Below are 57,671 nucleotides of genomic sequence, written 5' to 3' on the forward strand. Positions count from 1 at the left end.
GAGCGCGCGGGCCAGGAGCGGATGGTCGCCCGAGGCGTCGGTGACACGCCACCACGGCGCCCCGGAGCCCCAGGTGCGCAGGACGCGGCCGACGAGCCGCGGTCCCACGCCGACGATCGCGCCCACCTCCCCGTAGGCGGCGACCCGGCCCGGAGGGATGGCCTCGACCACGCGCAGCACTCGCTCGACCGTGAGGTCGTCCATGCGCGGTCGCGGGGTGCCGGGGGTCATGCGGGCAAGTCTGGCACGGTGCGCGCAGACGCACGGCGGCCCGGGAACCGGTCCTGAGGTTCCCGGGCCGCCGTGGGGGAGAGCCGCTCAGCCGCGGGGCTCGGTGCCCTCCGGCGGGAGGCCGTCCTGCCCGGTGCGGTCCTGGCCGGTGGCGTCCTGCCCGGTGCCGTCCTGCTCGCGCAGCTGCTGCTCCTGGCGGTCGAGCCACTCGTCCGGGGCCCCGCCGTCCTGCCCGTAGCCCGGGTCCTGACGGTTCAGCCGATCAGGATCCCCTGCCGGGTCGTGACGGGCCGGGTCCTGACGGGCCGGGTCCTGCCCGACGGGGTCCCGTCCGGCGCCGTCCTCGGGGCGAGTGGACGGCTGCCCGTCGGCCCGGTCCTGCCCGAACTGCTGCTCGGCCGGGGGAGTCTGCCGACCGTCCCCGGTGCCCTGCGGCCCGAACTGCTGCTCCGCGGGCGGGGTCAGGGGAGCATCGCCCTGGGGTGCCTCGGCACCCTGGTCGACGCGGTCGGGGGCACCGGGCCGGCCGAAGCCGCCGTCGGCGGCGGGCTCGCGACCCTCGTGCGCCCCGGCGTCGTGGCGACCGGCACCGGCACCCGCGCCTGCACCGGCACCGGTGGCGGCACCTGCACCCGCACCCGCGGCGCCGTCCGCGGGATCGCGCGAGAGGCCCTCGGAGCCGGCGTCACGCACGTCCCCGGCCGGAGGCTGCTCCTCGGCCGGGCGGGCGGCGCGACGACCATGGCCGCTCGCGGAGTCGTCCAGGACGTCGTCGCGGCGACCGTCGGCGGCCGGGACGGAGCTCTCGTCGGCCCGGTCACGCCCGGCGGGGGACGCATCGCCGCGCCCGGGCTGCTCGTGCCCGGCCCCGGCGCCTGCATGCCCGGTCTCTGCATGCCCGGTGCCTGCGTGCCCGGTGCCTGCGTGCCCGGTCCCTGCGTGCTCGGTCGCAGGATGCGCCTGGTCGGTCGCGGCCGGATCGGCGTGGACGCCGTCCCGCCGGTCCTCGTGAGGGTCGGAGGCGGCGGCGCCACCTGCTGCGGCGCCTGCGGCACCACCGGTGGCGGCACCGGCCGTGCCGGTCCCTCGGGTCCGGTCGTCGGCGGGGTCGGGGGAGTCCGGGTCGAGACGATCCGCCTCGGCGCGACGCTCCTCGACGGCGCCGCGATCCTCATCGACCGCCGCACGCTCCTTGTCGGCCTCGGCACGGCGACGCTCGGCGGCGATCTGCTCCTGCTCCGCCTCCTTGGACTTGCGCTCCGCCTCGAGCCGAGCGCGGTCGGCGTCGAGCTCGGTCTCGCGCGCCTGGAGGTCGCGCTCCTGCACGACCTGATCCTGCTGCTCCGCCTCGCTGCGCAGCTGTGCGGCGCGCCGACGATCCTCCTCCTGCTGACGCGCCTTCTTCTTCCTGGAGGACGAGACTCCCACCACGATCAGGATGATGAGGAGGACGAGCACCAGCAGGACGATCCCGATGGTGACGGGTGTGGACATATCCATGGTCGGGCTCCTTGCGGTCGATTCCTCCGCACAGGCCGCACGGAGGTCTTCCAGCGTGTTCCAGCGATTCCACCACTTCTGGGCCTTCCATGGTGGCATTTCCGTCCGACCGGTCCGGACGCAGGGGGTCCCCGGCCCTCCTGCGCCGGTAGGCTTGGTGCCCGTGATCAGCTCCGCGCCCCGCCCCGACGCCGCCGACCCCGCGCAGTCCGAGGACGAGACCCCGCCGCTGCCCGGCGCCGCCCTCGTCGACGAGTCCCGCCGGGTGCTGGTGCATCTGCTGCAGGGTCCCTTCCTGGACGGCCGCCGGGACGGCGCCCGCTACGCCCAGCTGCTGCGCGACCGCGCCGCGATCGAGGCCCGGCTGGCCGATCTGTTCCTCGAGCTGGTCGTCGACGACGACGCGCAGGTCGCCTTCGTGCGCCAGAGCGAGGACGATCCCGACGCACCCAAGCTGCTGCGCCGGCTGACCGGCATGAACCGCCTGGACTCGGTGCTGATGCTGGTCCTGCGCCAGATGCTGCTGACCCAGTCCTCACGCGGGCAGCGCACCGTCGTCTCCGAGGCCGAACTGCAGCAGGCTCTGGCCGCCTACCGTCGCACCACCTCGACCGACGAGGCCGGCTTCGCGAAGGAGGTGCGCGCCTCGATCGCGAAGGTGCAGCGCGCCGGCCTGCTCGACGAGCAGGGCGACGACTACGAGGTCTCCCCGGTGCTGCGCCTGATGATCGGCCCCGACACCGCGCGGGAGTTCATCGCGCTCTACCGCGAGGCCGGAGTGAGCGGGCTCGAGGACCCGCGCGACGACGAGGACGCGGAGCCCGCCGACGTCGACGGCGAGGACAGGACGGACGGGTCCTCCTCGGCGGAGCGGGAGCAGAGCTGACCCCGCGGTCGGCGGCGTGTCGAGGGACACGCTCCCAGCAATTGTGCGCCGTCGTCGTTGCGCAATAAGGTGAGGCTCTCCTAAACCTCCCCGCCGGGGTGCTGCCGACCGAGAAGGACCGACCCTCCATGACGCTCTCCCGTCGATCGCTCGTCCTGAGCGCGCTCGCCGTCCCCGCGCTCGCCTCCTGCTCCGGCGCCGTCGGCGGGGACACCGACTCCACCGACGGCGGCGGAGCGGGCGACGGCACGTTCCCCGTCACCGTCTCCCACATCTACGGCGAGACCGAGATCGAGGCGGAGCCCACCCGCATCGTGACGGTCTCCTGGGTCAACGCCGACACGCTGCTCGCCCTCGACATCGTCCCGGCCGGCATGCCCACCGTCACCTGGGGCGGCAACGACAACGGCTCGACCGACTGGATCGACGCGAAGCTCGAGGAGCTCGGCGCCGGCTGGGACGCCGACGGCGCGCCCACCCAGTACGACGAGTCCGACGGCGTCAACTACGACGAGATGGCCGCGCTGACCCCCGACCTCATCGTCGCCGCCTACTCCGGGCTCACCGAGGAGGAGTACGGCCAGTTGAGCAAGATCGCCCCCACGATCGGCCCGCTCGCCCCGAACTACACCGCCTCCTGGGACGAGGTGCTCTCCGCCGTGGGACAGGCCACCGGCCGCGCCGACGAGGCCTCCGAGCTCGCCTCGTCGATCACGGCGGACCTCGCCGCCGTGGGCGAGGAGAACCCCGCCGTCGCCGGCGCCACGTTCATCGCCGGCACCCTGGGCCTGGCCGACAGCTCGATCTCCCTCTACGTCGGCGAGGACACCCGCCCCCGCTTCTTCACCGCGCTCGGCATGACCCAGGCGGACGTGATCACCGAGAACACCGAGGACGCCGACAACTTCTTCCTCGAGTGGTCCGCCGAGCGGGCCGACGAGCTCGACTCCGACATCTTCTACACCTGGGCCGAGGCGGGCAGCACCGTCGAGGACTTCCAGGCCAACGACCTGTTCGCCCAGATCCCCGCCGTCTCCGGCGGCGGCGTCGTGCTCACCGACGACGACCACCTCACCCTGTCGATCTCGGCCGCCAACGCGCTCAGCCTGCCCTGGGCGCTGGAGAACTTCGTCCCCACCGTGGTCGAGGTCGCCCAGAGCGTCCGCGGCTGATCGGGCACGGTGCCGCGCTCCACCCCGCTCGCGCTCACCGGGGGCCTGCTGGCCCTGGTGATCGCGTGCGTCCTCTCGCTCGCGGTCGGTGCCCGCACCGTCTCGCCGGTCACGGTGTGGGCGGCGCTGACCGCCTATGACGGCGGTCTCGCCGACCACGTCGTGGTCCATTCCCGGCTGCTGCGCACCGCGGCCGGGATCGCGGTCGGGGCGGCGCTCGCCGTGGCCGGGGCGGCGATGCAGGGGATGACGCGCAACCCGCTCGCCGACCCCGGGATCCTGGGGATCAATGCGGGGGCGACCACCGCGGTGGTGCTCGGGGTGTACTTCGCCGACGTCTCCCGGGTGCCCCAGCTCATGGTGCTCGCGCTGCTCGGCGCCGCGGTCGGCACCGTGGCCGTCTACTCGGTCGCGTCCCTCGGGCGGGACGGCGCCACCCCGGTCAAGCTCGCCCTCGCCGGGGCCGCGATCACCGCCGGCCTCCTCTCGGTGACCAATGCGCTGGTGATGCTCGACGACTCCTCGCTGGACCGGCTGCGGTTCTGGCAGGTGGGCACCCTCGGGGCCCGCAGCCTCACCGACATCGCGGGCGTGGGCGTGCTGATGGCGATCGGGGTGGTCGTGATCGGCGTGGCCACCGGTGTGCTCAACGCCCTCGCCCTCGGCGACGACGCCGCCGTGGGCCTCGGGGTGCGCGTGACCCGGGCCCGGGTGCTGCTGGGCATCGCGATCATCCTGCTGTGCGGCGCGGCGGTCGCGCTGGCCGGGCCCGTCGGCTTCCTCGGCCTGGTGGTCCCGCACGCCGCACGGCTCCTGGTGGGCGGGGACTACCGCCGCATCGTGCCGCTGTGCCTGCTGGGCGGCCCGGTGCTGATCCTGCTCGCCGACACCGTGGGCCGGGTGATCTCCCCGCCCGCCGAGGTGCAGGTCGGCGTGATGACCGCCCTGATCGGGGTGCCCGTCTTCGTGATCCTCATCCGCACCCGACGGCAGGTGGGCCTGTGAGCACCTCCGCACCGCACCGCGGCCCACGGCCGGGAGCCCGCCGTCCGGGCACTTCTCGTCCGGGCACTTCTCGTCCGAGCACGCGCCGCGCCGCGCTCACCGCGCTCGTGGCCGGGCTCGTCGTGCTGGGCCTGGTCCTCGCCCGCGTGCTCGTGGGGACCCCGATGGTCCCCCTGGACCAGGCGCTGCGCGTGATCGGCGGGGAGAGCGTCCCCGGCATCTCCTTCATCGTCATGGAGAACCGCCTGCCCACCGCGGTGGTGGCCCTGCTCGCGGGCACCGCCTTCGGCCTGTCCGGCACCGTCTTCCAGACCCTCCTGCGCAACCCCCTGGCGAGCCCCGACGTGATCGGCGTGACCCTCGGCGCCTCCGCCGGGGCGGTGATCGCCATGGCGTACTTCCAGGCCGACGGCAGGACCCTGTTCTGGTTCGCGCTCGCGGGCGGCCTGCTGACCTCCCTGCTGATCCTCGCCGTGGCCGGTGCCGGTCGGCCGGGGGCCGCCGGCGCCGTGGACAACCGCTTCGTGCTGGTCGGGATCGGTGTGGCCGCCGCCCTCAGCGCGCTCATCTCCTACCTGCTGAGCCGTCTCTCGCTGCAGAACGCAGCGGATGCCATGCACTGGATGATCGGCTCGCTGTCCACCTCCACCTGGGACCGGGTCGCGGTGCTGGGGAGCGCGGTGGCGGTGCTGGTGCCGGCGCTCGCGCTGCTGGTGACCCGGCTGCGGATCCTGCAGCTGGGCGACGACACCGCCACCAGCCTCGGCCTGTCGGTGCCCCGCACCCGGGTGGCCCTGATCCTGGTCGCCGTCACCCTCAGCGCGCTCACCGTGGCGGTCACCGGCCCGCTCTCCTTCGTGGCCTTCCTGTCCGGGCCGATCGCGCGGATGCTCGCGGGCCGTCCCAGCTTCCCGCTGGCCGCCGCGGTCGGTGCCGTGATCGTGCTGCTCGCCGACCTCGCCGGCCAGAACCTCTTCGGGAGCACCCATCTGCCCGCCGGTGTGGTCACCGGCGCGCTCGGCGCCCCGTTCCTGCTGTGGATGCTCACCCGCACCCCGACCGCCCGCACCGGAAGGTGACCTCGAGACATGGCACTGATCGAAGCCCAGCACCTGCACCTGGCGTACGACCGCCGGGAGATCGTGCACGACCTCTCCCTCCGCCTGCCCGAGGGGCGGATCACGATCATCGTGGGTGCCAACGGCAGCGGGAAGTCGACCCTGCTGCGCGGCATGTCCCGCCTGCTGACCCCGCGCAGCGGCGGCGTCCTGCTGGACGGCCGTGACCTCCACTCGCTGCGCGGCAAGGAGCTCGCACGCCGCCTGGGGCTGCTCCCGCAGACCCCGATCGCGCCCGACGGGGTCACCGTGCGCGAGCTGGTCACCCGCGGGCGCTACCCCCATCAGGGGCTGTTCCCGCAATGGTCCGCGCAGGACGAGCAGGCGGTGGCCGAGGCGCTCGCCGCGACCCGCACCGACGAGCTGCAGGACCGGCTGCTCGAGGAGCTCTCCGGCGGGCAGCGCCAGCGGGTGTGGATCGCGATGGCGCTCGCCCAGCAGACCGAGGTGCTGCTGCTGGACGAGCCCACCACCTATCTCGACGTCACCCATCAGCTCGAGGTTCTCGACGTGGTCCGCGACCTCAACCGGGAGCGGGGCACCACCGTGGGCATCGTGCTGCACGACCTCAACCTCGCCTCCCGCTACGCCGACCACCTGGTCGCCGTGCGCCGGGGGGAGATCCACTCCGAGGGCTCCCCGGCAGAGGTCATCACCGAGCAGATGGTCCACGAGGTCTTCGCCCTGGACGCCCTGATCGCCCCCGACCCCGTCACCGGCACCCCGATGGTGCTGCCGCTGGGCCGTGACCGCACCGCCCCGACCACACACCGACAGGAGGAGGACACCGTGTCCACCACCACGTCCACCACCACGCCCGCCACCAGTTCCGCCGGCACCGTGACCGCCTCAGCCACGGCGGAGACCGCCGATGCCGGGGCCGCGGGCTCCGGGCTGGTGCCCGCCCTCGAGCACAGCGCGATGCTCGCCTTCGAGCTGACCGTCGCCGCGCGCACCCCGCTGAGCCCCTCCCTCGTGCGCCTGACCTTCACCGGCCCCGACCTGGAGCATTTCGGCACCAACTGCCACCCGCTGGACACCCGGATCAAGATCATCGTCCCCGGCCCCGAGGCGAGCGCCGACCACTTCGCCGCGGTGCGCCCCGGCGCCCTGCTCGATCCCGCCACCCATGCCGAGTGGTACCGCGCCTGGCTGCGGATCGACCCTGCCGACCGCGGCTGGATGCGCACCTACACCGTGCGCGACCTGCGTGCCGCCGGCCACCCCGGCAATCGGGGCGACCACCCCGAGCTCGACGTCGACTTCGTGCTCCATCCGGAGCCGGAGGAGGTGCCCGGCCAGGGTGTGGCCGCCCGCTGGGCTCGCGACGTCCGCGAGGGCGACACCGTCTCCATGCTGGGCCCCAACCGGGCCCTGGTCGGGCCGGACTACGGCGGGATCGAGTTCCGCCCCGGCACCGCCCGCACCGTGCTGCTGGTGGGGGACGAGACCGCCGTGCCCGCCATCGGCTCGATCCTCGAGGCCCTGCCCGCCACGATCACCGGCCATGCCCTGCTCGAGGTGCCCGAGGCGGCCGACGAGCAGCGGATCCTCACCCGCTCCGGGGTGCAGGTCACGTGGCTGCCGCGGGAGGGACGCCCGCACGGCGAGCTGCTGGACGCCGCCGTGCGCCGCGTGATGAGCGAGAACGCCCAGGCCTTCCGCGAGAACGAGGCCGACGGCGCGGGGGCCGTCGCGCAGGAGGAGCTCGAGGACGTCGATGTCGACGCGACCATCCTGTGGGAGACCACCACCGGGCACGGCGCCTTCTACGCCTGGCTCGCGGGCGAGGCCGGCGTCATCAAGGCCCTGCGCCGCCATCTGGTCAGCGAGCTGGGCCTGGACCGCAAGCAGGTCTCCTTCATGGGGTACTGGCGACAGGGCCGGCCGGAGAACTGAGCACGCGGCCCCCGGGGCGCGAGGCGCTGGACACATCGAGGGTGCGGCGGCGTCCGCGTCCCGGGGTCGGTGGCCGAGACTTGGGCGAGTCGCCCCCGGCCATGGCAAGATCATGCGATGACTCGTCCGGAGCGTGGGCGGTCGACGACTCCTGCGCCCCGAACGAGAGGTGAGTCAGCGTGACCACGATCAGCATCAGCAAGGCCGCGGACATGCTGTCCCTGTGGCCCTTGCTGGTCAACACCCTCGCCGTCCTCTCGACGGTGGTCGCCGTGGGGCTGAGCGGCGAGCCGATCGTCCTCATCGCGCCGCTGGTGCCGATGGCCATCATCCTGTGGCGGCAGCGCAGGACCCTGTTCCGGGTCCCGCGGGGGATCGGCGGCACCGGCCGCTACCAGACGGCCCGGTTCCTGCTCATCGCGGCGGCCACGGTGCAGCTGTACACCTTCGGCGAGCTCGGGGCGCTCGGCATCACCGCCTGTGTGCTCACGATCCTCGCGTTCGCGTTCGAGCCGATGCTCAGCTCGCTGAACGGAGTCGCCGTCCCGTACGCCGCCGGCTTCCCGAACCGGCCCGCCCGCAATCGAGCGGCCTTCCCCTACGGCTGGGTCTTCCCGCTGAACCTCGTGGGTCTGATCATCCTGACCCTGGCCACCACGGCCCATCTGGTCCTGCTGCCCGCGGCGATCCTCCTCGCCGTGCTCTCGATCGGGCTCTCGGCCTTCGCGCTCGCCGACATCGCGGGACGGGTCAGCGCCCGGCGGCGCTTCCAGGCCGAGCTGCCCCAGATCCTCGAGGACCTCGCGCCGGTCTTCTACGTGTACTGGTACGCCCCGCCGCGCTCGGCCTTCCAGATCACGATGTGGCTCCCGTACCTCGAACGCATCGGAGTCCCGTTCGTCCTGGTCACACGCAACGTCCCCAACTTCCGCCAGCTCGAGGCGGTGACCGACCACCCGGTGCTGCTGCGGCGCTCCCTCACCGACCTCGACGACCTCATGGTGCCGTCCGCGCGCGGCGTGTTCTACGTCAACAACGCCATGCGCAACAACCACATGGTCCGCTACTCGCAGCTGACCCACATCCAGCTCCTGCACGGCGAGTCGGACAAGGCCGCGAGCGCGACGCCGATCATCCGCATGTACGACCTCGACTTCGTCGCCGGCCAGGCCGCGATCGACCGCTTCGAGACGTTCGGAGTGCCGATCTCCCCGGAGATCTTCCGCATCGTCGGCCGCCCGCAGGTCGAGCACGTCGCCGAGGAGCGCGGCCCGATCGGCGAGCTCGCCGACCGCTCCGTGCTGTACGCCCCGACGTGGCTGGGATACCAGGCGGAGACGAACTACTCCTCCCTCCCCGTCGGCACGACCATCGTCCGCGCCCTGCTCGAGCGCGGCTGCCGCGTGGTCTTCCGCCCCCATCCCTACAGCGAGCGCTCCCCGGAGCTGCGGGCGGCCTGTCGCGAGATCCGGGAGATGCTGGCCGCCGACGCCGCCGCGACCGGGCGCGAGCACCTCTACGGCGCCCTCGCCGAGGAGGAGATGACGATCGTCGACTGCTTCAACGCCGCCGACGCGATGATCTCCGACGTCTCCGCGGTGGTCGGCGACTTCCTCCACTCGGGCAAGCCGCTGGCGATGGTCTCCCCGCGCACCGGGGCCGAGGAGTTCGTCGAGCTGTTCCCGATGGCGCGCGCCGCCTACGTGCTGGTCGTCCAGGACGGGGACGTCCTCGAGCTCGACGAGATGCTGGACCATCTGACCGCCACGGACCCGCATCGCGAGGAGCGGCACCGGTGGGCGACCTACTATCTCGGCGACATCCCGCGCGAGTCGTACGCCGAGCGCTTCATCGAGGTCTCCCGGCGGGAGCTCGGTCTCGTCGCCGACCAGGACCGGGGCCGTGATCCGGAGGATCGCGATGCTACGCTCCCGGCAGCGAGAAGCGCCGAGGGCCGCGCGCACGAAGCGGGCAGCGACCACTCTCCTCGGCCGCCGCGAGACCGCGACCGCTCCTGACAGACGAGGACCGTGCCCATGACCCTCCAGGTCTCCGTGATCGTCCCGGTGTACAACTCCGTGGACTACGTGCGCGACGCGATCGAGTCCGTGCGGGACCAGACGATCGACCCCGAGGTCGTGGAGATCCTCGCGGTCGACGACGGCTCCACCGACGGCAGCGACGTGGTGCTCGCCGAGCTGGCCGAGGAGATCCCGCGGATGACGGTGATCACCCAGGAGAACTCCGGCACCCCGGGCGGGGGACGCAATCCCGCCATCGGGCGCGCCCGCGGCGAGTTCGTCTTCTTCCTCGACTCCGACGACCGGCTCACCCCGGACGCCCTGCGCCGCATGGTCGAGACCGCGCGCAGCGAGGGCGCGGACGTCGTCCTCGGCAGGATGACCAGCACCGACAAGCGCCATGCCCCCGCCTCGATGTTCACCAGGACCGTCCTGGACGCCGATCTGGTCGAGGACAACGTGTTCCACACCCTGGGACCCACCAAGCTCATCCGGCGCGAGCTCATCGACCGGCTCGACCTCCGCTTCCCCGAGGACCAGAAGATCGGGGAGGACCAGCCGTTCATGGCGACCGTGTACCTCAACGCCCGCAGGATCTCGATCCTCTCGGACATGGACTACTACGTGATCCGGCACCGCGAGGACGGCAGCAACCTGACGCTGACCCGGCGGACGTCGGAGACGCAGATGATGATGGCGGTCCGGCTGGCCCGCACCATCGAGCAGTACACCGAGCCCGGGGAGCGGCGCGACGCCCTGCTCAAGCGCCCCTTCGGCTGGACCATGACGCGCGCCCTGGACTCCCGCTGGACGACGATCGACCGGGAGGAGCAGGGCCGCCTGGCCGAGAGCTTCCGCAGCGAGGTCGCGCACCTGTACACCGACGGCGTGCGCGCGCGGATCAAGGAGGACGTGCGAGTCCTGCTGGACCTGCTGCTCGCCGGCGAGCTGGACGGCCTGCAGGCCTACTGCGAGCACCTCGCCTCGAAGCCCGAGCGGAGCATCGAACGGCGGGACGGCCGGTTCGTCCGCCGCCTGCCGGCCCACCTCGAGCCCCTCGTCCCCGAGCAGGACCGGGTGGTCACGGCGCCCAAGGTCACCTGCCGGCTCGAGGACGTGAGGGTCCGCGGACGGCAGATCACGGTCTCGGCCACGGTGAAGATCGCCGATCTCGACAGCGGACCCGAGGCCCTCGGGCTGCGCGCGCGTCGCCGCGACACCGAGGACGTCGAGGAGCTCCGCACCACCTCGGTGGATCTCGCCCCGCGGACCCGCTCCTCGGCGCTCACCGCCGTCCACGACGGTCTGGACCGCGGCGTCTGGGACCTCTTCGTCGTGGTCGGGGTCGGGGACTGGGAGAAGGAGGTCCGCCTGGGCGCGAGCCGTGCGCGCGCGATCCCGCCCGAGGGCGACTCCAACCTCGCCGACGACCCCGAGCCGCAGGACCGGGTGCTCGCCTACTTCACCCAGGGGCCGGGCAACCTCTCGATCGACAGCGGCGCCGTGCTGCACCGGAACCTGGGCCGGGCACGAGCGGTCGGCCTCACGGTCGACGAGAACGAGCGCGCGCTGCTGCTGGTGCGCACCAGCAGCGCACCGGTCGCCGGCGACGAGTTCTTCGCGCACCTCGACGACCCGCGACAGCACGGCGGCCGGCAGCTCCTGCCCGTCCTCCGGCTGGGGGAGCGCCTGCTCGGGCTGCGCCTGCCCGTGACGGCCCAGGACGTCGGCGTGACCCTGAGCGTCACCGCCGTGCTCGGGGGCGTGAGCGCTCCGCTGCCCGCGACCGGCACCGAGTTCTGGCCCGCCCGCGCCACCGGGTTCGGGCTGAAGCTCACCGAGGAGGGCGGGCTCCAGGTCACCGCTCCCGCCGAGAGCGGACGGGACCGCCACGTCCTGCCGCGCCTGGAGGCGGCCGTGGCCGGTGCGCGGCGCAGGAGCGTCCGGGAGCGCGTGGTGCCGGTGGTCAAGGGGCTGCCCGTCGTGGGCCCCGCGCTGACCAGCGCGGTCCGCGCCGTCCGGGAGCGTCGTTCCTGATGGCCCCGATCACGACCTTCTGGTGGCGGTGGAAGTACCCGCACCGGCTGAACTTCGGGGACGAGCTCACCCCGCCCCTCGTCGAGCACCTCACCGGTCGGCGCGTCACCTGGGCCCCTCTGGACCGCTGCGACCTCGTCGGCGCCGGGTCCGTGGTGCAGATGATCCTGCGCAAGCAGGGACAGAACCAGCCGCGGGTGTGGGGCAGCGGCTTCATCCGCGCGGAGGCCGAGGGCGAGCAGCCTGCGCGCCTGGACGCGCTCGCGGTGCGCGGCCGCTCCACGCTGGGCCGCGTCGAGAGCCTGAGCTCCCGCGAGATCGCGCTCGGCGATCCGGGGATCCTCGCCCCGCTGCTGCTGGACGGCGCCGTCAGGAAGCGCTACTCCCTCGGCGTGATCCCGCACTACCACGACGTCTCCTCGCCCGTGGTGGAGCGGATGCGGTCCCTCGGCTCGGGGGTGCGGATCATCGACGTGGCCTGGACGCCCCAGGAGGTCGCCCGGGAGATCGCCGCGTGCGACGCGGTCATCTCCTCGAGCCTGCACGGGCTCATCTTCTCGGACTCGCTGGGCGTGCCGAATGCGCACATCCGCCTCGGCGACAGGCTCAAGGGCGGACTGTACAAGTTCCGCGACTACTACTCCGCGTACCCCGTCGCAGACCGGTATCGGGAGTACACCGTGCCCACCACGAGCCCGCTGACCCTCACCGGCGTCGTCGACGACGTGGTCGAGCACTACGCGGAGCCGGAGGGCCTCCAGGACCTGCAGGACGGTCTGGTCCGCGCCCTGAGCGCGCTGTGAGGGCCGGGTCGGGAGCGTGAGGCCCCCGACCCCGCTGCCGTCGGTCCGCGCTGCCGGGTCGGGGCTGCCGGGTCGGCGATGCCCGGTCGGGGCTGCCGGGTCGGCGATGCCCGGCCGGCCGCCGGGCCGATCGCCCTCAGTCGGTGCTCTCGCCGTCGGGGTCGGTGCTGCTCTCGCTCTCGCCCTCGCCGTCCGCGCCCGCGTCGCTCTCGGTGCCGGCCTCGCCGTCGGCGCTGCGCGGCGCGCCGCCGGCGGCCTCGTCCTCGACCTGGGCGTCGCGCGCCGCGACGGGCTTGCGCTCGACCTGGACGACATGGCGCGCGGCCTCGACGAAGGCATCCGCGTAGTTCTCCGGTGAGAACGGGCCGAGGTAGTACTCGCGGGTGGCCTTGCGCTGCTCGGACTTGGAGTCGTGCACCAGGAGCTCGTCCAGCGCGGCGTCGAGCTCGCTGAGGTCCCGGGTGATGACATAGGCGGAGCGGGCCAGCGGGAAGGCCTGCTCGAACTCGGCGACGGTCGAGGTCATCGTGACCAGTCCGTACGGCTTGCCCGAGTTCAGGAAGTCCGGGACCACCGACGAGACGTCGGAGATCATCGCGTCGGCCGCGTTGAAGCAGCCGAAGGCGTCCAGCTCCTTCTCCGCGGGCGCGCCGTGGAGATGCCGGCGACCGCTGGTCCGTGCATCCTCCTCGAGCAGCCGGTGGATCTCGCGGATGGTGAGCAGCGCCTCGGGATTGCGGTAGCTGAAGGGGTGGGGGCGGAAGATCACGGTCGTGCCCCGGGCCAGCAGCGCGCGCACCAGGTCGGGGCCCACCGGGAGGGAGCCGTAGTTCGTGTCGGCGTAGTGCCCCTCCCAGGTGGGGGCGTACAGCACGGTCCTCACCGGGATGTTGTCGGGTCCCTGCTGCTCGACGGTCTCGACCTGGGGGCGCCCGACGATGGTGAACTTCTCCAGCGGGATGTTCACGCCGTTGTTCGCGTAGCGGTCGATGGCGGCCTGGCCGGCGACGAAGATCCTGTCGTACAGCGCGGTGACCGGGTTGAAGCTCGAGGCCTTGTCGCTGTCGCCGTGCAGCAGCTGGACGTGGGTCATGTGCGGGTAGCGCACCAGGTGGACGTTGGGGGCGGAGTTGTTGACGTAGAACGCGGCGGTCATGGTCGGCGTGATCACGTCGTCCAGCTGCCAGATGTTGGTGCGCACCACCACGGGGGCGTCGGTGAGCGCGGAGATCTCGCGGAATGCGGAGGTCCGGCGCAGCACGACGATGAAGCGCTCGCCGATGCGCTCGAGGTAGTCGATCCACATGCCGACCTGGTAGGAGGAGCCGGCCGGCACCCCGTAGTAGAGGACGAACTTCGGATCGTAGGCCTCGACCGCGCCGTACAGGTCGTTGTCGGAGTCGACCGACTCGCGGATCCGACGATAGGAGTCCAGCGCGGAGATCCCGGCCAGGAGCAGGGCCAGGAGCGGCAGTGCGAGGAGGGCGCCGGCCGGGACCCGCACCAGCAGCAGGAGCACGGCCAGCGCGGTGAGCGAGAGGTCGACCATCATGATCAGGTTCACCGGGAACATCGGGGGGCGGGTGTCCTGGATCCCCGGCAGGTTGGAGACCCGCAGCTTGCGCCCGGGGGCGACGCGGGTGACCACCAGCTCGGCGAGCGGGAGGGTGGTGAACAGCCCCGCCGCGATCCACCCCACCGGACCGGCCGTGCCGAGGCTCCAGGCGACCCCGAGGGGGAGCAGCGCCAGCACGATGCGGATGCCGTGCTCGCCGGAGAGCCCTGTCCGCCCCACCTGCTTCCGCAGGCGGCGGAAGCCGCGGCGGATCAGGATGAAGAACGGATAGGCCGCCGGGAGCACGGCGATCGCGGGATGGAGCCCGGCGGCGAGCAGCACCAGGGGGAGCAGGGCGCAGAGCGTCTGGGTGAGCCGACGTCGCAGGCTGGCCATCCGTCCCCAGGGCATCGTCATCCTGTGCCCGGACGCTGGCTCGCTCTCGGTGGTCGTGCTCTGACTCATCTGCGGGAGGCTCCTTCGGCGATTAGGTGCTGCGTAGAGCACTCGGGCAGCTGCCGCGAGCGCTCGGGGTCGGAGGGGTGCTCCCGACGAGGGAGCGGGCGCTGGGCCTCCGCCGCGGCCCCACTCTACTGACGGAGGCCGCCGGGACGGCGGATGTCGGCCTCCTCCCCGGCCCGGGCGAGCCCCGCAGGGCCGGTTTGGTATGTTTCCCGGCGTCAGCAGTACGGGACGCGGGCGCCGCCGGCGCCCTCGAGCCGTCCGGTGCCGCGGCGCCGCCGATCGTCTCGATCGGGACCCCAGAGCTGTGCGAGGTGCCCCAGATGACCGCCCCCGACGTCTCCGTCGTCATCCCCGTGTTCAATGCGAAGGACTATGTCGGCGACGCGATCCGATCCGTCCTCGAGCAGACGCTCTCTCCTGAACGGGTGGAGCTGGTGGTGGTCGACGACGGGTCCACGGACGGCAGCGATGCCGTCCTCGCCGAGCTGTCGCGCACGGACTCGCGGATCACCGTGCTGACCCAGGAGAACTCCGGCACCCCCGGAGGCGGTCGGAACCCCGGCATCGCCGTGGCCCGCGGAACCTTCGTCTTCTTCCTCGACGCCGATGACCTGCTGCCGCCGGAGGCGCTGGAGAGGATGGTCGACGTCGCCGTCGACGAGGAGTCCGACGTGGTGCTCGGAAAGCTCGGCAGCTCGGACGGGCGCCGGGTGCCGATGGGGATGTTCAAGCGGACCGTCCTCGATGCGGACCTGCTCAGGGACAGGGTGTTCAACACCCTGGGGCCGACGAAGCTGATCCGCCGCGCCCTGATCGAGCGGCTGGGACTGCGATTCCCCGAGGACCAGAAGGTCGGCGAGGACCAGCCCTTCATGGCGGCGGCCTACCTCAACGCCCGGAAGATCTCGATCCTCGCCGACCGCGACTACTACATCACCAGGCATCGCGAGGATCGCGGCAACATCACGCTCACCCGGCAGTCCGCGGCCTCCCATGCCCTGACGGCGATCCGGCTCGCCGCGGTGATCGAGGAGCACACGGAGCCCGGTGCGCTGCGCGACGGGCTGCTGGGCCGTCCCCTGGGGTGGTCGCTGCCGCGCGCCCTGGACCGCCGCTGGCTGAAGCTCCCCGCGGACGAACAGGTCGAGCTGGCCCGATGGATCCGCACGGAGCTCTCCGACCTGTACACGGACGGCGCCCGGGCCCAGCTGCGCGCCGACATCCGCACGAAGCTCGACCTCCTGATGTCGGAGAACCTCGAGGGGCTCAGCGCGTACATCGAGTTCCGGGCGCAGAACCCGAGGATCCGGACGCGATGGCAGGCCGGCCGGTTCCGTCAGCAGCTCCCGGACTCGCTGCAGGGCCTCGTGCCGGAGGGTCAGCGGGAGGCGTCCCCTCCGAGCGTCACCGGTCGCCTCGAGGACGTGGCCGTCCAGGGCGCGGCGGTCACCGCCGCGGTCTCGCTGACCCTCGCCGAGTTCGACGGCGCCCCCGACGCGGTGCTGCTGCGGGCCCGCAAGCGGGGCACCGACGAGGTGCGGGACCTCGAGACCCTCGACGAGGATCGCGCCGTCGCGCCCGGTGCCTGCTTCGTGCGCGGCCGGGCCGAGGGGCTCGCCCGAGGTGTCTGGGACGTGTACGCGGTCCTGCGCGTCGGCAGCTGGGAGAAGGAGGTGCGGATCGGTGCGGACCGCGCGGGCACGATCGAGCCCGAGGGGGTCTCGAACATGGACGGGACCATGGGCGAGCAGTCGCCGACCTCGCAGGGCCCGCTCCTCGCCTACTTCACCAAGGGCCGCGGCAACCTGTCGATCGACAGCGGCGCGACGCTGCACAAGGACATCGCGCTCGCTCGCGCGGAGGGCCTCGCGCTCGACGAGAACGGGCGCGCCGTGCTCCTGGTGCGGACCACGCGGGAGCCCTCGGCCGAGGACGAGTACTTCGGGCATCTCCTCGGAGTCGCGCCGAGCGGCGGCCGACACCTCCTCCCGGCGGTCCGCCTCGGCGACCGCCTGGTGGGCCTCCGGCTGCCGCTGAGCCCCGGCACGGTCGGCGCGACCCTGACGGTCAGCTCGGTGCTCGGAGGCGTGCCGGCCCCCGTGCCGATCACGGGCACCTCCTTCTGGTCCGCCCGGGCAGCGGGGTTCGGGCTCCGGCAGATCGAGGGCGGGGGCGTCGAGGTGCTCCGCGCCCCGGACGCTCGGGAGGAGCCCGGTGCGGCGCGATCCTCCGGCGGGGGCCGAGGGCGACTGCGCGCCCTCGCCTCCGACTCGGTGCAGCGCGTCGCCGCGAGCAGTCTGGGCGGGACCGTCAGGGATCTCCCGGTCCTCGGCCCGGCCGCGCGCTCGGTCGCGAGACGGATCCGGAGGACTCCGCGGTGAGCGCGCCGATCCGTACCTTCTGGTGGCGATGGAAGCACCCGCACCGACTGAACTTCGGTGACGAGCTCACCGCTCCCTTGGTGGAGCGCATCACCGGTCGGCGCGTGGTCTGGGCGGGCGCGGACTCGTGCGAGCTCGTCGGCGCCGGGTCGGTGATCCAGATCGTCCTCGACCAGGGCAGGGGGAACCGTCCGAGGATGTGGGGAAGCGGATTCATGCGCGCGGGACAGGAGGGGGCGGATCGCGCCGCCCTCGATGCCCTCGCCGTGCGGGGCCGGCGGACGCTGGCCCGTGTCGACGGGGTCACGGAGCGGGAGATCGCCCTCGGCGACCCCGGCCTGCTCGCGCCGCTCCTGCTGGAGGGGACCGTGAGGACCCGGTACGCGCTGGGTGTCATCCCCCATTATCGGGACGCGTCCGCACCCTTCGTCGCCACGATGAGGGCGCTCGGGACGGACGTGCGCATCATCGACGTGGGCTGGACCCCGTCCGAGGTCGCGCGGGAGATCGCGTCCTGCGAGGCGGTCCTCTCCTCGAGCCTGCACGGACTGATCTTCTCCGATGCCCTGGGCGTGCCCAATGCGCACGTGAGACTCGGCGGCAGGATCGGCGGAGGCCTGTACAAGTTCCGGGACTACTACTCGGCGTTCTCGGGGGCGAGCCGGTACCGCGAGGTCGAGGTGCCGGCCGGAGGGACGCCGGTGCACCTCGACGACGTGCTCGAGAGCGTCCACTCCCGCTACGTCCGGCCCCAGGACCTCGAGCGGCTGCAGAACGGTCTGATCTCCGCTCTGGAGCGATTCTGACCGGACGCGCGACGTGGGAGGATCGGACGGCGCGCCGTCGACGCCAGGGTGAGGTGCGTCGCGCCGGTCCGAGGATGGGGACGCGCGTCGTTATGATGAACGCCAGGTTGCGACCCCATGGCCGCGAAGCAACACCGTCGGCGCGATTGGAGCAGTGTCTTGGCCGCTTCTCAGGCAGGGCAGGTGGAGGCACCGGAGGTGCCGCCGCCGCTCGAGCGCACCTTCACCCCGGAATCGGTGGAGCAGGCCGTCAGTGAGAACGAGCTCGAGCAGATCGGCATCCGGCCCCGCCTGATCCCGTACGTCCGCGAGCTGTGGAAGCGCCGGAGCTTCATCGGGGTGCTCGCCGTCTCCAAGGCCTACGCGGAGAACCAGAACACCTATCTGGGGCAGGTCTGGGCGCTGTTCTCCCCGATCATCAACGCCTCCGTGTACGTGCTGATCTTCGGCTTCATCCTGCGGGTCGGCCGTGAGGGCATCGAGAACACCATCGCCTTCATCGTCGTGGGCGTGTTCATGTTCCGGTTCTTCGAGCGCTCCGTCATGGCGGGCGCCCACTCGCTGAACAAGAACATGAACCTGGTGCGCTCGGTGCACTTCCCCCGTGCCGTGCTCCCGATCGCCGGCGTGCTCGCAGAGCTCACCGTGCTCGGCCCCGCGCTCGTGGTCATGTGCGTGATCTCGTACGTCTCCGGCTTCCTCCCCATCGCGGGGGAGGTCACGATCGACTGGTACTGGCTGCTGCTGTTCCCCGCGGTGCTGCTGATGTGGGCGTTCTCCACCGGCTGCGCCTTCATGGTGGCGCGCTGGGTCGCGATGACCCCCGATCTCGACAACCTGCTGCCGCACTTCATGCGGATCCTGATGTACTCCTCGGGCGTGATCTTCTCCATCGACCGCTACCTCGGCCAGTTCAGCTGGGGGTGGATCATGGAGTACCAGCCCGTGGCGGTGTACCTCTACCTCGTGCGCTCCTGCCTGCTGAACGAGCCGGCGTACCAGCCCGACGGCTTCATGTGGCTGCTCGGCGCCGTCTGGGCCGTGCTCTTCAGCGTGGTCGGCTTCCTGATCTTCTGGGGCGGAGAGGAGCGTTACGGACGTGACTGACATCGACGAGGTCGACTTCGAGATCGACCAGGAGGACCTCGACACCACCCCGCTGGTGGAGGTCGCCTCCGACCGGCTCTCCCTCCTGGTCAACGACCTGCACGTGTCCTACCGCGTCTTCGGCGCGAAGAAGGTGGGCCATGGGCCCGGCCGCAAGCGCGGCGTGCTCGGGCGGCTGCTGAGCCGGGGCGCCAAGGATCCGGCGGTGCGGGAGGTCAAGGCGGTCCGAGGGATCACCTTCGCCGCCCACCACGGCGAGGCGATCGGCATCATCGGGGTCAACGGCTCGGGCAAGTCGACCCTGCTGCGCGCCATCGCCGGGCTGATCCCGCTGGCCGGCGGCACCGTCCACGTGGCCGGGAACCCGGCCCTGCTGGGCGTGAACGCGGTGCTCATGAAGGACCTGACCGGTGAGCGCAACATCATGATCGGCGCGCTCGCCCTCGGACTCACCCCAGCGCAGGTCAAGGCACGATTCCAGGAGATCGTCGACTTCGCCGGGATCGGCAGCTTCGTGAACCTCCCGATGAAGTCCTACTCCTCGGGCATGGGGGCCCGCCTGCGGTTCGCGATCTCCGCCTCTGCGGTCCCGGACATCCTGATGATCGACGAGGCCCTCGCCACCGGGGACGCCGGGTTCCGCGCCAAGAGCAAGGCGAAGATGGACGAGATCCGGCAGTCGGCCGGCACGGTGTTCCTGGTCAGCCATTCGCTCGCGACGGTCCAGAACATGTGCACCCGCGTGCTGTGGGTGCATGAGGGCAAGCTCGTCATGGATGGGGACCCCAAGGAGGTCTGCGGCCGCTACAAGCAGTTCGTCGCGCAGCACAAGGAGTTCGCCCGCGCGAAGAAGTGAGGCGCGCGCCCACGGCGCGTCCGCGGGCGTCGCGTCGAGCCGACCCTCCGGTCGCAGGCATCGGCTCCGCCGGACCGGCCCCGGCGCGGCGGTCGACCTGCTCACCCGCTCCGTCCGACGCTCGCACGACGACGAGGGCGCCCTCGACCTCGGGTCGGGGGCGCCCTCGTGGAGTCCGCGGCGCCGTGGGCGCCACGGGCGGGGTCACTGCCGCACGACGATGTTCTCCGAGTCGATGAAGCGACCCACGGGCGAGGCCATGGTGTTGATGACCTGCGCGACATGCTCGGGCTGCATGATGGTGCTGGGATCCTCGTCGGGCGCGAGGGTCTTGCGCAGGGCGGTCGCGGTGCGGCCCGGGGACAGGCACACCACGCGAGTCCCGTAGATCGCGAGCTCCTCCCGCATCACCTGGCTCATGTTGATCACGGCCGCCTTCGAGGCGGAATAGGTGAGCCAGCCGGACCGGCCGCTGATCCCGGCGGTCGAGGCGATGTTGACGATCAGGTCGAAGCGATTGCCCAGGTTCAGGAGCGACTGGACGATGGTGAACGGTCCGTAGAGGTTCACGTTGATCGTCTTCTCGAAGTCGTCCATGTCGACCTGCTGCAGGGGCACCGGGTTGGTGTACCCGGCGTTGTTGACCAGCACATCGATGTTCCCGACCTTCTCGTAGGCCTCGGCGACGGACTGCTTGAGACCGTCCCGATCGCCGACGTCGACGGAGATCGGCACGACCCTGCGCCCGATCGGCAGCTCCGCCTCGAGGGCGGCGACATTGGCGTCGAAGTCCTCGGAGGCGCGCGCGAACATCACCACGGTGGTGATGTCGTCGTTCTTGAGGATGAAGCGTCGAGTGGTCTCGAGGCCGATTCCGCGGGATGCTCCGGTGACGAGCGCGGTCTTACTCATCGTCGTCCTCCTCGGGTCGCAGGAGGAACCCTGCCAGCTTCAGATCTGTCTTGGTGGTCACCTTGAGATTCACGTCCGAGCCCTCGATGAAGTGGACCGGATACCCGAAGTCGGCGACCAGGGTGGCGTCCTCGGTGAACTCGACGCCCTGGTCGAGCGCCTTCGCGTGCGCGTCCTGCAGGTCGGCCTTCGAGAACTTCTGCGGCAGCTGCACGTTGCGCAGCCGCGAGCGGTCCAGCGACCCGGTCACGGCCGAGGTCTCCGGATCGACCGGGGCCACGGTGAAGGAGATCTCCGACATCAGGGAGACGTTCTCGTGCTCCGAGTCGATCAGCCGCTGGAAGTCGTCGGACCGCACCAGCGGGCGGGCGGACTCGTGGATGATGACGTCGTCGTTGGTGCAGTGCGAGACCATCGCCGCGACCGAGGAGTGCCGGGTCTCTCCGGCCTCGACCAGGGTGACGGGGGTCGAGATCGCATAGGCCTCGACGATCTCCTCCACGTCCTCCCGCCAGTCCGCCGGGTAGTTCAGGACGATCTGCGAGATCTGCTCCACCCGGTCCGCGGTCACCAGGGTGTAGACCAGGATCGGGATGCCGCGGAGCTTGAGCAGCTGCTTCGGTGCGTCGGCGCCGGTGCGTCTGCCGACTCCTCCGTTGAGGAGGATGAGTGAGTACATAGGGATGCCCTTCGTGCGGTGCGGCGGCGCTGCCGTGGGGAGCCACGGCGCTGGACCGCCTCCGTCGAGTTCAACGCGCCGCCACCTGGGCGACACGTGCCGATCACTGTACAAGCCCCGGCTCCCGGATCTGGGCGGCACGCGGAGGTGGGGCGGCGAGTTGCACCTCGCATCGGCTCGTGTCCCGCAGTCACGTCGGGTCCGCGGTGGTCGTGCCCTCCTGGTCCTGGATCCGCGCCCACAGCTCGTCGCGTCGCGCCGCGAGACGGCGGCAGGCGTCGAGGAATCGCCGCAGCGAGCTGCCCGGGGTGATGTCGCCGAGGTAGTACTCGGTCAGCTCGATCCGCTTCTCCCGCAGCGGGTCGTGCTCGATCAGCCCTCGCGCGACGGTCCCCGCCGTCCCGGCCTCCGCCTCCAGCAGGCGCGGGACGACCCCGAGCAGCTCGGTCGCCGCGTCACGGGCATGGGGGTCCGCGGGCCGGGTGATGATCAGCGGCTTGCCCGTGGGCAGCCAGTCCCCGGAGACCGCCGAGACGTCGCACAGGATCAGATCGGCGTCGGCGAAGTCCTGCTGGAGCGGGCGCTCCGTGCTGAGGAGCCCTCCCGCCTCGGCGAGCAGCTCCCGCAGCTCGCGATCCGCCTCCCCGTACGCGGGCACCCGCACGCCGGTGAGCGGATGCGGGCGGTAGATCACCTGCAGGCCCTCGTCGAGCAGGGAGCGCACTGCGGGGATCCCGTGGGTGGCCAGGGAGCTGTAGGCCGCCGAGGCCTGCCCGCCCTCCCAGGTGGGTGCGTACAGCACGGTGGGACGATCATCCGTGCGCGGCATGAGCTCGGCCCGGTCGGTGTCCAGCGGGGGCCGCCCCACCGGGATGCAGCGGGCCGGGGCGTCGAACAGCGTGGTGTGCCGCTCGAGCCGGTCGATCGCCGCCTGCCCGGCGACGAAGGAGTAGTCGTAGGCCTTGATCTGGTTGGAGACGGAGACCACCTTGTCGGAGTCCCCGTGCAGGAGCGAGACGTGGATCGCCGAGCGCGAGCGCAGGGCCGCGGTGTTCAGCGGGTTGTAGTTCACATAGAGCACCAGCTTGGTCCCGCTGCGCAGGATGATCGCGTCGAGCGTGGCGTCCAGCGCGATGGTGACCACCGGCAGCGGCACCTCGCCGCGGATCGCCGCGGCGGTGCGCGAGTCCATGCACACGATGGTCACGCCCTGGACGCGGTGCAGCTCCTGCAGCGGCCCGTACCAGCTGCGCAGCTGGTAGAGGCTGTCCACGGTGTCGGGGAAGTAGACGACCACCTCGCCGTCCAGGGCGGCCCCCGCCAGTGCGGCGTCGTCCCCGATCCCGTCGGGCATCCCGCCGGGCAGCAGGCGGAAGCGGCGCAGCAGCTTGCCGCCCGCGCTGCGCACCCGTCGCCTGAGCGCGTTGCCGCGTGCCGGCATGATCACGTCCTCTCGGAAGGGTCGTCGGTGGAGGCCGCGTCGAGCACCGCGGTCCAGGCCGCGGCGGTGGTGTGCCGCGGCAGGGCACGACCGTACTGCGCGCACAGGCTCCGCCAGTGCCGGGCGAGGCCGGCGTGCGAGCGCAGCGTGCGCACGGCGGCGCGCCGCATGGCCGAGCCCCGCACCGCGAACGCCGCCTCGGGCGCGCCGTCCTCCCCGGTGACGATCACGGCGTCGGCACCGAGCGTGGTGCGCCAGTGCACCTCGTCGGCGGGCACCGCGAGCACCGTGCCGGGAGGGCCGTCGCCGGGCGGTCCGTCGGGCGTGAGCATCGTCAGCAGCGCGCGGAGCAGCGCCTCCGGGAGCGGCAGCGGGGCGTCACGGGTGGGGGAGAGGTCCAGCTCGAGCGCGTTCTCGCGGTTCCAGGCCTCCACCACCGCGGCGCTGAGGGTCCGCGCCTCCAGCAGGTCGCGGCTCAGCCACTGCTCGGGGCCGGCCAGGACGGCGTCGATGCCCTCCTCCCAGAGCTCCGCGGTCAGCAGGTGCCCGGACAGGACGTGCTTGGCCTGGTGCAGCAGCGAGGAGGCGACGACCCCGCGCCCCGCGCCGTGCGCGGCGGCGGTCGCCAGGCGGTTCCGGTGCAGCACCCGGGCGGTCCAGCTCATCTGCGTGCGGTACGCGGTCCAGGGCGGATGGTGCACGGACGTGCCGGGCAGCACCACGTGCCGGTAGCCGTGCTCGGTGGCGCGCAGCCCGTACTCGGCGTCGTCCCACTTCAGGAAGAAGGGGGCGGGCAGGCCGAGGTCGGCGGAGGTGCCGGGCGGGAAGAGGGTCGCCCACCAGCCGGTGTAGTTCGGCTCTCCGCGACGGCGGAGGAAGGCCCACTGCTCGGGGGTGGTGCCGCCGAGGTCGACCGGGGACTGCACCCCGTCGGAGGCGTGCCACTGGAAGTCGCCGTTGCGGACCCCCTCGGCGAGGGCGATCAGGCGGTCGGGCCGCTCGGCGGAGAACAGGGGGGCACCCAGGATGGTGCGGGTGCTGCTGAGCGCCTGGTACGTCGCCATCCGGCGCAGGGACTCCTCGGGGAGCACCGCGTCGTCGTCGGAGAACAGCACGGCGTGATCGGGCGTCCTCGCCGCCTCGAGCATCCCGCGCGCGTATCCGCCGGAGCCTCCCAGGTTCGGCTGGGTGACCAGCCGGATCCCGGGCCGCTCGGCGAGCAGGCGGGTGAACCCGGGATCTCCCGCGAGCGTGCCGCCCTGGTCGACGACGATCACCTCGTGCACGCAGTCCATGCGGGCGAAGCGCTCCGCCTGGGCGGTCGCGTCCTGCTCCCGCATCCGGGTGGGCACCACCACCGAGATCGGCGGCAGCTGCACGGTCGCGTCCACGCTCCAGGTCACGGAGGCGACCGGACCCTCGACCCACAGCCACTGCGGCCCGTCCGGGCCCAGTCGGACCCGGTGGTCCGCGGTGAGGCAGGCGGCGAGCCGCTGCCGTCGGCCGTCGCGGGCGGCCCACAGCTCGGCGGGCCCGGACCCGGGCCCGGTCTCGATCCGGAGACGCACCTCGACATCGCCGAGCACTCCGCGCCAGACGGAGGCGGGCAGCGCCTGCTCCCACGGGGCGGCGACGGCCGGTGCCGAGCCGTCCGGTGCTGACCTGGCCGGTGCCGAGCCGTCCGGTCCGGCCTCGGCCAGGGGCCCCTCGGCCGGTGCCGTCCAGGTCCCCAGCACCAGGGGTGCGGGGCGGGTCCGGAGCGCGTCGTGCGGCGTCCCCGGGCTCATGTCGCCCCGGGGGCGTCGGAGCGGCCGACGGCGTCGGGGCGGCGACGGAGCGTGCGCATCGCCATACGTCGACAGGTCTCCCTTCGGACAGGACTTCGGGCATCCACCTCGCGGACCGGCGGGCCGACCTGCTCTCGTCCGTCGTGCCGACGAGGCGGCGGGCGCCCCCGCGAGACCCGATCGTCGGACTATAGCAAGGTGAACGACAGGTGAACTGCAGGGCATGAGGGGACGGCGCGCCCCGGGACCCGCCCGTCGCGAGGGGGCGTGGAACGGGCCCGGACTCGGTACCCTGGCCGGGTGCCTTCGACGACAGAGACCGTGATCCCGCAGGGGCAGGACGGACTGGACCTGCCCGGCGTCCCGACCGACGCCGCCGAGGCGGGGACGGCGACCGACCCCGACCACCCCCATCCCGGGCAATGGCGGCTGGTCGCCGTGCAGATCTCCAACTGGGGGACCTTCCACGGCACGCACGATCTCGCGATCTCCTCCAAGGGCTTCTTCCTCACCGGCGGCCCCGGCACCGGCAAGTCGACCCTGCTCGACGCGGTCAGCGCGCTGCTCACCCCGCCCCGCACCCTGCAGTTCAACGCCGCCGCCTCGGACGCCGGCCCGAACCGCTCGAAGTACCGCCGCACGGTGGCCAGCTACGTGCGCGGCGCCTGGGCGATGCACTACGACCAGGCCACCGGTGAGTTCAGCCAGGAGGTGCTGCGGGAGAAGACCACGCTGTCGGTGCTCACGCTGCGCTACAGCGACGGCCGCGGCGGCACCGTCCAGCTCTCCCGCCTGCTGCTGCTGCACGCCGGCCACACCTCGGACTCCGACGTCAAGAGCCTGTACGTCATCGCCCGCACGCCGCTGGACGTCACTGACCTGCGCCGCTTCGTCTCCACGCAGATCGAGGGCAAGGCGCTCGAGGCCGCGCACCCCGGCACCCAGACCTTCCGCCAGTTCCGCGAGTACCGGGCCGCGTTCTGCCAGCTGCTGGGCATCCCCGACGAGAAGGCCCTGGGTCTGCTGCACAAGATCCAGTCCGCCAAGGAGCTCGGGGACGTCAACGCCCTGCTGCGCGACTACATGCTCGATGCGCCGCGCACCTTCGACCTCGCCGACCAGGCGCTGGCCAACTTCCACAACCTCTCCGAGGTGTACGAGGCGCTGGTGACCGCGCGCGAGCAGCGGGACCTGCTGCGAGGGCTGCGCGGCAACCACCAGGACTGGACCGCGATGCGCGAGCGCGGCGGTGCGCTGGTGGACCGCCGGGCGGACATCGACGTGTTCGCGGCGCAGCACCTCGTGCGCCTGCTCGGCGAGGAGACGGACCGCCTGCAGCTCGAGCGCGACCGTCACGAGGCGCAGCAGCGCCGGCTCACCCAGGACGTCGCCGAGGCCCGCAGCGACCTCTCCCAGCTCAAGGAGCAGCGCCGCCGGGCGGGCGGCGGCGAGATCGACGACTGGAAGCAGCAGATCGCCGGTCTCGAGGTCGAGCGGGAGCGGCGCCGCGAGCGCGGCACCGAGTTCGCCGCGCAGCTGGCGACCGTCGAGCTGCGCACCCCGGCGGGCGAGGACATGTTCCTGGCCCTGCAGCGCGAGGTGACGGCCCTGCGCGAGAGCCTCGAGGACGAGGAGAAGGGGGCCGACGCGGCGCGCTGGGAGGCGGAGGCCACCGTGCGCGAGCTGGGCCAGGCCCTCTCCCGCACCCGCGAGGAGCTCGCCTCCCTGACCTCCCGCGCCTCCAACCTCCACTCGGAGGACGTCGCCCTGCGCGACCACATCGCCTCCGAGGTGGGCATCGCCCCCACCGAGCTGCCCTTCGCCGCCGAGCTGCTGCAGGTGCGCACCGGCGAGGAGGAGTGGACGGCCGCCGCCGAGCAGGCGCTGCGCGGACTGGCCCGCTCCATCCTGGTCCCCGATCGCGTCTACCGCGAGGTCGCCGCCGTCATCGACCGCACGAAGCTGCGACGGAGGATCTCCTACAACCGCGTCAACACCGATCTGCGGCGCCCCGCCAAGAGCATCGACGAGCGCTCCCTGGCGGCGAAGCTCGACGTCAAGGACGGCGAGTTCCACGTGTGGCTGTCCCACGAGATCGCCTCGCGGATGGACTACACCTGTGCGGAGAGCCTCGAGGAGTTCACCCGGCTGAACCGGGCGGTGCTGCGCTCCGGGCAGATCAAGCACTCGGCCACGCGGCACGAGAAGAACGCCGACCGGCAGATCAACGACCGCTCGCAGTGGGTGCTCGGCTTCGACAACCGTGCCAAGCGGGCCGTCTTCGAGCAGGAGCGGACCCGCGCCGAGCAGGCCCTGTTCGAGGCCCAGGCGCGCCGCAAGGATGTCGAGGCCGAGCGGGAGAGGCGCCGTGAGCGCCTCTACGCGCTCCAGATGATCAGCGCCGTCACCTGGGACGACATCGATGCCGCGTCCGTCGCGCGCCGTGTCGCGAACCTGCGCGACATGGTCCGTGCCGCGGAGGACGGCTCCGCGGCGCTGTCCGAGCTCGCCCGCCAGATCGAGGACGTCGAGCAGTCCATCGCCGACACCGACGAGGAGCTGCTCGAGGTGGTGCGCACCGCCGGCAAGATCGCCGAGCAGGCCGAGCGGGTCGAGGAGCGCCTGGCCGAGGCGCGCGAGCGGGTCGCCGAATCCGCCCTGGACCCCGAGGTGGAGAAGGAGCTCGCCGAGCGCTTCGCCGCGATCGCGCCCACGCTCGTGCTGTCCACCATCGACCAGGTCACCAAGGACGCCTCCGCGACCCTCGACGCGGAGCTCATGGATCTCACCCGGCGCACCTCCCGCGCGGAGGAGGACATGCGCACCGCGATGCGCGAGTTCTCCCGGCGCTGGCCCGCGCAGGCCGGGGACACCGCCCCGACGCTCGAGGGGGCCGACGACTACCTCGCGATCCTGCAGCGGATCGAGGAGGAGAAGCTGCCCGAGGTCGAGGACCGCTTCTTCGAGTTCTTCACCGGCAACACCCTCGGGGACGTGCAGGCGCTCGCCACCGCCATCGCCCGCGAGCCCGCGGAGATCCGCAAGCGCCTGCAGCGGATCAACGCCCTGCTGGCCCAGGTGGAGTTCCACTCCGGCCGGTACCTGCAGCTGTCGATGCGGCCGGTGCACCTGGCGGCCCTGGACGAGTTCAAGCGGGCGCTCGAGGAGGCCGTGGCCGACACCGCGCTCAACGACATCTCCCGGGACCGCGACCTGGCCGAGGAGCGCTTCCTCTCGCTGCGCCACCTGATGGACATGATCGGGGCCGCCCGCACCCGTGACGACCAGGTCTCCCGCGTGATCCTGGACGTCCGCCGCCACGTGCACTTCCACGCCGAGGAGGTCGATGCGACCGGCACCGTGGTCCACGCCCACGAGTCCGGCGGCCCGCTCTCCGGCGGCCAGAACGAGCGCCTGGCGACCTTCTGCCTCGCGGCGGCCCTGCGCTACCAGCTGGCCGGGACCGGCCAGGAGGTCCCGCGCTACGCGCCGATCATCATCGACGAGGCGTTCTCCAAGGGCGCGGGCAAGTTCATCACCGCCGCGATGGAGTCCTTCCGTCACTTCGGGTTCCAGGTGATCCTCGCGAATCCCGGGAAGAACCCGCAGGCCCTGGCCCCGTTCATCGGCGGCGTGGGCGTGGTCTCCATCCGGCAGGACCGGTACTCCTCGGTCGCTCCGGTCCAGTTCGTGCCCGTCGAGGAGTGAGAGGGCGCCCCGTCGCCGCGGGGCGGGCTCCGCGGCGATGGGGAGTTCTCCCCATCGGCAGCGGCGGCGCGGATCAGTACCCTGGTCGCCGACCGTCCGGGACGATCCCGGGCCGGGCGGTGACGAGCGATGCCGAGATCGGATGCGGCGCGAGGGCGAGAGGTGAACAGCGATGTCAGCTCAGCCCGCCGACGGACCCGCGACGATCCCGAGCCAGGACGACACCCATCACCGCATCCACGACCTGCTGGGCACGGTGGTCACCGCGCTGCTCGAGGAGCAGCCCGGGCTGCTCGCCTTCCACGACCACCGCCCCGAGCGCGACCGCTCCTCGGGCTCCGCGTGGCACGGCCTGCAGACCCTGTGCCACGTGAGCGCGCTGCTGGTCAGCTCGGGGGAGCCCGCGGAGGCGGAGGGCGCCACCGGGCGGCTGCTGGAGGTCGTGCACGAGATCGCCGCGTCCCGGGGGATGCGACGGCGCTCCGAGCACGGCGGTCATGGCATGGCCGGGGCCACCTGGGTCGATGCCTCCGGGGATCTGCTCGAGGTGGTCGTCGGCGTGCGCACGGCGGTGCGGGCGATCAGCGCCCCGTTCCTGCCCGGGTCGCTCACCCCGATGGCGACCACGAGCCCTGCCTCGGCGCTCAGCCCGCTGACCCCTCCACCGCGCCGGATCCGCTGATCCGCTCGAGCGCCGCGAGGGGGATCGGCAGCCAGTCCGGGCGGTTCCGCGCCTCGTAGAGCGCCTCGTAGACGGCCTTGTCGGCCTCGAACGCCCGCAGCAGGACCGCCAGGGCGGCGGAGCCCGCGTCCCATCCCGCCTCCCGCGCATAGCCGGCGAGGAAGGCGGTGCGGGCCCCGGCCGCCCACGCCGCGGCGTCGACCTCCTGCTCCAGCCGCACCGCACCGGCGGCGTAGTCGATGCTGCGCAGCATCCCCGCGACGTCCCGCAGCGGCGAATCGGGGAGGCTGCGCTGGGCGAGCGGACGCAGCGGCTCGCCCTCGAAGTCCAGCAGCACCCAGCCCCGCTCGGGCACCAGCAGCACCTGACCCAGGTGCAGATCGCCGTGGATGCGCTGCATGGCCGGCCACGGATGCCCGAGGGCCGCGTCCAGCAGCGACTCCAGGTGCTCCCGATGGGCGGCGACCCGGGGGACGGCGAGAGAGACCTCCGCGAGCCGGTCGCGCATCTGGCCCACCATCTCCTCCACCACGGAGTCGTCGGCGCCGACCGTGCCGAGCGCCGCGGCGAGGTCCCGATGGATCGCGGCGACGGCCGTGCCCAGCGCGTCGGCGGCCTCGCCGAAGTCCTCGCCGGCGGCGGCCAGGCGCAGCACCAGGCGCCAGGCGTCCTCGACCCCCGGCAGGTACTCCTGCGCGAACAGCGAGTGGGTGCGCAGGCCGTCGACGCCGATGGTCGCGGAGCCCACCACGGCGGGGACCTTCGTGCTGCCGAGCCCGGTCAGGGCGCTCTGCAGCACCACGTCCGGGTTCGCGCCGTCCTGCAGCACGCGGAACAGCTTCACGATCAGCGGCGAGGCCCCCTCGGTCTCGATGATCAGCGAGGTGTTGGACTGCTCGCCGGACAGGAGCCGGCTGCGCATCGCCCGTCCGAGGGGGAGCGGGGCGTCGGGGACCGTCCGGTGGGAGGCGAGGTTCAGGCCGGGGCCCATCGCGCCCTCCCCGGAGACGAGGGTGGCGACGATCGCGGCACGGCCGTCGGCGTCCCGGGTGGCGTCGTCAGCGCGCAGCGGACCGCCGGGGATCGCCACCACCCCCACCTCGGAGCCGTCGTCGCGGGCCGACGGCGCGGCGCCGGGCCGGCGCAGCACGAGCGGCACCTGGTACAGGGCCTCGGCGTCGTCCTCGAGGTGCGCCGCGACCACCGCGAGCACCACCACGTGGTCCGGGGCGACGCGCAGCGGGGCCCAGCCGCGGATCTCCGCCCGCGGGTCCGCGGCTCCCTTGTGCGCGTACCAGCGCTGAGCGGGCATCCAGGCGGCGAGCAGGTCGGTCAGCTGCTCGAGGATCTCGCCCAGGGGCGGCAGCGTCGAGACGTCGAGCATGGGGTCGTCCGGCGCTGTGTCGTCGGGCGCTGTGTCTACGGGCGCTGTGTCTACGGGCGCCGCCCCGGGGAGCGCGGCGTCGGCCTCGACGGGGCCGGCGGGTGCGGCGGCGGGGCCCGGCGTCCCGTCGGAGTCACCTGCGCCGGCGGAGGGAGCACGGGTCTCGTCCATGCGCCCACTCTACGGTCGGGCGGGTGGCGCCGGACCGTCTCCCGGAGGCTCCCCGCCGCACGTTGCTACCCTGGCCGGGTGCTCGAGCCGCCACCGCATCGCCCCTCGCGCGCGCCCCGCGGACTCCTGTCCCTCGCGCGGGTGCGCCCGCGCGGCGAGCGCCCGGCCGGGGCCGGTGCGAGGTCGCCGCGATCACGGACCCTGCTCGCCCGCGCGGCCGCGCTGTGCGCCGCCGCCGCGCTGGCCCTGGGCTCCGTGCTCCCCGCCGCGGCGATCGGGGAGGACGGCCCCTTCGAGTTCCCGGCGCAGACGCAGACGCTGCGGATGATCCCCGGCTCCATCACCCGCATCCCGCTGGAGTCGCTCATCGAGGACGACGTCGAGGACGAGGTCGTCCTCGACTCGGCGCGGCTCGCCGTGCCGGAGGGCCTGGACGAGACCGCGCGCTCGCAGATGCAGATGGGCGAGGACGCCCGCAGCCTCGAGGTGGTCGGCGAGGGCATCTGGTCCCTGCTCGGCGGGGATCTCGTGTACACCCCTGCCGACGGCGTCGACGGGCCCAGCACCCCGATCGCGCTGACCATCCGCGGGGATCACGACACCCGCTCGCACCCGGTCGAGTTGACGCCCGAGCTCCTCGAGCTCGAGGAGATCGGTGTGCACGGCTCGGCCGCCGGGGTCTCGAGCATCCCGCTGCCCGGGTCCGTGCCGGAGGGAGGCTCCGCACGGCTCGAGCTGGCCGGGCTCCCCGCCGGATCCACCGTGCTGTCCGACGGGAGCCGGGCCACCGTCCCCGACCAGGGTGTCTGGCAGCTCTCGGCCGACGGCGGCACCCTCACCCACACCCCGGCGAGCCCCGGGCTCGGCCGTCAGCTGGATCCGGTGCGCTATGTGGTGGAGGACGAGGACGGCGCGGTCGAGCGGGCCGGTCGCGTCTCGCTCACCGTCCCGATCATCTCGGACCTCGACTGGTCCGCGCCCTACGGCGAGGACATCGTCTTCGTGGTGGGGGAGGGGCAGCAGTACGTCGATCCCTCGACGCTGCGCCTCGAGCCCCTGGGCGACCGCGAGTCCTACCGGGCCTCCACCGACGGGACCCGCGTGGTCGTCGAGGGACAGGGGGTCTGGGAGCTGAACCGGGCCGAGGCCACCGTGCGCTTCTCCCCCGAGAGCGCGGAGGTGCGCGAGACCGCGCCGATGGGCATCTCCGGCGGGGACGGCGAGGGGAGCACCGCGGCGATGGCGCTGCTCAGCACCGCCTACCCGATCCTGCGCTCCCGGACCGAGGCGGGGCCGCCGGAGGCCGAGCTCAGCTTCGACATGAGCGTCGGGATCCGTGACGTCAGCTCGGACTCGCTGCGCTTCGATCCGTCGGCCGCCCCCGAGGGCTCCGAGGTCTCGGACGACGGCACCGAGCTGAGCGTCCCCGGCGAGGGCGTCTGGCGGATCGACCTCGGGTCCGGGGCCGTGGTGATGACACCTCAGGAGGGATTCACCGGGACGGCCGCGCCCGTGGTGGTCACCGCCCGCGGCGTCTACGCCGACAATCCCGTCGAGGCGACGCTGCAGGCGATCATCACGCCGCTCGTGGCCACGCCCCGTGACGACGAGGCGCGGGTGGTCCCGCAGTCCTCGGCCACCGTGGACGTGCTCGGCAACGACACCGCGGGCAGCGGATCGCAGCCGCTGGTCCCCGAGTCGGTCCGGATCAGCTCGCTGTCGGCGACGAATCTCGGCGAGCTGGAGGACGGCTGGGGCAAGCGGCTGCAGATCCCGGACGAAGGGGTCTTCACCGTCGGCGGCAACGGCGCGATCACGTTCGCGCCCGATGCGGACTTCACGGGCCGTACCACGCCGATCACCTACCAGGTGGTCGACAGCGAGGGGATCCCGGTGACGGCGAGCCTCGTGGTGGACGTCGACCCGGACCTGGCGTCGGACTCGGAGTCCGCGCCGGGGACCAGCGGGATCAACAGCCTCCTGGTGGGTCTGCTGCCGTCCTCCTCCGGCACCGCGGTCGTCTTCGGCACCATCATCCTGCTGCTGCTCTTCGGCGGCGTCATCTCGCTGTGGATCGGCGTGCGCATGGAGGCCGACCGCAGGACGTGGGAGGACTGATCGACGTGCTGCGAGGGACGAGCGGTAGGAGATCAGTCGGTGGGGTGGAGGACTGATCGACGTGCTGCGAGGGACGAGCGGTAGGAGATCAGTCGGTGGGGTGGAGGACTGATCGACGTGCTGCGAGGGACGAGCGGCGCTCAGCAGCCTTCGGGGGTCTCCACCGGCTCCTCGAGCGCGGAGCTCGCGGCGGACGCGTCCTCCAGGCCCCCGAACCCGTCGCCGATGAGGAGGTCCACCGCCGTGCCCTCGACGTCCTCGTCGAGCGTCAGCTGGGAATCCTCGACCTGCACCCGCAGCGACTGCGCGGCGAGGTACCCCTCGGGGCCGTGGACGATGGTCGCCGGACCGGTGGCCCGCCGGGTGTTGCCGGTCTCGGCGATCTCGTAGCCGCGCTCGCCGAGCTGCTCCGCGACGTCCCCGGCGAGACCGCTGCGGGTGGTCCCGTTGAGCACCGTCACGGTGACGTCCTCGGGCGGGAGGGGCACGGCGTCCGGCTCGGGGCAGGCGAGCTCGGCGGTCGCCGGCCCGAAGGACTTCGGATCGATCACCCCGGGCTCCGTCGAGGGTGTGCGCAGCTGTCCGACGGCGTACACGCCGATCGCGATCAGGGTGACGGCGAGCAGCGAGAAGATCGCCAGCTGCATCGCCCGGAGTCGTCGGGTGCGGCGGAGGCGCTGGTCACGCCGCCGGACATCGTCCGCGGAGCGACCGTACGGGTGCGCGTCGCGATGGGATGAGGGCATCTCAGTCCAAGGGGCGGTAGCGGATGCCGAAGGCGTCCAGTCGCGGCAGGTGGGCCCGCAGGCGCTCCTCGAACTCCTCCCAGCTCTGGCGCGGGGAGCCCCAGGCGCGCTCGGCGAGGGCGCACATGCGAGGGAACGCCATGTACTGGACCTGCGCCGCATCGGGCATGTACTCGGTCCACAGCTGGCCCTGGACGCCGATCAGGAGCGTCGTCCGGTCCTCGTCGAGCTTCTGCGGGGAGAACTCGGCCGTGTACACGTCCTTGACGGTGGTCATCCCGCCGATGGCGAGCGGCTCGTCCTTCGGCCCGGCCTGGTAATGGTCGAAGTAGGTGTGCTCGTTGTTGGCGATGATGGTGCGGAAGCCCCGGCCCGTGGACTCCTTGAGGCCGTTGCCGTGGCGCCAGTTCATGATCACGGTGTCGTCGGGCAGGTGGCTCTCGAGCACCTCGTCCCAGGCGATGATCCGCTTGCCCTTCTCGGCGAGGACGTCGGCGGCGAACTGGGTGAACCGGCCCTGGATCTCCGAGACCCGGGTCAGCCCCCACTCGTTCATGCGGGAGCGCGCGGCGGAGGAGCGCTCCCACTCCACGCGCGGGCACTCGTCCCCGCCGATGTGCACGTAGGGGGCGGGGAAGATGTCGGCGACCTGGCTGAGCACGTCCCGCAGGAAGTCGAAGACCTGGTCCGAGACGCCCAGCACGTGGTCGGAGATCCCCCAGACCTCGCGCACGCCGATCGTCTGCTCGGGGAAGTTGCCGAGCTCGGGGTAGGCGGCGATCGCGGCCTGCATGTGCCCGGGCAGGTCGATCTCCGGCACGATCATGATGCCGCGGCGGCGCGCGTACTCCACGAGGTCCTTGAGCTCCCCCTGGGTGTAGGAGCCGCTGTGCGGGATCCCGTCGAAGGTCCAGCTCTCCTCGTCGTCCCCCATGTGGCCCACGAGCGTCTGCTCGCGCCGTCCGCCGATCTCGGTCAGTCGCGGGTACCCCTTGATCTCGACGCGCCATCCCTGGTCGTCGGTGAGGTGGAGGTGCAGGACGTTCAGGCGGTGCAGCGCCATCGCGTCGATGAGCGTCTCGATCTCCCCCACGGGGAGGAAGTGGCGGGAGACGTCGAGGTGCATGCCGCGCCACGGATGCTCGGGGCGGTCGGAGATCGTCACGCACGGGATCGAGCCGCCCGCGCCGGTGACGATCTGCGCGAAGGTGTTGCGGCCGTCGGCCAGCGCGGCCTCGCTGCCGGCGCTGAGGGCCGCTCCCGCGGGAGAGATCGAGAGGGTGTACTCGGGCGCGGGCAGGGAGTCGTTCAGCCCGACGGAGAGCCCGTCCCAGGGATCGTTCGTCTCCCAGGTGCCCTCCGACCAGACGACGGACTGCGGCAGCGGGACGAGGGCGATGGGATCGGGCATTGCTTCTCCTGGGACGGCGACGTCGATCGGGCTTCGCACCAGTTTGCCACGGAGACGCGCGTCACCGTGCCATCGCGCACCCATGCCCCGTCGTGCACCCGTCGCGGCGCGTCGGCCGTGGCCGAGGCGTCAGCGCCGCCCCGACCCCCGGACGCACGGGAGCCCGGTCGGCGTGCCGACCGGGCTCCCTCACGTCGCCCTGCTCCTTCCCGTTGACGCTCTCGCGTCGAGCAGGCCGTCGTGGCCTTGCGTCCGTCCGCTGCGGACCGATCCGAGGATCAGCGGTAGGTGACGAACACGTGCGGGGCGTTCCAGATGGTCCGCTCGACGACTCGCTGCTGCGAGCTGGAGGCGTCGATGATCCTTCCGTTGCCCGTGTAGATCCCCATGTGGCCGTAGTCGTTGCCGGTGAAGGCGACGAGGTCGCCCGGCTTCGCCTCGGACTGGGAGATGATGCGGCCGCCGAAGGTGTAGCCCTTCGCGGTCTTGCGCGGCACGTTCACGCCCGCCTGGTTGTAGGCGTAGTACACCAGGCCGGAGCAGTCCATGCCGGTCGAGGGCGAGGAGCCGCCCCAGGTGTAGCGGGTGCCGATGGTGGACCGGGCGGCGTTGACGATCGCCTGGCCGTTGACGGTGCTGCCGGAGTCCGAGCCCCCGCCACCACCGCTGCCGCCGCCGGGCGAGATGGGCACACCGCTGTCCAGTGCGCTCCACGTCCGCGGCCCCACGACGCTGTCCACGCCGATGCCGGCGGCGGACTGCAGCGCCCGCACCGCGGAGGCGGTGGCGGGCCCGAAGGAGCCGTCGACGGCGAGCGAGGCGCCGCGCTGGTTGAGCGTGGTCTGCAGGGTCGACACGGCGCTGCCGCGGTCGCCCTGGCGGAGCTTCGGGCGGGAGCCCGGGTCGGTGGTCGACCCGCCGCCCGAGAGGGAGCTCCAGGTCTGCGGACCGACCACGCCGTCCACGGCGATGCGGGCCGAGGACTGCTGGCTCTTCACGGCCCGCAGGGTCGCGGGGCCGAAGGAGCCGTCCACGGCGAGCGAGGCGCCGTGGGCGTTCAGCCGCTGCTGGAGGTAGGACACCGCCGCGCCGCGAGCGCCCTGGCGCAGCTTCACGGAGGTGTACTGGGTGTTGGCGGGAGCGGCCGGAGCGGTGCTCGGCACCGTGCTCGGAGCGAGCCCGCGGACGGCGCCGACGCTCGCGGTGGCGGGTGCCTGGGCGGTGGCCGCGGCGCCCCCGGTGAGGGCGGCGGTGGCGGAGACGGCGCCGATCATGGCGGCACCTCCGACTCCCTTGCCCACGGGAGCGGCGAGCCCTCGGTAGTCGATGACGGCGCGGCCGGGTGCCCGGTGCGCGCCTCGTGGAGCTGTACGGAACATCGTGTGCTGATCACTTTCTCCGTCGCCACACAGCGGCTCCGAGCGGCGACGTGGACGACGCGCGCGTGGACTGCGCCCGTCACCCAGGGAAGAGGAGGAAGCGACCGAGCCGGTGACGGGAAGGCGGCAGCCCGGTGAGTGCTGTCAGCGAACGACGGCACCGCTGGTCACTGTATGTGGAGCTCTTGTGTTCCCCACAGGGGAGTTTGCCTGCCGACATGGACGTCTTTGCCAAGATTTTACCGTAAATGGCATTATCGGCCCGTGTCATCCGTGAAATGCGAATGCCATTGTGATAGTTACATCGATGTCATTCATGAAGCAAAATGCGCCCGGCGGCCGCTCGTCGACCCGTGGATGCAGGTCAGGGGGAGGGCGAGACGTCCGATATGTCTGCGCCGAGAACAGGGTGGGTTGATCCGGGCCGGCGCCGACACCGGAGCGGGGTTTCTGTCCGGATATGTCCGACGCGCTCCGGTGGAATGCGCGCCCTCGGGTCCCGAGGAATGCGGACCTCGGGTCCGGATGCCCGCTGACGCGGCGGGCCGCGACACCGCGCGGGACCGGGCCGGCCGCGACAGCAGAGGGGTCGCGACAGCAGAAGGGCCGTGAGATCGTCCTGCGATCTCACGGCCCTGCTCGATGGTCGGGGTGACAGGATTTGAACCTGCGACCTTGCCGTCCCGAACGGCACGCGCTACCAAGCTGCGCCACACCCCGGAGGGGACTCGCCGGAGCGGGTCACCGAGGAGAAACTCTAACAGGCGTCGGAGGTGCTCACGGCCGTGCGACCGGCTTCCGGGCGCGCAACGTGAGCAAGGTCGCCTCGGGCGGCGTGAACAGGCGGTAGTCCGAATAGGGACTGGCGCCCATCCCGGCGCTGACGTTCATCGGCACGCCTCGCCAGGTGGAGTGTCCTCGCGCCTGCGCGCGGGGCAGGTCGCAGTTCGTCACCAGGGCGCCGATCCCGGGCAGGCGGAGCTGTCCCCCATGGGTGTGCCCGGCCAGCACGAGGTCCGCGCCATCGGCGACGAAGGCGTCGAGCACCCGCTGATAGGGCGCGTGCGCGACGCCCAGCCGCAGCACGTTGCCGTGCTCCGGGAGCGCCGGGGCGGGGTCGGGGAGCGCGGGGATCTCGTCGCGCTCCAGATGCGGATCGTCGACCCCCACCAGGCGCACCTCGAGACCGCCCAGCTCGATGTGCGCACGGGAGTTGGTGAGGTCCTTCCAGCCGTGCGCGGACAGTCGACGCGCGAGCTCGTCGACGGGCAGGGTCGGCTCCTTCGGCTCGATCATCTCGGCGGGCCGGGGGTCCGGCAGCAGGTACCGGGCCGGATTCTTCGGCTGTGGCTCGAACATGTCGTTGGAGCCCATGACGAAGGCTCCCGGACGCCGCAGCAGCGGATCCAGCACCTCGGCGAGGACGGGGATCGAGGCGGCGGAGGCGATGTTGTCCCCCGTGTCGATCACCAGATGCGGGCGCAGCGACGCCAGGTGGCGGAGGAAGTGCAGCTTGCGATCCTGCTCGGGCATCAGGTGGATGTCGCTGATGTGCAGCACCCGGATCGTGCGGGTGCCGGGCGGCAGGACCTCCAGCGCGAGCTCGCGCAGCGTGTACCGGTGGATCTCGACGTGGCGCGCCCAGACGTGAGCCGCCGCGGCGGCGCCCAGGCCCAGGGCGCCCGCGGCGCCGACCGCCGCGAGGGCGGGCCGCACCTCAGCCCTCACCGGTGGACTGGCGGATCACCACGGTCTCGCCCTCGGGCAGGCGCGTGCCGGGTGTCGGGTCGGAGCCGATCACGTACCACTGGTCCACCTCGGAGCTCGTCTCACGCTGCACCTCGGCTTCGTAGCCGGCGGCCTCGATCGTCGACTGCGCCTGGGAGAGCACCATGCCGGACACGTCGGGCACGACGCCCTGCTCGACCTCCTCCTCGGAGTCCGACGACGGGCGCTTCGGCTCCGCCGGGAACGACTCGCTCGGGAGGTCCTCGTGCACGCGCGTCATGTACTCCTGCCACGTGGGCAGGGAGACGGTGTTGCCCCAGACGCTGCCGCGGCGGAGCATCAGGTCGTCGACCTCGAAGCCGCCGGGGCGCACGTTGGCCTGCGGGTGGCCGAACCACACCGCGGTGGACATCTGCCGGGTGAAGCCGACGTACCAGGTGTGGAACTGCTGGCCCGAGGTGCCCGTCTTGCCGCCCGCGGGGTGCCCGTCGATGATCTTCCCCTTGCCGGTGGCCCGGGGGTCCTCGAGATCCTGCTGGAGCGTCCACGCCATGGCGTCGGCGACGTCCTTCTCCACGGCCTGATGGCACTCGGCCCCGGAGATCTCCATCTCGTCGCCGTTGCGGTCGACGACCTCGGTGATCGCCTGCGGCTTGCAGAAGGTGCCGCCCGCGGCGTAGGTCGCGTAGCCGGCGGCCATGTCGAGGGCGGAGATGTTCAGCTCGCCCAGGACCAGCACCGCGGGCGCGAGCTCGGTCCCGTACATGTCCTCGATCGACATCTCCCAGGTGGCCGGGTCGTAGGGGTTGTAGGTCGCGGGGACCACGCCGATCTTGCGCGCGGTGTCGGCGATCTCGCACAGGTCGAGCTGGCGCGCCATGTCGGTGTAGCTGGTGTTGATCGAGAACTTCGTCGAGTTCAGCACCGTCTCCATCGGGGCGATGCTCACCGAGACCGCGTTGTCGGGGTTCCAGCCCGGCCTCTCGTTCCAGCCGCCGCCGTTGAGGCACTTGGCCGGCGCATGGGTGATCGCCCCGCGCGAGGTGCTCACGCGGTCGTAGATGGTCTTCCCGCTCTCGAGCCACTGCTGCAGCACGAAGGGCTTGAAGGTCGAGCCGACGGGGAAGCCGCTGCCGCCGCCGAGGGCCTGCGGGACGTTGTAGTTGATGGCCGTCTCGCCCGGCTCCACCTCGGCGTGGGGGTTGAACGAGCGGTTCTCCGCCATCGTGAGGATGTTGCCCGTCCCGGGCTCGACGGTCACGATCGAGTGCCCGAACCCGCTCTCGGAGTCGCCGGGCACGCGGCGCTGCAGGATGTCCACCGCCTCCTCCTGGGTGGAGGGGTCCAGGGTGGTGCGGATGGTGAGACCGCCGCCGTAGAGCAGCTTGCGCCGCTCCTCGTACGAGGGGGCGAAGTCGGGGTCGTTCAGCAGCGACCGCGTCACGTAGTCGCAGAAGAACCCGCTGGTGCCGGCGTCGGCGCAGCCCGCGCGCACGTTCTTGATCTCCAGCATGTCCTCGACCGGCTGGGAGGTGTACTCCTCGTACTCCTCGTCGGTGATGAAGCCTTCGCGGCGCATGTCCCCGAGCACCTCGTTGCGGCGCTTCTCGCCCGCCTCGGGGTGGGCGACCGGGTCGTACTGGTTCGGTCCGTTGGTGACCCCGGCCAGCAGCGCCGCCTCACCGGGGTCGAGGTCCTTCGCGCTCTTGGAGAAGTAGTGCTGGGCCCCTGTCTCCACGCCGTACTGGGAGGGGCCGAACTGCGCCACGTTGAGATAGGCGTTGAGTATCTCGTCCTTGGACCACTGCTTCTCCAGCGAGATCGCCAGCTTCGCCTCGCGCAGCTTGCGACCGTAGGTCTGTGCGGTCGCCTCCATCTGGTCCTCCTGGTCCCCGCGCTGCACGGCGTCCATCAGGAGGGCGTTCTTGACGTACTGCTGGGTGAGGGTGGATCCGCCCTGGGTGGCACCGCCGGCGGCGTTCGAGGCGACGGCGCGGACCAGGCCCTTGGCGTCCACACCGCCGTGCTCGTAGAAGCGCCGGTCCTCGACCGCGATCACCGCGCGCTGGATGTGCGGCGAGATCTCCTCGAGCGGCACCATGATGCGGTTCTCGGTGTAGAAGGTCGCCAGCAGCGATCCGTCCGCCGCCTCGATGCGGCTGGCCTCGTTCAGCGGCTCGACCTCGAGCTCGGTGGGGTAGGACTCGAACAGGTCGACGCCGTCCTTGGCGACGGTCGAGCCCGCCGACACCGCCGGCAGGAAGAACGCCGCCAGCAGCACTCCGGCGAGCGCGGAGACGGCGAGCAGCCCCAGCAGCAGGTAGACGGTCTGCAGCAGGGCGACGGAGAGGGAGCGGCCGGAAGCGGGCGCGGGCGTGGTGCGGGCCATGCTCCTAGAGTACGGCGAGGCCTGCGCGGGCCGCCATGTGGCGTGCCGCGCGTGCGGAATCTTCACGAAGCCGATGCGGCCCCGTGACCTGAGGCCTCCCGCCGGCGCGGCGCGAGGAGGCGTCGGCCGACGGCGCCTACCACGGATGGCCCGGCTCCGCTGCCCTTTCAGCGCGGGGCAGATGTCCCGTTTTGCACTGTGGCGACCGTCTCCATACAGTAGGGCCAGGTCCGGTCAACGTCGATCCGGGACCTGGAAGGGGACGAGCATGACCATCGGGATCAATCCCATCACCGAGGATTCGAGCTGGGCCACGCGCGGAGCATGCGTGAGCATGGACCCGGACGGGTTCTTCGTGCAGGGGGCCGAGCAGCACACGGTGAAGATCGCCTGCGGTGCGTGCCCCGTGCGGACCGAGTGCCTGGCCGACGCGCTGGACAACCGCGTGGACTTCGGGGTGTGGGGCGGCATGACCGAGCGCGAGCGTCGACGCCTGCTGCGCCGGCATCCCGATGTCACCAGCTGGTGGGCCGTGCTGCGACGGGCCGAGCAGGAGGCCGTGGGCAGCTGAGGCCGCGCCCCGGCGCGAGGTCCCGCGCTCCCCGGTAGGCTCGCTCCCATGAGCACTCATACCCGCTGGGAGTACCTGACCGTCCCACTGCTGATCCACGCGACCAAGCAGATCCTCGACAACTACGGCGAGGAGGGCTGGGAGCTGGTCCAGGTCGTGCCGGGCCCGAACCCGGAGAACCTGGTCGCCTACCTCAAGCGCCCCCTCGGCGAGGGCTGAGCCGATGGCGACCGCTCAGGGTCGGAGCACCCGCGTCCGCGCCCGGCTCGAGGAGCTCGGGCTGTCCCTCCCCACCGTCGCCGCCCCGGTGGCCGCCTACGTGCCGGCCGTCGCGAGCGGGAACCACGTGCACACCTCCGGGCAGCTGCCCTTCGTGGAGGGCGACCTGCCGCGGACCGGCAAGGTCGGCGCCGAGGTCACCGCGGAGCAGGCTGCTCGGCTGGCCGCCACCTGCTGCCTCAACGCCCTCGCCGCGATCGAGGCGCTCGTCGGCGACCTCGACCGGGTGGTGCGCGTCGTCAAGCTCACCGGCTACGTCGCCTCCGACCCCGCCTTCACCGCGCAGCCTGCCGTGATCAACGGGGCCAGCGAGCTGCTCGGAGACGTCTTCGGCGAGGCCGGCTCGCATGCCCGGGCCGCCGTCGGCGTCGCCGTGCTCCCGCTGGACGCCCCGGTGGAGCTCGACCTGCTGGTGGAGCTCGACGGCCCCGCCGCCGGTCCGGCCGATGCCGACGCCTCCTCCGGCGCCGCGCCCGGCGCCTGACGCACCGCCATGGACGAGCACCCTCCGCAGCGGGACCCCGAGGCTCCGGCGGTCGAGCTGATCACGGTCCGGGCCGGGAATCCCGGACCGATGACCCTCGACGGCACCAACACCTATGTGCTGCGCGACGAGGACCGGATGTGGGTCGTGGACCCGGGGCCCAAGGACCCCGAGCACCTGGCCGAGCTGCTGCTGCTCTGCGAGGCCGGGACCCGGCCGCAGGGTGTGCTGGTCACCCACCGCCACCTCGACCACACGGCCGGTGCCGCCACCCTGGCCCGCCAGCTCGCGGCACGCAGCGGGCGCGAGGTGCCGCTGTGGGCCGCGGACCCCTCCGCGGTGCCCGGCTCCCGGCCGCTGCCCGCGACCCTCGAAGGGGACCGAGGGACCGTCGGGCACGTGATCCACCTGCCCGGCCACACCTCCGACTCGGTGGCCGTGCTGGTCGAGGGCGGCCGGCTGCTCTCCGGCGACACGCTGCTGGGCGGCTCCTCGACCGTGATCGTGCCGGAGGACGGCGGGTCGCTGCGCGACTACCTCCAGTCGCTGGCGATCCTGCGCGCCATGGCCCTCGACGGCCGCATCGGCGCCATCCATCCCGGTCACGGACCGGCCTTCGACTCGCCGCTCACCGCGCTCGAGGCGATCGAGCAGGCCGTCGCACATCGTCATGAGCGCATCGAGCAGGTGCGGCGCGCGCGGACCGCCGGAGTGCTGACGATGGACCGGCTCCTGCGGGTCGTCTACGGGAGCGAGCTGCCCGAGGCCCTGCAGGACGCGGCCCGGTGGAACCTCCGCGCCACGCTCGACCACCTCGCCGAGGGGAACTGAGGCTCGCTGCGGGCACGGAGAGGGCCCGTCCGATCCGCGGATCGGACGGGCCATCTCGAGCTGGTGGGTCAGCGGGCGCGGCGGCGCAGGCGCTCGACGTCCACGATCAGCACGGCGCGGGCCTCGAGCCGGATCCAGCCGCGGGAGGCGAAGTCCGCCAGGGCTTTGTTCACGGTCTCGCGGGAGGCGCCGACCAGCTGGGCGAGCTCCTCCTGGGTGAGTCCGTGGGCGACCATCACGCCGTCGTCCGTCTGCCGGCCGAAGCGCTGGGCCAGGTCCAGGACGTTCTTCGCGACGCGACCCGGGACGTCGGCGAAGACCAGGTCCGCGAGGGACTCGTTGGTCTTGCGCAGGCGCCGCGCGAGGGAGGCGAGCAGGTGACGGCCCACCTCCGGGCGCTGGGCCAGGACCCGGTACAGGTCCTGCTGCGAGAGCGAGTAGAGGGTCGACTCGGCGACCACGGTGGCGGTCGCGTTGCGCGGGGCCGGGTCGAAGAGGGACAGCTCGCCGAGGGTCTCGCCGGGGCCGAGGACGGCGAGGAGGTTCTCGCGGCCGTCGCCCGAGGCGTGGCCGACCTTCACCTTCCCCGAGCCGATGATGAAGAGCCGGTCGCCGGGATCGCCCTCGCGGAAGATGATGGCGCTGCGGTGGTAGTCCTCCTGCTTCATCGACGCCAGCACGGCCTGCTTGCCGTCCTCGTCGAGCGCAGCGAACAGCGGCGATGACCGTACGATGTTCTCGTCCACGGAACCTCCTGATGGTGGGGCCCCGACTCCCGGGACCGTGCTGTGCTTCCCTGTGATGGACGCCACGAACTTCGGTGGCGGCTGTCACATGATGGACAAACACTATCGTGCCAGCCCTGTGCCGGTCCGTCACTCGCCGGAGGAGGAGCAGTCGAGATGCCGAGCCCGCCCCGTCGGCCGCCCCGCGCGAGCGGCTGCGAGACGCCCGCCGATGCCGGCCTCATCGCCTCCCGGCTCGCGGAGCTGTACACCGTGGCGCGCACCGAGCTCGACCACCGTGACGCGGTCGAACTGCTGGTCGCGACGATGCTCTCGGCGCAGACGACGGATGTGCGGGTCAACCAGGTGACCCCCGAGCTGTTCTCCCGCTGGCCCGGCCCCGCCGCTCTCGCGGGCGCGGAGGAGGAGGCCGTGACCGCCGTGGTCCGTCCGCTCGGGATGGGTGCCACCCGGGCGCGTCGGATCATCGGGCTCGCCCGCGGGCTCATGGAGCGGCACGGAGGAGAGGTCCCCGACGACCAGGCCGCGCTCGAGGCCCTGCCCGGCGTCGGCCGGAAGACCGCCCACGTGGTGAGGGGCGCCTGGTTCGGCCACTCCCTGCTGGCCGTGGACACGCACGTCGGCCGTCTCGCGCGGCGCCTCGGCTGGACCGAGCGGACCGATCCCCGCCAGGTCGAGGAGGACGTCCTGGCCCGGGTCGAGGCGGACGCCGCGCCGGGCGGCGCGGCGGACGGCACGGCGGACGGCGCCGATGTCGAGGACCTCACGCTCCTGGGCCTGCGCCTGATCCTCCACGGCCGGCGCGTCTGCACCGCCCGTGCCCCTCGCTGCGCGGAGTGCGCCCTCGCGGACCTCTGCCCGCAGGTCGGTGTCGCATGAGCGCGCATCCCTCCCGGCGCCACCGGCTCCCGTCCGACGCCTCCTTCCTGGAGCCGCTGGCCGAGCGGGCGCGGCGCGGCGACGTGCTGGTCACCCGCGATCCGGACCCTCGCGATCCCGACCCGGGCGACCGCCCGGTGCGTCGCAGCGCGGTGCTGATCCACGTCGCCGGGACCGGGTTCGAGAACGCCTCGCTGGTGCTCGAGGAGCGGGGCCACGCCCTGCGCTCCCAGCCCGGGCAGTTCTCGCTGCCCGGCGGCGGGCGCGATCCCGGGGACCGCGACGACGTGCACACCGCGCTGCGGGAGGCACAGGAGGAGACCGGACTGGACCCGGCCGACGTGCGGGTGCTGGGGGCCTTCGCCCCGATCCCCATGCCGTGGCGCATCCAGCGGGTCACCCCGGTGCTGAGCTGGTCGCCATCGGTGCCTCCGCTCGGCGTGCAGGACCCGATCGAGGTGGAGCGGCTGGTGTGGGCGCCGCTGGTGGGTCCGGGCTCGCTGACCGATCCCGCGCACCGGCTCCGGGGCACGCTCTTCGGCCAGGGCGTCGGCCCCGTGTTCGACCTGCCCGGGGACGCCTTCGTCTGGGGCTTCACCGCGATGATCGTCGAGAAGGTGCTGACCGGGCTGGGCCTGGACCCGGTGCCGCCGACGGCCCCGGTGCAGGAGATCCCGCACGAGCGGCGGCGCTGAGGCTCCGGGGCCCCGCATCCGTCGGCGGTGGCCGTGGTCACCCCGGAGGAATCCGCTCGCCACGCACCAGTGGTGGCGCGATAGACTCGAGTGTTGCCGGACGGTCTCCGGCAGCCCCACGGGGCGACTGCGGAGCGACCGGCACGGAGGCTCCGCCCGCGCCCCGGGAACCAGTACCCGCAGACCGATGAGCAGCAGACAAGGAATGGGATCCAGGTGCCACGCGGCAAGGTGAAGTTCTACGACACCGAGAAGGGCTTCGGCTTCATCCTCGATGACGAGGACGGGCAGAGCGTCTACGTCCACGCCTCGAACCTCCCCGAGGGAGTGACCGCCCTGCGCCCCGGCGCGCGGGTGGAGTTCGACATGGTCGACGGCCGTCGCGGCCCCCAGGTGCTCTCCCTGCAGCTGATGGAGCCCGCCCCGTCGGTCAGCCGCGCCCGTCGGCCCAAGCCCGACGAGATGGCGGGCATGGTCGAGGACCTGATCCGGCTGCTCGACGACGCCTCGAACGGGCTGCGCCAGGGGCGCTACCCCGATCGCGGGCACTCGCAGAAGATCGCCACCGTGCTCCGTGCCGTCGCCGACAACTTCGAGGCCTGATCCCATGACGTCACCGACCGCCGCCCCCCGCCGGGCCCGCACCTCCCGCCCGAAGCTGGACGCGATCGCCGCCGAGGCCGTCGAGCTCGCTCGCGAGGCGCTGCTCGAGGTCACCGATCCCGACCAGGTCGGTGAGCACGTGCGCGTCGAGGCCGCCGGCGAGCGGCTGGTGACCCATGTCTTCGAGTGCACCATGCCCGGCTACCGGGGCTGGTCCTGGGTGGTCGTGCTCACGCGCGCCTCGCGTGCCAAGGTCGCCACGGTCGCCGAGACCGCGCTGCTGCCGGGCGATGACGCGATCCTCGCCCCCGAGTGGGAGCCGTGGTCGGAGCGGCTCAAGCCCTCGGACGTCGGCGCCGACGACCTGCTGCCCTATCGTGAGCAGGACGAGCGCCTCGAGCAGGGCTACGAGGCCACCGGGGACGAGGACGCCGATCAGGTCGCCCTGTGGGAGCTCGGCCTGGGCCGCGCCCGCGTGCTCTCCCCGGAGGGCCGGTCCGAGGCGGCCGAGCGCTGGCTCGAGGGCGACTTCGGCCCTCGTCAGACCTCCGGCCGCGGTCGCCGCGGCACCGTCGCGGCGAACTGCACCAGCTGCGCCTTCCTCATGAAGCTCTCCGGCTCGCTGCGCCACGAGTTCGGCGTGTGCACCAACGAGTGGTCCCCGGCCGACGGGCGCGTGGTGCACCTGAACTACGGCTGCGGCGCGCACTCCGAGACCGGCCAGGAGGAGAGCGACCGCGAGATCCCGCGCAGCACCGGCGTGATCGTCGACGAGCTCGACGTCGAGGTCGTGCCCGAGAGGACGCCGGCGGACGGGTCGCCCGCCGAGGATGCCGCGGAGGAGACGCCGGGGGCCGAGCCCCAGGCGGGCAAGCCCGTGGACGAGAGCCCTGAGGCCGAGAAGCCGGCCGAGAAGTCCGGGGCGGAGAAGCCGGCCGATGAGCCCGGGGCGGAGAAGCCGGCCGATGAGCCCGAGGCGGAGAAGCCGGCCGAAGAGCCCGAGGCGGAGAAGCGGGCCGATGAGCCCGAGGCCGAGAAGTCAGCGGCGGAGACCCCGGTGGACGAGGTCCCCGAGGCGGACTCTCCCGAGGACTGACGGCGAGGACGGCGTCGTCCATCTCCTCGCCTCTGTTCCCGGTAGGTCTGGTGCGCCGGTGTTCCCATGATGGATCAGGGGCGCACCTGACTTCTCGGTAGCCATGGTGACGCGGGCTCTGCGGGGCCCGCAGGTCCAGCGGGCCCGTGGGCGTCAGCGCAGGGAGACGGCGATCCGGGCGAGGAGCGCCTCGATCGCGAGCAGGGGCGGGACGTTGCCGCTGATGCGGTCCCGGGCCTCCTGCACCGCCTCGAGCAGCCCCAGCGTGATCCGCCCGGAGCCTCGCGCAGCGGCCTGCTCGATCTCCGCGGAGACCTCGACGTTGACCAGCTCCGACGCGGTCCCCAGCTGACGGCCCAGCACGTCGCGCAGCACCGAGTGGGCGTCGAGCAGGTAGCGGTCCAGCACATCGCGCACCAGGCGGGTCTGGCGACGCTTGGCGTCCTCCTCGAGCTGACGCACCTGGGAGCGCAGCGACGGCGGCACCTTGCCGTCCTCGATCCCGGCCGAGTGCAGGAAGCGCTCCTTCTCCTCGACGGCCACCTGGTCCGCGTGCTCCTTCGCCTCGGAGGTCGCACGCTCCACGAGCCCCTGCGCGGCGAGGACGGCCTCCCCGCTCCCGCGCAGACCCAGCAGGGTGCGCGCCGACTCCTCACGGGCGGCCAGCGCCCCCTCCTGCGTCGCGTAGCGCAGGGCCAGGCCGATGTGCCCCTGGGCGGCGCGAGCGGCACGCAGGGCCAGCTTCTCGTCCACCCCGTCCCGGCGGCGCAGCAGCTCGGCGACCACGTCCGAGGGCGGCACCGACAGCGTCACCGAACGGCAGCGCGAGCGGATGGTCGGCGCGAGATCCTCCGCGGAGGGGGCGCACAGCATCCACACCGTCGACGGCGGCGGCTCCTCGATCGACTTCAGCAGCACGTTGAACGTGCCCGCGCTCATCCTGTCGGCGTCCTCCACGATCAACACCCGGCGCCGCCCGGTGGCAGGGGCGCGCTGCGCGGTCATCACCAGCGCGCGCACCTCGTCCTTCGCGATCGAGAGCTTGTCGGTCGCGACCACGGTGACGTCCGGATGGGTGTTGGCGAGGGTGGTGCGGCAGGCCCGGCACTGCCCGCAGCCGATGCCCTGCTCGCACTGCAGGGTGGCGGCGAAGGCGCGCGCCGCGGTGGAGCGCCCCGAGCCGGGCGGGCCAGTGATCAGCCAGGCCTGCGCGAGGGACCCCTCCGGGGAGGCCGCGCGTCGGAACTGGGCGACGGCGGGCTCCTGTCCCACCACGTCGGCCCACACCCCGGAGAGGGGACCGGCGGGCGCACCGGGCGCGCCGGAGGATGCCGCGGGGTCGAGCGAGCTCACTGCTCGTCCCGGTGCCGGGCGGGCGGTGCGGGCTCGAACGTCGGGTCGAACAGGTCGAGCACCTCCGCGACGGCCTCGAGCACCCGGGCATGGACCTCCTCGATCGCGAGTGTTCCGTCGATCACCGCGAAGCGGTCCGGATCGGCGTCGGCGAGGTCCAGGAACTCCTGTCGCACGGCCTCGTGGAAGGCGTGGCCGGCGTCCTCCAGCCGGTCCCGGCCCGCAGTGCGGCGCTCGTCGAGGGTCTGCGTCGGCACGTCCAGCAGGATCGTGCGGTGGGGGAGCAGCCCATCGGACGCCCACAGGGAGAGGGCCGCGATCTCGTCGGGATCGAGCTCGCGCCCGGCGCCCTGGTAGGCCACCGAGGAGTCGAGGTACCGGTCCCCGAGCACCAGGCCGCCGCGGGCCAGGTGAGGCTTCACCAGCGTCGCGATGTGGTGGGCGCGGTCCGCCGCGTACATCAGCGCCTCCGCCCGCGCATCGACGTGCTCGCCGTGCAGGAGCAGCTCGCGGATCCTCTCGCCGAGAGCGGTCCCGCCCGGCTCGCGCGTGGTGAGGATGAGGTCCTCCGCGACCGAGCGCTCGCTGACCAGATGGTCGCGCAGCATCGTCATCTGCGTGGACTTGCCCGCGCCGTCACCGCCCTCGAAGGAGATGAACACCCCGCGCCGCGGCGGGTGCGGGGACGGGATGCGCAGGCCCCGGACCGTTTCCAGCATGTTCATGCGGACTCCTCCCCGGGGTAGACGACGCCCAGATGCGAGCGCACCGCGTCCATCGTGCTCATCACGCTGAGCGTGTCGGCCCAGCTCATCAGCGGGGACTCGAGCTCCCCGGCGCTGATCCGCCGGGCGGCCTCGGCGATCTCGTACGCCATGCCGTCCCCGGGGGCGCCGGGATGGTCGACGCTCGCCGAGCGGCCGTCGTGCAGCGTGACGGTGAGGGTCCCGGGGGCGAAGAACGCCCCGGACAGGCGTGCGCTGCCGGCCGTGCCGCTCACCACGGCCTCGGTGGGGGTGCGGGCGAGCAGGGTCGAGGACAGCCGGGCGCGGCCGCCGTCGGCCCCCTCCGCGAGCAGACCGACGTACGCGTCGACCGCGGTGCTCGTGAGGGAGCCGCGCACGGCGAGGTCGGTGAGGTCGCCGAGCACCATCTGGGCGAAGGAGACCGGGTACACCCCGAGGTCGAGCAGGGCTCCGCCGCCCAGCTCCGGGGCGTACATGCGATGGCTCGGATCCGCCGGAAAGGTCTGCCCGTGGTCCGCCGCCACCTCGATCACGTCGCCGAGGATCCCGGAGGCGAGCACCTGGCGCAGCACGTCGTACTGGGGGAGGAAGCGCGCCCACATCGCCTCCATCGCGAACACGCCGTGATCACGGGCGAGGTCCAGCAGGTCTCTCGCCTGGACGGTGTTGAGGGTGAACGCCTTCTCCACCAGCACCGGGAGGCCGGCCTCGAGCACGGGCCGGGTCAGCGCGTGGTGCTGGGCGTGGGGGGAGGCGATGTAGACCGCGTCGAGTCCGCCGGCGGCGAGCATGTCCGCCACGGAGTCGAAGGCCTGCTCGATGCCGTGCGTCGCGGCGAAGGCCTCGGCGCGCTCGGCGGAGCGCGAGACCACCGAGACCACCCGCGAGGCGGTGGCGCGGTGCGCCGTGGCCGTGAACTGATCGGCGATGTGCCCGGGGGAGATCACGCCCCAACGCAGACCGGGGGCGGTGGCCGGCTCGGGGACTGTGGTGGCGGGCAGCGTCAGGGACGGCGTCGCCTCGGTGCTGCGGGGCTCGTCGGTCTCGGTCATGGGTCCAATCTACTCAGCGGGCCCGACACCGCGCGGGATGTCGGGGACGCTGGGGACGGACATACGCGGTCAGCGGAAACTGTCGCCGCAGCCCGGTCCGCCCCCGCCGGGCAGGCAGACATGCCACGCCCCATGAAGGGCTGCAAGGGAAGGTGAACTGGGTACTCACCGTAGACGAATTCCCGTGAATAATCGCCGTATTTCGAGGTGGCGTCTCGAAGATCAACTGTGGGCAATAAACGGTTCACCCCTCAAGTGAACACAGGGGCCTTCAGGTCTCTGTCACCGAGTTTTACCTTGACTACAGCATGAAAGTCATATCGCCATGACGCTCAGGCGGGCAAGCTATTTTGAGGCGACGGTACGTGCTACAGGTTCATGCCGATCGCTTCCCCGCAGTCTACCTCTTTATTCATGCCATCAGTTGCGTTCCACCAGGAGTGATAATGTCGGTTGCCGAGGTCATAGTGTTGCAGAAACTGTTGCTGATCATAGTGAGGATTGACCGTTGAATAGTGGAAGTAGGTGAAATCTTTGTTATCGCAGAATCTAGAATCGTCAGCAATGGCTGCGGGCTGAACCCCCAGGAGTGCTGCTATGGCTGCGCCCGCAATAAAAAGCGGAATCCTGATTGGTCTAGTCGTCGTGCGCATGATTGCCTCTCTCTCGACGGTCCTTAGCCGAACCAGGGCTCTTCCGGGCAGTCGACAGTCTTGGGGCCATGGTGGGCTGATTCAATCCATGAGTGCTTGTGGTCACCCCCCATATTGGTGTCGTTCGTATGGATTACGAATTCCCATTCATCGTAGTGCGGGTTCGTGGTCGTGTAGTGGAACGTGCGAAAGTCCTCAACGCCGCAGAATCGAGAATCTACAGCCGTAGCAGTAGATATGCCTCCGAGCGTGGCCACCAAGACTGAGATAATAGCAATTGTGCGAGTGGTGAACCGTTTCGACATGATCTTCTCCTGCTCATCGTCTTTCTGTCTACTGCATGAGGTTGAGCTCGGAAATGCGCTCTATGCGCATCGCTTCTGCCAGGTCTCGTTGTGTGTGTCGTTCCAGAATATCTGGTAGTAATGCCAGTCGCCGGGGACCTGTCGTTCGTACTCGCGCACGAAGACGAATGTGTCATAATGTCCATTGTGCGCTTGGACGTGTGTTTCTCCGACGCTCCGCTTTACACAGTTTCCATAGCTTTCGGCACTCGCCGGCGCAATGCTAAATCCAGCAAAAGCGAGGGTGCCAATGGCGACGGCTGTCGTGATTGTCGCAACTTTATTCCTTGTCATGCCGAGCCTCCTGACTCGCGTAACTTCTGGAGGCGGAAACCATACTCCTAAGGTGTGATGAAGGCAATAGTCACTGCATGGCCCGGCGTGTCGATGCGTCCTCGGCGGCATGATGGAACGTGGCCAACCGAGTTCTATTGAAACGTGGCCAACTGAGTTCTATGGAGATGTGCGCATCGCCTCTGGCCTGCGTGGACGTGAACTGGCGACAAGTACTGATGGGTCGAGCTGTCGCCGAGCTTGTGTTTCGGTCGGAAGAAGGTTGCGAGACTTTTTGTGCGAGGTGGCGGAAGGGTGCGAGGCTCTTTTGTGGACCAAAAATGGGGGTATGGGGCCCAGCGGTACGAAATTTGCTATCGCGCGCCGGCCGGATTGGCTGGAATATGTCATTCGCGAAGAGTTGGCTCGATTGGCGTGGCGATGGTCTTGGCGAGCCCGTTCCTTCCTGTGGACGAGTGCGTCGGCAGGAAGCGGCAAGCCGAGGGCGGAAATTCTGCTCAGAGCGCAGAAGAAATGATGCAATTCATCCAGTATTGATGAATTGAAGCCGGATTTTCTGGGGGTTCGTCAAGCTCAATCCAAGTTCTACGAGTGTTTGCAAAAGTGCGCACGACCGCCGGTTGCCTCGATTGTGCGCATCCGAGGCTCATCTACATGCTTGTCGCATACGACAGGCGTCGGAGAGGGTCACGGGAGCGGACTGCCGTTGGGTGCAGCTGACCAGCGGCTGGAGCTCGATCTGTGGGTAGCGAGCGGCAGGGGTCGACAATGCCTCCACTCGGCCTGGAGCAGAGTCGTCGCGCCCGAGTCGACTGGCGCTCCGTCGTCGACAGGCACGCCGGGACGAGCTTCGGCCCGTCAGTGTGAGGCGGAGCAGACGATGCTGAGGCATTCGGGTGACTGCTCCGCCGGGCGTGCTCGCGTGACGGCAAGCCGGCTTGCATTCCGAACAGGTCACGATTTGGGTGTCGGTCGCTCGGGCAGCGGGGTCCTCCTTACGATCCGGAGATCAGAACGTGCAGGACCAGCACGTGTTCAAGCGGCATCGAGGCCGCGTCCGGACAATCCCCCTGGAGCAGACGATGACCAGTTCGCCCCGCACTTCCTCTTCCACCGGCCCCCGTGCCCTCGCCTCCCGGCGCTCCGTCCTCGGAGCGGGGGCGCTCGGCGCCTCCGCGCTCACCCTCGCGGCCTGCGGCGGCTCCGGGGACGGGGGAGAGGGCGGCGGTGACGGCGGCAGCGGGGACGGCCCCTCCCTCGATCTCGAGCAGCGGGGCCCGATCACGCTGGCGCGTGGCAAGGACACCACCGGCCAGCTCAACGAGTTCCTCGAGCGCTGGAACAGCGAGCACCCCGACGAGGAGGTGACGCTGATCGAGCTGCCCGAGTCCGCGGACGAGCAACGGGCGCAGATGATCAACAACGCCCAAGCGCAGTCCGACGCGTACACGATCCTCAGCCTGGACGTGGTGTGGACCGCGGAGTTCGCGGCCAACCAGTGGGTCATCGAGCTCCCGGAGGACCACTTCCCGTTGGACGGGATCCTCCCGGGAGCGCTGGAGACCGGCAAGTACTTCGACAAGCTCTACGCCGTCCCCTACGCCACCAACGCCCAGCTGCTCTTCTACCGCAAGGACCTCCTCGAGGAGGCGGGCCACAGCGAGCCGCCCGTCACCTTCGAGGAGATGTGGCAGATGATCGAGGACGTCCAGGCGAAGGACGACTCGATCCTCGGCTACGGCGCCCAGTTCTCGAAGTACGAGGGCCTGACCTGCCAGGCCTCCGCTACCATCCGCTCCAACGGCGGTGACCTCTTCGACGCCGAGGGTGCTCCGCAGGCGGACTCGGCCGAGGCCGTCGAGGCCATCGAGACGATCCGCGCCGGCTTCGAGGCGGGCCACATCCCGGAGGAGGCGCTCACCTACAAGGAGGAGGAGACCCGACAGGCCTTCCAGGACGGTCGCCTGCTGTTCCAGACCAACTGGCCCTACGTCTGGGAGCTCGCCCAGGCGGAGGACGGCTCCTCGGAGGTCAACGGGAAGATCGGGGTGACGCTGGTGCCCGGGGTCAAGGAGGCCGGAGCCTCCACGCTGGGCGGCGCGAACTACGCGATCAGCGCCTTCGCCCAGAACGCCGGCACGGCGCTGGACTTCATCGCGTTCATGACCGAGTTCGAGCAGCAGCGCGACTGGATGCTCAACACCACCACGCCCACCGCGATGGCCGAGGTGTACGAGGACCCCGACATCGTCGAGGCCTTCGACTTCATTGACCAGCTGCGTACCTCGATCGAGAACGGGGTGGTGCGTCCGCAGGTCGTGAAGTACGGCGACGTCACCCAGGCGATCCAGGACGCGGTCTACGGGGCGATCTCCGGGGAGACCGAGGTCCAGGACGCGATGGAGGGCCTCCAGGAGCGGCTCACCGAGCTGGGGGACTGACCTCCGATGGCGATCGGACGTGCCCGGGCGACCGGACGTGCGCGGGTCACCGGTGGGCAGGGGGCCATGGCGAACCTGCTCCTCCTGCCCACCGTGATCCTGCTGGCCCTGGTGGTGGGCTTCCCGCTGGTGCTGTCGGCCTGGCAGTCCCTGCACAGCTCCGGCGGAGAGATCGACCCCACCACCGGGATCATCCAGCAGGGCGATCAGTTCGTGGGCCTGGAGAACTACGCCGACGCGTTCACCGGCGCGGGAGCGGGGGCCGGGTTCTGGAACGCCTTCTGGAACACCACGATGTTCACGGTGGTGGGCGTGAGCGTCGAGACCGTCCTCGGTGTGGCGATGGCGCTGATCATGGCCAAGGCGCTGCGCGCCACCGGCATGGTCAGGGCCACGATCCTGGTGCCCTGGGCGATCCCCACGGTGGTCTCGGCCCTCATGTGGCAGCTGATCTTCGATGCCAACGGCATCGCGAACCGTCTGATCGGCACCCAGGTGCTGTGGACCACGGAGGGCATCCAGGCGCAGGCCGCGGTGCTCATCGCGGACATCTGGAAGACGGCGCCGTTCATCGGCCTGCTGACCCTCGCGGGACTGCAGACCATCGACAACCAGGTCTACGAGGCGGCGAAGGTCGACGGCGCGGGACGGTGGCACACCTTCTGGCGGATCACCCTGCCGCTGGTCCGCCCGGTGCTCGTGGTCGCGGTGCTGTTCCGCCTGCTGGACGCGATGCGCATGTTCGACCTCCCGTTCGTGCTGCTGGGCCGCCTCGCCAGCGGGCAGACCCTGTCGATGCTCGCCGCGGACGCCGCCTCCCGGACCGATTACGGCATGGCCTCGGCGTACTCGATGGTGCTCTTCGCCTACATCTGCCTGGTGGCGTTCCTGGTGATCAAGCTGCTGGGCGCGGACGTGATCGGTGAGCAGGGACGCGAGGGCCGACGGCGGCGGCGCCGCAGCGCCCCGGGACTGCGGACGACGACGGAAGGGAGCATGCCATGAGCAGCTCGGTGAACTCGACGGTCGACGGAGCGGGCACCGGCCCGACGGCCGACGGCGGGGTGAGGACGCGCAGCGGTGAGGTGATCGTCCCGCGTCGCCCCCGGGGCGACCTCGTCGGACGGATCGTCATCGGTGCGGGGATGGCGTTCATCCTCGCCTACTGCCTGGCGCCGTTCTACTGGATGGTGGTCTCCTCCCTGCGGCGGCCCAGCGAGGGGCGCTCGACCCAGCTGATCCCGTACCCGCTCAGCGTCGAGAACTACATCGCCGTGTTCGCGCCGGGCAACCACTTCGCCCGGTCGCTGCTGAACTCGCTGATCGTGGCCGGCGGGACCACGGCGCTCGTGGTGGCGCTCGGCGTGCTCGGCGCCTACGCCCTGGCGCGACTCGAGTTCCGCGGCAAGGTGATGGTGATGTTCCTGATCGTCGCCACCTCGATGTTCCCGGTGATCACCCTGGTGGTGCCGCTGCTGAAGCTGTTCACGGCGGGCTACGAGTGGTGGCCCTGGAACTGGATCAACACCTACCAGGCGATGATCCTGCCCTCGATCTCCTTCGCCCTGCCGCTGGCGGTGTGGAACCTCAACGCCTTCTTCCGCCAGCTGCCGGTGGAGCTCGAGCAGGCCGCCATGGTGGACGGGACCACCCGGATGGGAGCGTTCTTCCGCGTCATCCTGCCGCTGGCCACCCCGGGGATCTTCACCACCGCGATCATCACCTTCATCGCGGCGTGGAACGAGTTCCTCATCGCCCTGACGATGGTCAACAACCCTCTGATGCAGACCGCCAACGTGGCGATCTCGAAGTTCACCGGGATCTCCGGGTACGACACCCCCTACGGCACCAAGATGGCGGCGGGGGTCATCGTGACCATCCCGCTGGTGATCATGGTGCTCGCCTTCCAGCGTCGCATCATCGGCGGTCTGGCGGCCGGCTCGGTGAAGTGAGCGAGGGAGACGGACGACCGCACCCTCCGACCCTTGCGGGCACGGTGGCTGCGGTCGTCGCGGGCGGCGGCGCCGCCTCGGCTCACTTCTTCGCGGTGGTGCTCTTCTTCTTCGCGGTGGTGCGCTTGGCCGGGGCCTTCTTCTTCGCGGGGCCCTTGGCGCGCTTCTCGGCGAGCTTCTCGATCGCGATCTTCTCGCTGATCTCCTCGACCTTCTCCGTGGAGCGCAGCGAGACGTTGGTGGTGCCGTCGGTGATGTACGGACCGAAGCGGCCGTCCTTGATCACGATCGGCTTCTCGCTGGTGGGATCGGTGCCGAGCTCCTTCAGCGGGGGCTTGGCGGCCGCCCGGCCACGGGTCTTGGGCTGGGCGTAGATCTTCTCGGCCTCCTCGAGGGTGATCGAGAAGATCTGGTCCTCGGTCTCGAGGGAGCGGGAGTCGGTGCCCTTCTTCAGGTACGGGCCGTAGCGGCCGTTCTGGGCGGTGATCTCGGTGCCGTCCTCGACGGTGCCGACCACGCGCGGCAGGCTCAGCAGCTTCAGCGCGTCCTCGAGGGTGACGGTCGAGAGGTCCATCGACTTCAGCAGCGAGCCGGTGCGGGGCTTCGGCTGCTTGGACTTGGGGACCTTCTTGCCGCCGGTCTCCTCCGGGTCGGGCAGGATCTCGGTGACATAGGGGCCATAGCGGCCGTCCTTGGCGACGATCTCGTGCCCGGTCTCCGGATCGGTGCCGAGCACCCGCCCGTCGTCCTTGGCCCGCTCGAGCATCTCCTGGGCCTTCTCGACGGTCAGCTCGTCGGGGGCGACGTCGTCGGAGACGTTCGCGCGGCGCGGATCGGCGCCCTCGACCAGCTCGCCGTTCTCGTCCCGCGGCAGCTGCTCGACGTAGGCGCCGTAGCGGCCCACCCGCAGCGTGATGCCCTCGCCGATCTCGATCGAGTTGATCGCCCGGGCATCGATCTCGCCGAGGTCGTCGACCATGGGCTTGAGCCCGATGGGCCCCTCGCTGCCGTCGGAGAGGTAGAAGTTGCGCAGGTAGTCCGCGCGCGCCAGGTCGCCCTGGGCCATGCGGTCCAGCTGCTGCTCCATCTGCGCGGTGAAGTCGTAGTCGATGAACGGACCGAAGTGCTCCTCGAGCAGGCGCACCACCGCGAAGGCGGTCCAACTGGGCACCAGCGCGGTGCCGCGCCGCAGCACGTAGCCGCGGTCCTGGATGGTGGCGACGGTCGAGGCGTAGGTCGAGGGGCGGCCGATCCCGCGGTCCTCGAGGGCGCGCACCAGCGAGGCCTCGGTGTAGCGCGGGGGAGGGGTGGTGGTGTGGCCGTCAGGGCTGAGCTCGCGCGTGCGCAGCGCCTGTCCCTCCTCCATCTGCGGCAGTCGCTTGTCGCCGCCCTTCTCGGAGTCCTCCGAGTAGCGGGCGGCGTCGCGGCCCTCCTCGTAGGCGGCGAGGAAGCCGCGGAAGGTGATCACGGTGCCGGCGGCGCGGAAGGTCGCGGTGCGATCGTTCTGCGTCAGCTCCAGCTCGACGGTGGAGGTGGTGCCCTTGGCGTCGGCCATCTGCGAGGCGATGGTGCGCTTCCAGATCAGCTCGTAGAGGCGGAACTCGTCCCCGGAGAGCTGCCCGGCCACCTCGGCGGGGGTGCGGAAGTGGTCGCCCGCGGGGCGGATCGCCTCGTGCGCCTCCTGCGCGGCCTGCGACTTGTTCTGGTAGTAGCGGGGCTTGTCCGGCACGTACTGGGAGCCGTACAGCTCGCTCGCCTGGGCGCGGGAGGCGCGGATCGCCTCACCGGAGAGCGTCACCGAGTCGGTGCGCATGTAGGTGATGTAGCCGTTCTCGTACAGCGACTGCGCCACCCGCATCGCCTGGCGCGCGCCGAGGCGCAGCTTGCGACTGGCCTCCTGCTGCAGCGACGAGGTGGTGAACGGGGCGGCGGGCCGACGGGTGTACGGCTTGGACTCGAGGGAGCTGACGGTGGCGGGCGCCTCCGTGAGCGCCGTCACCAGGGCCGAGGTGGTCTCCTCGGTGAGGACGGTCGCGTTCTTCGAGCGCGGCTTCAGGGTGCCGTCGTCGGCGAAGTCGGAGCCGGTGGCGACGCGCGCCCCGTCGACCGTCGCGATCTTGGCGGTGAACTGCTCGCCGTCGGCGTCCGCGGAGGTGCCGAAGGTGCCGGTGATGTCCCAGTAGTCGGAGGCGACGAAGGCCATCCGCTCACGCTCGCGCTCGACCACCAGCCGGGTGGCGACCGACTGCACACGACCGGCCGACAGCGACGGCTT

Annotated in this window: 45 protein-coding genes and 1 tRNA gene (2 of these 46 running past the window's edge); 26 read left to right on the top strand and 20 right to left on the bottom strand. The window is 71.6% G+C overall.

What is annotated here, in order from left to right; genetic code table 11:
- A protein-coding gene (locus ACT3SP_RS10720; RefSeq protein ID WP_444587278.1) for an MGMT family protein crosses the window boundary here: on the bottom strand, positions 1-231 show its 5' portion. 201 nt of this gene lie to the left of the window's left edge; the window shows 231 of its 432 coding nt (coding positions 1-231); the start codon lies at positions 229-231; the stop codon falls past the left edge of the window.
- A gap of 87 nt (positions 232-318) precedes the next feature.
- Entirely contained in the window at positions 319-1,731 is a 1,413-nt protein-coding gene (locus ACT3SP_RS10725; protein ID WP_444587279.1) for a hypothetical protein, read from the bottom strand.
- A 163-nt stretch (positions 1,732-1,894) separates the two neighbouring features.
- Between ACT3SP_RS10725 and ACT3SP_RS10730 the strand changes: the two genes are divergently transcribed.
- The 8 genes from ACT3SP_RS10730 (at position 1,895) to ACT3SP_RS10765 (ending at position 12,672) form a co-directional block, all read left to right on the top strand.
- The gene (locus tag ACT3SP_RS10730) at positions 1,895-2,617 is read left to right on the top strand and encodes a DUF4194 domain-containing protein (RefSeq protein WP_444587280.1); all 723 of its coding nucleotides are present in this window, start codon (positions 1,895-1,897) and stop codon (positions 2,615-2,617) included.
- 128 nt (positions 2,618-2,745) lie between these two features.
- Positions 2,746-3,789, top strand: a complete 1,044-nt coding sequence (locus tag ACT3SP_RS10735) for an ABC transporter substrate-binding protein (RefSeq protein WP_444587281.1) — start codon at positions 2,746-2,748, stop codon at positions 3,787-3,789.
- A 9-nt stretch (positions 3,790-3,798) separates the two neighbouring features.
- On the top strand, positions 3,799-4,794 hold the full coding sequence (locus ACT3SP_RS10740; RefSeq protein ID WP_444587282.1) for a FecCD family ABC transporter permease: 996 nt from the start codon (positions 3,799-3,801) through the stop codon (positions 4,792-4,794).
- Between the two features lie 107 nt (positions 4,795-4,901).
- A complete protein-coding gene (locus tag ACT3SP_RS10745) occupies positions 4,902-5,873 on the top strand; it encodes a FecCD family ABC transporter permease (protein WP_444587346.1) in 972 nt (323 codons plus the stop codon).
- Between the two features lie 9 nt (positions 5,874-5,882).
- Positions 5,883-7,811 (top strand): SIP domain-containing protein, encoded by a 1,929-nt coding sequence (locus ACT3SP_RS10750; RefSeq protein ID WP_444587283.1) that lies wholly within the window; start codon positions 5,883-5,885, stop codon positions 7,809-7,811.
- A gap of 179 nt (positions 7,812-7,990) precedes the next feature.
- Positions 7,991-9,829, top strand: a complete 1,839-nt coding sequence (locus ACT3SP_RS10755) for a CDP-glycerol glycerophosphotransferase family protein (RefSeq protein WP_444587284.1) — start codon at positions 7,991-7,993, stop codon at positions 9,827-9,829.
- A gap of 18 nt (positions 9,830-9,847) precedes the next feature.
- Positions 9,848-11,869, top strand: coding sequence for a glycosyltransferase family 2 protein (locus ACT3SP_RS10760; protein WP_444587285.1), 2,022 nt, complete (start codon positions 9,848-9,850; stop codon positions 11,867-11,869).
- Positions 11,869-12,672, top strand: a complete 804-nt coding sequence (locus ACT3SP_RS10765; protein ID WP_444587286.1) for a polysaccharide pyruvyl transferase family protein — start codon at positions 11,869-11,871, stop codon at positions 12,670-12,672. Before ACT3SP_RS10760 ends, ACT3SP_RS10765 begins: the two co-directional genes overlap by 1 nt.
- A 136-nt stretch (positions 12,673-12,808) precedes the next feature.
- Here the strand turns inward: ACT3SP_RS10765 and ACT3SP_RS10770 are convergent, their stop codons facing one another.
- Positions 12,809-14,692, bottom strand: a complete 1,884-nt coding sequence (locus ACT3SP_RS10770; protein WP_444587287.1) for a CDP-glycerol glycerophosphotransferase family protein — start codon at positions 14,690-14,692, stop codon at positions 12,809-12,811.
- A gap of 320 nt (positions 14,693-15,012) precedes the next feature.
- On the opposite strand from ACT3SP_RS10770, the gene ACT3SP_RS10775 reads away from it, so the two are divergent.
- The 4 genes from ACT3SP_RS10775 to ACT3SP_RS10790 all read left to right on the top strand — a co-directional run bounded on the left by ACT3SP_RS10775 (position 15,013) and on the right by ACT3SP_RS10790 (position 19,842).
- Positions 15,013-17,073, top strand: a complete 2,061-nt coding sequence (locus ACT3SP_RS10775; protein ID WP_444587288.1) for a glycosyltransferase family 2 protein — start codon at positions 15,013-15,015, stop codon at positions 17,071-17,073.
- Positions 17,070-17,879 (top strand): polysaccharide pyruvyl transferase family protein, encoded by an 810-nt coding sequence (locus ACT3SP_RS10780; RefSeq protein WP_444587289.1) that lies wholly within the window; start codon positions 17,070-17,072, stop codon positions 17,877-17,879. Before ACT3SP_RS10775 ends, ACT3SP_RS10780 begins: the two co-directional genes overlap by 4 nt.
- 159 nt (positions 17,880-18,038) lie before the next feature.
- Entirely contained in the window at positions 18,039-18,986 is a 948-nt protein-coding gene (locus ACT3SP_RS10785) for an ABC transporter permease (protein WP_444587290.1), read from the top strand.
- Positions 18,979-19,842, top strand: a complete 864-nt coding sequence (locus ACT3SP_RS10790) for an ABC transporter ATP-binding protein (RefSeq protein ID WP_444587291.1) — start codon at positions 18,979-18,981, stop codon at positions 19,840-19,842. The genes ACT3SP_RS10785 and ACT3SP_RS10790 overlap by 8 nt, the downstream gene beginning before the upstream one ends.
- A gap of 204 nt (positions 19,843-20,046) precedes the next feature.
- Here the strand turns inward: ACT3SP_RS10790 and ACT3SP_RS10795 are convergent, their stop codons facing one another.
- From ACT3SP_RS10795 to ACT3SP_RS10810, 4 genes are all read right to left on the bottom strand, one after another.
- Complete coding sequence (locus ACT3SP_RS10795; RefSeq protein ID WP_444587292.1) at positions 20,047-20,754, bottom strand: SDR family NAD(P)-dependent oxidoreductase; 708 nt, start codon at positions 20,752-20,754, stop codon at positions 20,047-20,049.
- Positions 20,747-21,433 carry an IspD/TarI family cytidylyltransferase gene (locus ACT3SP_RS10800; RefSeq protein WP_444587293.1) on the bottom strand — a complete coding sequence of 229 codons (687 nt, stop codon included), beginning with the start codon at positions 21,431-21,433 and terminating at the stop codon, positions 20,747-20,749. Before ACT3SP_RS10800 ends, ACT3SP_RS10795 begins: the two co-directional genes overlap by 8 nt.
- A 190-nt stretch (positions 21,434-21,623) precedes the next feature.
- A complete protein-coding gene (locus ACT3SP_RS10805) occupies positions 21,624-22,874 on the bottom strand; it encodes a CDP-glycerol glycerophosphotransferase family protein (protein WP_444587294.1) in 1,251 nt (416 codons plus the stop codon).
- Between the two features lie 2 nt (positions 22,875-22,876).
- On the bottom strand, positions 22,877-24,661 hold the full coding sequence (locus tag ACT3SP_RS10810; RefSeq protein WP_444587295.1) for a glycosyltransferase: 1,785 nt from the start codon (positions 24,659-24,661) through the stop codon (positions 22,877-22,879).
- Between the two features lie 300 nt (positions 24,662-24,961).
- On the opposite strand from ACT3SP_RS10810, the gene ACT3SP_RS10815 reads away from it, so the two are divergent.
- Positions 24,962-28,369, top strand: coding sequence for an ATP-binding protein (locus ACT3SP_RS10815; protein ID WP_444587296.1), 3,408 nt, complete (start codon positions 24,962-24,964; stop codon positions 28,367-28,369).
- A 172-nt stretch (positions 28,370-28,541) separates the two neighbouring features.
- Positions 28,542-29,051 (top strand): hypothetical protein, encoded by a 510-nt coding sequence (locus ACT3SP_RS10820; RefSeq protein ID WP_444587297.1) that lies wholly within the window; start codon positions 28,542-28,544, stop codon positions 29,049-29,051.
- Here ACT3SP_RS10820 and ACT3SP_RS10825 read toward each other — a convergent pair.
- Positions 29,014-30,606: a maltokinase N-terminal cap-like domain-containing protein gene (locus ACT3SP_RS10825; protein WP_444587298.1), complete on the bottom strand. Its 1,593-nt coding sequence runs from the start codon at positions 30,604-30,606 to the stop codon at positions 29,014-29,016. The genes ACT3SP_RS10820 and ACT3SP_RS10825 overlap by 38 nt on opposite strands.
- A 78-nt stretch (positions 30,607-30,684) precedes the next feature.
- Here ACT3SP_RS10825 and ACT3SP_RS10830 point away from each other — a divergent pair, with 78 nt between their 5' ends.
- Entirely contained in the window at positions 30,685-32,724 is a 2,040-nt protein-coding gene (locus ACT3SP_RS10830) for an Ig-like domain-containing protein (RefSeq protein ID WP_444587299.1), read from the top strand.
- Between the two features lie 140 nt (positions 32,725-32,864).
- Here the strand turns inward: ACT3SP_RS10830 and ACT3SP_RS10835 are convergent, their stop codons facing one another.
- The 6 genes from ACT3SP_RS10835 to ACT3SP_RS10860 all read right to left on the bottom strand — a co-directional run bounded on the left by ACT3SP_RS10835 (position 32,865) and on the right by ACT3SP_RS10860 (position 40,377).
- Positions 32,865-33,371 (bottom strand): LytR C-terminal domain-containing protein, encoded by a 507-nt coding sequence (locus tag ACT3SP_RS10835; protein WP_444587300.1) that lies wholly within the window; start codon positions 33,369-33,371, stop codon positions 32,865-32,867.
- A 100-nt stretch (positions 33,372-33,471) separates the two neighbouring features.
- Positions 33,472-34,881: a beta-N-acetylhexosaminidase gene (locus tag ACT3SP_RS10840; protein ID WP_444587301.1), complete on the bottom strand. Its 1,410-nt coding sequence runs from the start codon at positions 34,879-34,881 to the stop codon at positions 33,472-33,474.
- 278 nt (positions 34,882-35,159) lie between these two features.
- Complete coding sequence (locus tag ACT3SP_RS10845) at positions 35,160-36,155, bottom strand: C40 family peptidase (protein ID WP_444587302.1); 996 nt, start codon at positions 36,153-36,155, stop codon at positions 35,160-35,162.
- 748 nt (positions 36,156-36,903) lie between these two features.
- Positions 36,904-36,980, bottom strand: a tRNA-Pro gene (locus tag ACT3SP_RS10850).
- Positions 36,981-37,037: 57 nt separating this feature from the next.
- Complete coding sequence (locus ACT3SP_RS10855; protein ID WP_444587347.1) at positions 37,038-37,976, bottom strand: metallophosphoesterase; 939 nt, start codon at positions 37,974-37,976, stop codon at positions 37,038-37,040.
- A 1-nt stretch (position 37,977) separates the two neighbouring features.
- Entirely contained in the window at positions 37,978-40,377 is a 2,400-nt protein-coding gene (locus ACT3SP_RS10860; protein WP_444587303.1) for a penicillin-binding protein, read from the bottom strand.
- Between the two features lie 268 nt (positions 40,378-40,645).
- Here ACT3SP_RS10860 and ACT3SP_RS10865 point away from each other — a divergent pair, with 268 nt between their 5' ends.
- The 4 genes from ACT3SP_RS10865 to ACT3SP_RS10880 are packed head-to-tail and all read left to right on the top strand — an operon-like array spanning position 40,646 to position 42,542.
- Positions 40,646-40,948 (top strand): WhiB family transcriptional regulator, encoded by a 303-nt coding sequence (locus ACT3SP_RS10865; protein ID WP_444587304.1) that lies wholly within the window; start codon positions 40,646-40,648, stop codon positions 40,946-40,948.
- A 48-nt stretch (positions 40,949-40,996) separates the two neighbouring features.
- Positions 40,997-41,167 carry a DUF4177 domain-containing protein gene (locus ACT3SP_RS10870; RefSeq protein WP_087485664.1) on the top strand — a complete coding sequence of 57 codons (171 nt, stop codon included), beginning with the start codon at positions 40,997-40,999 and terminating at the stop codon, positions 41,165-41,167.
- A gap of 4 nt (positions 41,168-41,171) precedes the next feature.
- Entirely contained in the window at positions 41,172-41,711 is a 540-nt protein-coding gene (locus ACT3SP_RS10875) for a RidA family protein (RefSeq protein ID WP_444587305.1), read from the top strand.
- A gap of 9 nt (positions 41,712-41,720) precedes the next feature.
- Positions 41,721-42,542, top strand: a complete 822-nt coding sequence (locus ACT3SP_RS10880; RefSeq protein WP_444587306.1) for an MBL fold metallo-hydrolase — start codon at positions 41,721-41,723, stop codon at positions 42,540-42,542.
- A gap of 68 nt (positions 42,543-42,610) precedes the next feature.
- On the opposite strand, the gene ACT3SP_RS10885 is transcribed toward ACT3SP_RS10880, so the two are convergent.
- Positions 42,611-43,288, bottom strand: a complete 678-nt coding sequence (locus tag ACT3SP_RS10885) for a Crp/Fnr family transcriptional regulator (protein ID WP_015776602.1) — start codon at positions 43,286-43,288, stop codon at positions 42,611-42,613.
- Between the two features lie 156 nt (positions 43,289-43,444).
- On the opposite strand from ACT3SP_RS10885, the gene ACT3SP_RS10890 reads away from it, so the two are divergent.
- The 4 genes from ACT3SP_RS10890 to ACT3SP_RS10905 all read left to right on the top strand — a co-directional run bounded on the left by ACT3SP_RS10890 (position 43,445) and on the right by ACT3SP_RS10905 (position 46,561).
- Positions 43,445-44,167, top strand: coding sequence for an endonuclease III domain-containing protein (locus ACT3SP_RS10890; RefSeq protein WP_444587307.1), 723 nt, complete (start codon positions 43,445-43,447; stop codon positions 44,165-44,167).
- Positions 44,164-44,862, top strand: a complete 699-nt coding sequence (locus tag ACT3SP_RS10895) for an NUDIX hydrolase (RefSeq protein WP_444587308.1) — start codon at positions 44,164-44,166, stop codon at positions 44,860-44,862. The genes ACT3SP_RS10890 and ACT3SP_RS10895 overlap by 4 nt, the downstream gene beginning before the upstream one ends.
- Positions 44,863-45,078: 216 nt before the next feature.
- Positions 45,079-45,465: a cold-shock protein gene (locus ACT3SP_RS10900; RefSeq protein ID WP_444587309.1), complete on the top strand. Its 387-nt coding sequence runs from the start codon at positions 45,079-45,081 to the stop codon at positions 45,463-45,465.
- Between the two features lie 4 nt (positions 45,466-45,469).
- On the top strand, positions 45,470-46,561 hold the full coding sequence (locus tag ACT3SP_RS10905) for a DUF3027 domain-containing protein (RefSeq protein WP_444587310.1): 1,092 nt from the start codon (positions 45,470-45,472) through the stop codon (positions 46,559-46,561).
- Positions 46,562-46,714: 153 nt separating this feature from the next.
- Here the strand turns inward: ACT3SP_RS10905 and ACT3SP_RS10910 are convergent, their stop codons facing one another.
- From ACT3SP_RS10910 to ACT3SP_RS10925, 4 genes are all read right to left on the bottom strand, one after another.
- On the bottom strand, positions 46,715-47,848 hold the full coding sequence (locus tag ACT3SP_RS10910) for a DNA polymerase III subunit delta' (protein ID WP_444587348.1): 1,134 nt from the start codon (positions 47,846-47,848) through the stop codon (positions 46,715-46,717).
- Positions 47,849-47,910: 62 nt separating this feature from the next.
- The gene (gene tmk / locus ACT3SP_RS10915; RefSeq protein ID WP_444587311.1) at positions 47,911-48,639 is read right to left on the bottom strand and encodes a dTMP kinase; all 729 of its coding nucleotides are present in this window, start codon (positions 48,637-48,639) and stop codon (positions 47,911-47,913) included.
- Positions 48,636-49,712 (bottom strand): Gfo/Idh/MocA family protein, encoded by a 1,077-nt coding sequence (locus tag ACT3SP_RS10920; RefSeq protein WP_444587312.1) that lies wholly within the window; start codon positions 49,710-49,712, stop codon positions 48,636-48,638. Before ACT3SP_RS10920 ends, tmk begins: the two co-directional genes overlap by 4 nt.
- A 368-nt stretch (positions 49,713-50,080) precedes the next feature.
- Positions 50,081-50,365, bottom strand: coding sequence for a hypothetical protein (locus ACT3SP_RS10925; RefSeq protein WP_444587313.1), 285 nt, complete (start codon positions 50,363-50,365; stop codon positions 50,081-50,083).
- A 1,720-nt stretch (positions 50,366-52,085) separates the two neighbouring features.
- Between ACT3SP_RS10925 and ACT3SP_RS10930 the strand changes: the two genes are divergently transcribed.
- The 3 genes from ACT3SP_RS10930 (at position 52,086) to ACT3SP_RS10940 (ending at position 55,396) form a co-directional block, all read left to right on the top strand.
- Positions 52,086-53,444, top strand: a complete 1,359-nt coding sequence (locus ACT3SP_RS10930; protein ID WP_444587314.1) for an ABC transporter substrate-binding protein — start codon at positions 52,086-52,088, stop codon at positions 53,442-53,444.
- A gap of 66 nt (positions 53,445-53,510) precedes the next feature.
- Complete coding sequence (locus ACT3SP_RS10935; RefSeq protein ID WP_444587315.1) at positions 53,511-54,449, top strand: carbohydrate ABC transporter permease; 939 nt, start codon at positions 53,511-53,513, stop codon at positions 54,447-54,449.
- Positions 54,446-55,396 (top strand): carbohydrate ABC transporter permease, encoded by a 951-nt coding sequence (locus ACT3SP_RS10940; protein WP_444587316.1) that lies wholly within the window; start codon positions 54,446-54,448, stop codon positions 55,394-55,396. Before ACT3SP_RS10935 ends, ACT3SP_RS10940 begins: the two co-directional genes overlap by 4 nt.
- Positions 55,397-55,478: 82 nt before the next feature.
- On the opposite strand, the gene topA is transcribed toward ACT3SP_RS10940, so the two are convergent.
- Positions 55,479-57,671, bottom strand: the 3' portion of a protein-coding gene (topA, locus tag ACT3SP_RS10945; protein WP_444587317.1) for a type I DNA topoisomerase. 522 nt of this gene lie beyond the right edge of the window; the window shows 2,193 of its 2,715 coding nt (coding positions 523-2,715); the start codon falls outside the window, past its right edge — the gene reads right to left on this strand; the stop codon is at positions 55,479-55,481.

The organism is Brachybacterium sp. AOP43-C2-M15, assembly GCF_052446295.1.
In the GTDB taxonomy this organism is placed as follows: Bacteria; Actinomycetota; Actinomycetes; order Actinomycetales; family Dermabacteraceae; genus Brachybacterium.

What these genes read in the sequence shown, in the direction of transcription:
- ACT3SP_RS10835 (WP_444587300.1), bottom strand. Translation starts at nt 33,371, where the DNA reads ATGCAGCTGGCGATCTTCTCGCTGCTCGCCGTCACCCTGATCGCGATC.
- ACT3SP_RS10865 (WP_444587304.1), top strand. Translation starts at nt 40,646, where the DNA reads ATGACCATCGGGATCAATCCCATCACCGAGGATTCGAGCTGGGCCACG.
- ACT3SP_RS10875 (WP_444587305.1), top strand. Translation starts at nt 41,172, where the DNA reads ATGGCGACCGCTCAGGGTCGGAGCACCCGCGTCCGCGCCCGGCTCGAG.
- ACT3SP_RS10775 (WP_444587288.1), top strand. Translation starts at nt 15,013, where the DNA reads ATGACCGCCCCCGACGTCTCCGTCGTCATCCCCGTGTTCAATGCGAAG.
- ACT3SP_RS10890 (WP_444587307.1), top strand. Translation starts at nt 43,445, where the DNA reads ATGCCGAGCCCGCCCCGTCGGCCGCCCCGCGCGAGCGGCTGCGAGACG.
- ACT3SP_RS10940 (WP_444587316.1), top strand. Translation starts at nt 54,446, where the DNA reads ATGAGCAGCTCGGTGAACTCGACGGTCGACGGAGCGGGCACCGGCCCG.
- ACT3SP_RS10800 (WP_444587293.1), bottom strand. Translation starts at nt 21,433, where the DNA reads ATGTACTCACTCATCCTCCTCAACGGAGGAGTCGGCAGACGCACCGGC.
- ACT3SP_RS10880 (WP_444587306.1), top strand. Translation starts at nt 41,721, where the DNA reads ATGGACGAGCACCCTCCGCAGCGGGACCCCGAGGCTCCGGCGGTCGAG.
- ACT3SP_RS10765 (WP_444587286.1), top strand. Translation starts at nt 11,869, where the DNA reads ATGGCCCCGATCACGACCTTCTGGTGGCGGTGGAAGTACCCGCACCGG.
- tmk (WP_444587311.1), bottom strand. Translation starts at nt 48,639, where the DNA reads ATGAACATGCTGGAAACGGTCCGGGGCCTGCGCATCCCGTCCCCGCAC.
- ACT3SP_RS10760 (WP_444587285.1), top strand. Translation starts at nt 9,848, where the DNA reads ATGACCCTCCAGGTCTCCGTGATCGTCCCGGTGTACAACTCCGTGGAC.
- ACT3SP_RS10920 (WP_444587312.1), bottom strand. Translation starts at nt 49,712, where the DNA reads ATGACCGAGACCGACGAGCCCCGCAGCACCGAGGCGACGCCGTCCCTG.
- ACT3SP_RS10925 (WP_444587313.1), bottom strand. Translation starts at nt 50,365, where the DNA reads ATGCGCACGACGACTAGACCAATCAGGATTCCGCTTTTTATTGCGGGC.
- ACT3SP_RS10725 (WP_444587279.1), bottom strand. Translation starts at nt 1,731, where the DNA reads ATGGATATGTCCACACCCGTCACCATCGGGATCGTCCTGCTGGTGCTC.
- ACT3SP_RS10930 (WP_444587314.1), top strand. Translation starts at nt 52,086, where the DNA reads ATGACCAGTTCGCCCCGCACTTCCTCTTCCACCGGCCCCCGTGCCCTC.
- ACT3SP_RS10825 (WP_444587298.1), bottom strand. Translation starts at nt 30,606, where the DNA reads ATGGACGAGACCCGTGCTCCCTCCGCCGGCGCAGGTGACTCCGACGGG.
- ACT3SP_RS10770 (WP_444587287.1), bottom strand. Translation starts at nt 14,692, where the DNA reads ATGAGTCAGAGCACGACCACCGAGAGCGAGCCAGCGTCCGGGCACAGG.
- ACT3SP_RS10905 (WP_444587310.1), top strand. Translation starts at nt 45,470, where the DNA reads ATGACGTCACCGACCGCCGCCCCCCGCCGGGCCCGCACCTCCCGCCCG.
- ACT3SP_RS10810 (WP_444587295.1), bottom strand. Translation starts at nt 24,661, where the DNA reads ATGAGCCCGGGGACGCCGCACGACGCGCTCCGGACCCGCCCCGCACCC.
- ACT3SP_RS10820 (WP_444587297.1), top strand. Translation starts at nt 28,542, where the DNA reads ATGTCAGCTCAGCCCGCCGACGGACCCGCGACGATCCCGAGCCAGGAC.
- ACT3SP_RS10845 (WP_444587302.1), bottom strand. Translation starts at nt 36,155, where the DNA reads ATGATCGGCGCCGTCTCCGCCACCGCCGCCCTCACCGGGGGCGCCGCG.
- ACT3SP_RS10795 (WP_444587292.1), bottom strand. Translation starts at nt 20,754, where the DNA reads ATGAGTAAGACCGCGCTCGTCACCGGAGCATCCCGCGGAATCGGCCTC.
- ACT3SP_RS10735 (WP_444587281.1), top strand. Translation starts at nt 2,746, where the DNA reads ATGACGCTCTCCCGTCGATCGCTCGTCCTGAGCGCGCTCGCCGTCCCC.
- ACT3SP_RS10895 (WP_444587308.1), top strand. Translation starts at nt 44,164, where the DNA reads ATGAGCGCGCATCCCTCCCGGCGCCACCGGCTCCCGTCCGACGCCTCC.
- ACT3SP_RS10935 (WP_444587315.1), top strand. Translation starts at nt 53,511, where the DNA reads ATGGCGAACCTGCTCCTCCTGCCCACCGTGATCCTGCTGGCCCTGGTG.
- ACT3SP_RS10805 (WP_444587294.1), bottom strand. Translation starts at nt 22,874, where the DNA reads ATGCCGGCACGCGGCAACGCGCTCAGGCGACGGGTGCGCAGCGCGGGC.
- ACT3SP_RS10750 (WP_444587283.1), top strand. Translation starts at nt 5,883, where the DNA reads ATGGCACTGATCGAAGCCCAGCACCTGCACCTGGCGTACGACCGCCGG.
- ACT3SP_RS10840 (WP_444587301.1), bottom strand. Translation starts at nt 34,881, where the DNA reads ATGCCCGATCCCATCGCCCTCGTCCCGCTGCCGCAGTCCGTCGTCTGG.
- ACT3SP_RS10870 (WP_087485664.1), top strand. Translation starts at nt 40,997, where the DNA reads ATGAGCACTCATACCCGCTGGGAGTACCTGACCGTCCCACTGCTGATC.
- ACT3SP_RS10860 (WP_444587303.1), bottom strand. Translation starts at nt 40,377, where the DNA reads ATGGCCCGCACCACGCCCGCGCCCGCTTCCGGCCGCTCCCTCTCCGTC.